The 57,381-nt window shown below is 74.2% G+C and carries 49 protein-coding genes and 2 tRNA genes (2 of these 51 only partly in view); 26 read left to right on the forward strand and 25 right to left on the reverse strand.

Annotated features, from left to right (window positions below; translation table 11 throughout):
• The 3 genes in view from DAA34_RS00275 to argS are tightly spaced (at most 17 nt apart) and all read right to left on the reverse strand, a layout consistent with a single transcriptional unit that may run on beyond the window.
• Positions 1 to 877, reverse strand: the 5' portion of a protein-coding gene (locus DAA34_RS00275) for a homoserine dehydrogenase (RefSeq protein WP_106817113.1). Its footprint begins 452 nt before the window's first position; 877 of the gene's 1,329 nt are visible here — the first part of the coding sequence; the start codon lies at positions 875 to 877; its stop codon lies beyond the left edge, outside the window.
• Complete coding sequence (gene lysA / locus DAA34_RS00280) at positions 874 to 2,373, reverse strand: diaminopimelate decarboxylase (RefSeq protein ID WP_106819594.1); 1,500 nt, start codon at positions 2,371 to 2,373, stop codon at positions 874 to 876. The genes DAA34_RS00275 and lysA overlap by 4 nt, the downstream gene beginning before the upstream one ends.
• Positions 2,374 to 2,390: 17 nt before the next feature.
• Positions 2,391 to 4,043, reverse strand: coding sequence for an arginine--tRNA ligase (gene argS / locus DAA34_RS00285; RefSeq protein ID WP_106817114.1), 1,653 nt, complete (start codon positions 4,041 to 4,043; stop codon positions 2,391 to 2,393).
• Between the two features lie 146 nt (positions 4,044 to 4,189).
• Here argS and DAA34_RS00290 point away from each other — a divergent pair.
• Positions 4,190 to 4,262 (forward strand) — tRNA-Arg (locus DAA34_RS00290).
• An 84-nt stretch (positions 4,263 to 4,346) separates the two neighbouring features.
• Here DAA34_RS00290 and DAA34_RS00295 read toward each other — a convergent pair.
• Positions 4,347 to 5,387: a hemolysin family protein gene (locus tag DAA34_RS00295; protein ID WP_106817115.1), complete on the reverse strand. Its 1,041-nt coding sequence runs from the start codon at positions 5,385 to 5,387 to the stop codon at positions 4,347 to 4,349.
• Positions 5,384 to 6,712 (reverse strand): hemolysin family protein, encoded by a 1,329-nt coding sequence (locus DAA34_RS00300; protein ID WP_106817116.1) that lies wholly within the window; start codon positions 6,710 to 6,712, stop codon positions 5,384 to 5,386. Before DAA34_RS00300 ends, DAA34_RS00295 begins: the two co-directional genes overlap by 4 nt.
• A gap of 91 nt (positions 6,713 to 6,803) precedes the next feature.
• On the opposite strand from DAA34_RS00300, the gene DAA34_RS00305 reads away from it, so the two are divergent.
• From DAA34_RS00305 to DAA34_RS00325, 5 genes are all read left to right on the forward strand, one after another.
• Positions 6,804 to 7,814 (forward strand): ABC transporter ATP-binding protein, encoded by a 1,011-nt coding sequence (locus DAA34_RS00305; RefSeq protein ID WP_106817117.1) that lies wholly within the window; start codon positions 6,804 to 6,806, stop codon positions 7,812 to 7,814.
• Positions 7,811 to 8,635 (forward strand): ABC transporter permease, encoded by an 825-nt coding sequence (locus tag DAA34_RS00310; RefSeq protein WP_106817118.1) that lies wholly within the window; start codon positions 7,811 to 7,813, stop codon positions 8,633 to 8,635. The genes DAA34_RS00305 and DAA34_RS00310 overlap by 4 nt, the downstream gene beginning before the upstream one ends.
• Positions 8,636 to 8,748: 113 nt before the next feature.
• Positions 8,749 to 12,564, forward strand: a complete 3,816-nt coding sequence (locus DAA34_RS00315; RefSeq protein ID WP_106817119.1) for a multifunctional oxoglutarate decarboxylase/oxoglutarate dehydrogenase thiamine pyrophosphate-binding subunit/dihydrolipoyllysine-residue succinyltransferase subunit — start codon at positions 8,749 to 8,751, stop codon at positions 12,562 to 12,564.
• Positions 12,564 to 12,749 carry a DUF6104 family protein gene (locus DAA34_RS00320; protein ID WP_106817120.1) on the forward strand — a complete coding sequence of 62 codons (186 nt, stop codon included), beginning with the start codon at positions 12,564 to 12,566 and terminating at the stop codon, positions 12,747 to 12,749. The genes DAA34_RS00315 and DAA34_RS00320 overlap by 1 nt, the downstream gene beginning before the upstream one ends.
• On the forward strand, positions 12,746 to 13,435 hold the full coding sequence (locus DAA34_RS00325) for a GDSL-type esterase/lipase family protein (protein ID WP_106817121.1): 690 nt from the start codon (positions 12,746 to 12,748) through the stop codon (positions 13,433 to 13,435). The genes DAA34_RS00320 and DAA34_RS00325 overlap by 4 nt, the downstream gene beginning before the upstream one ends.
• Before the next feature lie 67 nt (positions 13,436 to 13,502).
• Here the strand turns inward: DAA34_RS00325 and DAA34_RS00330 are convergent, their stop codons facing one another.
• Positions 13,503 to 14,663: an NAD(P)-dependent malic enzyme gene (locus DAA34_RS00330; RefSeq protein ID WP_199847380.1), complete on the reverse strand. Its 1,161-nt coding sequence runs from the start codon at positions 14,661 to 14,663 to the stop codon at positions 13,503 to 13,505.
• Between the two features lie 120 nt (positions 14,664 to 14,783).
• Between DAA34_RS00330 and DAA34_RS00335 the strand changes: the two genes are divergently transcribed.
• From DAA34_RS00335 to DAA34_RS12690, 3 genes are all read left to right on the forward strand, one after another.
• Entirely contained in the window at positions 14,784 to 15,137 is a 354-nt protein-coding gene (locus tag DAA34_RS00335) for a S24/S26 family peptidase (RefSeq protein ID WP_199847381.1), read from the forward strand.
• Between the two features lie 38 nt (positions 15,138 to 15,175).
• A complete protein-coding gene (gene sodN, locus DAA34_RS00340; RefSeq protein WP_106817123.1) occupies positions 15,176 to 15,574 on the forward strand; it encodes a superoxide dismutase, Ni in 399 nt (132 codons plus the stop codon).
• Between the two features lie 606 nt (positions 15,575 to 16,180).
• Positions 16,181 to 16,255 carry a 50S ribosomal protein bL37 gene (locus tag DAA34_RS12690; protein WP_370670760.1) on the forward strand — a complete coding sequence of 25 codons (75 nt, stop codon included), beginning with the start codon at positions 16,181 to 16,183 and terminating at the stop codon, positions 16,253 to 16,255.
• Between the two features lie 84 nt (positions 16,256 to 16,339).
• Here DAA34_RS12690 and rsrA read toward each other — a convergent pair whose 3' ends face one another.
• The 3 genes from rsrA to DAA34_RS00355 form a co-directional block, all read right to left on the reverse strand.
• Positions 16,340 to 16,609 (reverse strand): mycothiol system anti-sigma-R factor, encoded by a 270-nt coding sequence (rsrA, locus tag DAA34_RS00345; RefSeq protein ID WP_106817124.1) that lies wholly within the window; start codon positions 16,607 to 16,609, stop codon positions 16,340 to 16,342.
• A complete protein-coding gene (locus DAA34_RS00350) occupies positions 16,606 to 17,262 on the reverse strand; it encodes a sigma-70 family RNA polymerase sigma factor (RefSeq protein WP_106817125.1) in 657 nt (218 codons plus the stop codon). Before DAA34_RS00350 ends, rsrA begins: the two co-directional genes overlap by 4 nt.
• 115 nt (positions 17,263 to 17,377) lie before the next feature.
• The gene (locus DAA34_RS00355) at positions 17,378 to 18,190 is read right to left on the reverse strand and encodes an SOS response-associated peptidase (RefSeq protein ID WP_106817126.1); all 813 of its coding nucleotides are present in this window, start codon (positions 18,188 to 18,190) and stop codon (positions 17,378 to 17,380) included.
• 76 nt (positions 18,191 to 18,266) lie between these two features.
• On the opposite strand from DAA34_RS00355, the gene DAA34_RS00360 reads away from it, so the two are divergent.
• From DAA34_RS00360 to hisN, 4 genes are read left to right on the forward strand one after another with little or no spacing between them, the layout of a single operon-like run.
• Positions 18,267 to 18,800, forward strand: coding sequence for a DoxX family protein (locus DAA34_RS00360; RefSeq protein ID WP_234354041.1), 534 nt, complete (start codon positions 18,267 to 18,269; stop codon positions 18,798 to 18,800).
• Entirely contained in the window at positions 18,787 to 20,130 is a 1,344-nt protein-coding gene (gene aroA, locus DAA34_RS00365) for a 3-phosphoshikimate 1-carboxyvinyltransferase (RefSeq protein WP_106817127.1), read from the forward strand. The genes DAA34_RS00360 and aroA overlap by 14 nt, the downstream gene beginning before the upstream one ends.
• Positions 20,127 to 21,188, forward strand: a complete 1,062-nt coding sequence (gene rsgA, locus DAA34_RS00370; protein WP_199847382.1) for a ribosome small subunit-dependent GTPase A — start codon at positions 20,127 to 20,129, stop codon at positions 21,186 to 21,188. The genes aroA and rsgA overlap by 4 nt, the downstream gene beginning before the upstream one ends.
• Positions 21,189 to 21,198: 10 nt before the next feature.
• Complete coding sequence (gene hisN / locus DAA34_RS00375) at positions 21,199 to 21,990, forward strand: histidinol-phosphatase (RefSeq protein WP_234354042.1); 792 nt, start codon at positions 21,199 to 21,201, stop codon at positions 21,988 to 21,990.
• Positions 21,991 to 22,119: 129 nt separating this feature from the next.
• Here the strand turns inward: hisN and DAA34_RS00380 are convergent, their stop codons facing one another.
• The 4 genes from DAA34_RS00380 to DAA34_RS00395 are packed head-to-tail and all read right to left on the reverse strand — an operon-like array spanning position 22,120 to position 26,523.
• Positions 22,120 to 23,499: a M16 family metallopeptidase gene (locus DAA34_RS00380; RefSeq protein WP_106817129.1), complete on the reverse strand. Its 1,380-nt coding sequence runs from the start codon at positions 23,497 to 23,499 to the stop codon at positions 22,120 to 22,122.
• Positions 23,496 to 24,785 carry a M16 family metallopeptidase gene (locus tag DAA34_RS00385; RefSeq protein ID WP_106817130.1) on the reverse strand — a complete coding sequence of 430 codons (1,290 nt, stop codon included), beginning with the start codon at positions 24,783 to 24,785 and terminating at the stop codon, positions 23,496 to 23,498. The genes DAA34_RS00380 and DAA34_RS00385 overlap by 4 nt, the downstream gene beginning before the upstream one ends.
• A gap of 15 nt (positions 24,786 to 24,800) precedes the next feature.
• A complete protein-coding gene (locus DAA34_RS00390; RefSeq protein WP_199847383.1) occupies positions 24,801 to 26,222 on the reverse strand; it encodes an NAD(P)/FAD-dependent oxidoreductase in 1,422 nt (473 codons plus the stop codon).
• Positions 26,223 to 26,256: 34 nt separating this feature from the next.
• Entirely contained in the window at positions 26,257 to 26,523 is a 267-nt protein-coding gene (locus DAA34_RS00395; RefSeq protein WP_106817132.1) for a metal-sensitive transcriptional regulator, read from the reverse strand.
• Positions 26,524 to 26,651: 128 nt separating this feature from the next.
• Between DAA34_RS00395 and DAA34_RS12775 the strand changes: the two genes are divergently transcribed.
• Positions 26,652 to 27,032, forward strand: coding sequence for an MBL fold metallo-hydrolase (locus tag DAA34_RS12775; RefSeq protein WP_325027402.1), 381 nt, complete (start codon positions 26,652 to 26,654; stop codon positions 27,030 to 27,032).
• A 96-nt stretch (positions 27,033 to 27,128) separates the two neighbouring features.
• A complete protein-coding gene (locus tag DAA34_RS12780) occupies positions 27,129 to 27,860 on the forward strand; it encodes a rhodanese-like domain-containing protein (protein ID WP_325027403.1) in 732 nt (243 codons plus the stop codon).
• Positions 27,861 to 28,033: 173 nt separating this feature from the next.
• Here DAA34_RS12780 and DAA34_RS00405 read toward each other — a convergent pair whose 3' ends face one another.
• Positions 28,034 to 28,504 (reverse strand): EVE domain-containing protein, encoded by a 471-nt coding sequence (locus DAA34_RS00405; RefSeq protein WP_106817133.1) that lies wholly within the window; start codon positions 28,502 to 28,504, stop codon positions 28,034 to 28,036.
• 42 nt (positions 28,505 to 28,546) lie between these two features.
• Here DAA34_RS00405 and DAA34_RS00410 point away from each other — a divergent pair, with 42 nt between their 5' ends.
• Positions 28,547 to 28,873 (forward strand): putative quinol monooxygenase, encoded by a 327-nt coding sequence (locus DAA34_RS00410; protein ID WP_106817134.1) that lies wholly within the window; start codon positions 28,547 to 28,549, stop codon positions 28,871 to 28,873.
• 104 nt (positions 28,874 to 28,977) lie between these two features.
• Here DAA34_RS00410 and DAA34_RS00415 read toward each other — a convergent pair.
• Positions 28,978 to 29,054: transfer RNA gene (locus DAA34_RS00415), tRNA-Met, on the reverse strand.
• A 50-nt stretch (positions 29,055 to 29,104) separates the two neighbouring features.
• Entirely contained in the window at positions 29,105 to 31,906 is a 2,802-nt protein-coding gene (locus tag DAA34_RS00420) for a UPF0182 family protein (protein WP_158707536.1), read from the reverse strand.
• Between the two features lie 33 nt (positions 31,907 to 31,939).
• Here DAA34_RS00420 and DAA34_RS12040 point away from each other — a divergent pair, with 33 nt between their 5' ends.
• Positions 31,940 to 32,470 (forward strand): PPA1309 family protein, encoded by a 531-nt coding sequence (locus tag DAA34_RS12040; protein ID WP_158707537.1) that lies wholly within the window; start codon positions 31,940 to 31,942, stop codon positions 32,468 to 32,470.
• 9 nt (positions 32,471 to 32,479) lie between these two features.
• On the opposite strand, the gene DAA34_RS00425 is transcribed toward DAA34_RS12040, so the two are convergent.
• Positions 32,480 to 33,595, reverse strand: a complete 1,116-nt coding sequence (locus DAA34_RS00425) for a YlbL family protein (RefSeq protein WP_106817136.1) — start codon at positions 33,593 to 33,595, stop codon at positions 32,480 to 32,482.
• Positions 33,596 to 33,669: 74 nt separating this feature from the next.
• Here DAA34_RS00425 and DAA34_RS00430 point away from each other — a divergent pair, with 74 nt between their 5' ends.
• Positions 33,670 to 35,127, forward strand: coding sequence for a zinc-dependent metalloprotease (locus DAA34_RS00430; RefSeq protein WP_106817137.1), 1,458 nt, complete (start codon positions 33,670 to 33,672; stop codon positions 35,125 to 35,127).
• A 102-nt stretch (positions 35,128 to 35,229) separates the two neighbouring features.
• Here the strand turns inward: DAA34_RS00430 and DAA34_RS00435 are convergent, their stop codons facing one another.
• Positions 35,230 to 37,788, reverse strand: a complete 2,559-nt coding sequence (locus tag DAA34_RS00435) for a bifunctional metallophosphatase/5'-nucleotidase (RefSeq protein WP_106817138.1) — start codon at positions 37,786 to 37,788, stop codon at positions 35,230 to 35,232.
• Positions 37,789 to 37,908: 120 nt separating this feature from the next.
• A complete protein-coding gene (locus DAA34_RS00440; protein ID WP_106817139.1) occupies positions 37,909 to 38,526 on the reverse strand; it encodes a M48 metallopeptidase family protein in 618 nt (205 codons plus the stop codon).
• A 101-nt stretch (positions 38,527 to 38,627) separates the two neighbouring features.
• Between DAA34_RS00440 and DAA34_RS00445 the strand changes: the two genes are divergently transcribed.
• Both DAA34_RS00445 and DAA34_RS00450 read left to right on the forward strand, forming a co-directional pair.
• Positions 38,628 to 39,569 (forward strand): hypothetical protein, encoded by a 942-nt coding sequence (locus tag DAA34_RS00445; RefSeq protein WP_106817140.1) that lies wholly within the window; start codon positions 38,628 to 38,630, stop codon positions 39,567 to 39,569.
• Positions 39,566 to 40,885 (forward strand): ABC1 kinase family protein, encoded by a 1,320-nt coding sequence (locus tag DAA34_RS00450; RefSeq protein WP_106817141.1) that lies wholly within the window; start codon positions 39,566 to 39,568, stop codon positions 40,883 to 40,885. Before DAA34_RS00445 ends, DAA34_RS00450 begins: the two co-directional genes overlap by 4 nt.
• 16 nt (positions 40,886 to 40,901) lie before the next feature.
• Here the strand turns inward: DAA34_RS00450 and DAA34_RS00455 are convergent, their stop codons facing one another.
• Both DAA34_RS00455 and nudC read right to left on the reverse strand, forming a co-directional pair.
• Entirely contained in the window at positions 40,902 to 43,058 is a 2,157-nt protein-coding gene (locus DAA34_RS00455) for an ATP-dependent DNA helicase UvrD2 (protein WP_106817142.1), read from the reverse strand.
• A 34-nt stretch (positions 43,059 to 43,092) separates the two neighbouring features.
• A complete protein-coding gene (gene nudC / locus DAA34_RS00460; RefSeq protein ID WP_199847384.1) occupies positions 43,093 to 44,016 on the reverse strand; it encodes an NAD(+) diphosphatase in 924 nt (307 codons plus the stop codon).
• A 42-nt stretch (positions 44,017 to 44,058) separates the two neighbouring features.
• On the opposite strand from nudC, the gene DAA34_RS00465 reads away from it, so the two are divergent.
• A complete protein-coding gene (locus tag DAA34_RS00465; protein ID WP_158707538.1) occupies positions 44,059 to 45,228 on the forward strand; it encodes a phosphotransferase in 1,170 nt (389 codons plus the stop codon).
• Here DAA34_RS00465 and DAA34_RS00470 read toward each other — a convergent pair.
• Both DAA34_RS00470 and DAA34_RS00475 read right to left on the reverse strand, forming a co-directional pair.
• Entirely contained in the window at positions 45,221 to 48,529 is a 3,309-nt protein-coding gene (locus DAA34_RS00470; RefSeq protein ID WP_106817145.1) for an ATP-dependent DNA helicase, read from the reverse strand. The two genes, DAA34_RS00465 and DAA34_RS00470, sit on opposite strands and share 8 nt — an antisense overlap.
• On the reverse strand, positions 48,526 to 51,675 hold the full coding sequence (locus tag DAA34_RS00475) for an ATP-dependent helicase (RefSeq protein ID WP_234354043.1): 3,150 nt from the start codon (positions 51,673 to 51,675) through the stop codon (positions 48,526 to 48,528). The genes DAA34_RS00470 and DAA34_RS00475 overlap by 4 nt, the downstream gene beginning before the upstream one ends.
• Before the next feature lie 98 nt (positions 51,676 to 51,773).
• Here DAA34_RS00475 and DAA34_RS00480 point away from each other — a divergent pair, with 98 nt between their 5' ends.
• The 3 genes from DAA34_RS00480 to DAA34_RS00490 all read left to right on the forward strand — a co-directional run bounded on the left by DAA34_RS00480 (position 51,774) and on the right by DAA34_RS00490 (position 53,125).
• On the forward strand, positions 51,774 to 52,427 hold the full coding sequence (locus tag DAA34_RS00480; RefSeq protein WP_106817147.1) for a TetR/AcrR family transcriptional regulator: 654 nt from the start codon (positions 51,774 to 51,776) through the stop codon (positions 52,425 to 52,427).
• Positions 52,428 to 52,487: 60 nt separating this feature from the next.
• A complete protein-coding gene (locus DAA34_RS00485) occupies positions 52,488 to 52,712 on the forward strand; it encodes a DUF3107 domain-containing protein (RefSeq protein ID WP_106817148.1) in 225 nt (74 codons plus the stop codon).
• A gap of 152 nt (positions 52,713 to 52,864) precedes the next feature.
• Positions 52,865 to 53,125: a GlsB/YeaQ/YmgE family stress response membrane protein gene (locus DAA34_RS00490; RefSeq protein WP_199847385.1), complete on the forward strand. Its 261-nt coding sequence runs from the start codon at positions 52,865 to 52,867 to the stop codon at positions 53,123 to 53,125.
• Between the two features lie 71 nt (positions 53,126 to 53,196).
• Here DAA34_RS00490 and DAA34_RS00495 read toward each other — a convergent pair whose 3' ends face one another.
• Positions 53,197 to 53,877, reverse strand: coding sequence for a ferritin-like fold-containing protein (locus tag DAA34_RS00495; RefSeq protein WP_106817149.1), 681 nt, complete (start codon positions 53,875 to 53,877; stop codon positions 53,197 to 53,199).
• Between the two features lie 197 nt (positions 53,878 to 54,074).
• Between DAA34_RS00495 and DAA34_RS00500 the strand changes: the two genes are divergently transcribed.
• Positions 54,075 to 55,667, forward strand: coding sequence for a DEAD/DEAH box helicase (locus DAA34_RS00500; protein WP_106817150.1), 1,593 nt, complete (start codon positions 54,075 to 54,077; stop codon positions 55,665 to 55,667).
• On the forward strand, positions 55,660 to 57,339 hold the full coding sequence (locus tag DAA34_RS00505; RefSeq protein WP_106817151.1) for a glycosyltransferase family 4 protein: 1,680 nt from the start codon (positions 55,660 to 55,662) through the stop codon (positions 57,337 to 57,339). Before DAA34_RS00500 ends, DAA34_RS00505 begins: the two co-directional genes overlap by 8 nt.
• A 41-nt stretch (positions 57,340 to 57,380) precedes the next feature.
• On the opposite strand, the gene DAA34_RS00510 is transcribed toward DAA34_RS00505, so the two are convergent.
• Position 57,381, reverse strand: a 1-nt sliver of a protein-coding gene (locus tag DAA34_RS00510) for a glycosyltransferase family A protein (RefSeq protein WP_106817152.1). The gene runs 1,751 nt beyond the window's last position; just 1 of its 1,752 coding nucleotides falls inside the window; its start codon lies beyond the right edge, outside the window; only part of the stop codon is in view: it crosses the right edge, with 1 base visible at position 57,381.

The following is a 57,381-nucleotide window of genomic DNA, read 5'->3' on the forward strand; positions in this document are numbered from 1 at the left end:
CGGCGTTGTACGCCTCGCGGACCGAGGCCAGCGGGTGGCTGCGCGGCACCATCGCGGGGTGGACGCGGACGTTGACGCCGTCGTCGCCGCTGCCGGGCTCCCCCGTCCGCTCGCAGATCGCGAGCAGCTTGACGACGCACCCCATGTCCTTCGCGGCCTGGATGTCCGCGGCGGTGACCTCGGTGATGCCCTCGCGGTGGACGTCGGCGCCCGAGACCCGGGTGTGGAACGCCAGCGAGGCGAGGATGGCCGCCTTCGCGGCGGCGTCGAAGCCTTCGACGTCGGCGGTCGGGTCGGCCTCGGCGTACCCGAGCTCCTGGGCCTGCTCGACGGTCTCGGTCAGGCCGGCGCCCGTCGAGTCCATCTTGTCGAGGACGAAGTTCGTCGTGCCGTTGACGATGCCGAGCACCCGGCGGACGTCGTCGCCCGCGAGGGACTCGCGGATCGGCCGGAGGATCGGGATGGCACCGGCGACGGCCGCCTCGTAGTAGATGTCGACACCGTTCTCGTGCGCCGCGGCGTACAGCGACGGCCCGTCCTCGGCGAGCAGCGCCTTGTTCGCGGTGACGACGCTCGCGCCGTGCTGCAGGGCCGAGAGGATGAGCTCGCGCGCGGGGTCGATACCACCCATGACCTCGACGACGATGTCGGCGCGGGTGACGAGCTCGGCGGCGTCCGTGGTGAACAGCGACGGGTCGACGGGCACGGTCGCCCGGTCCCGGTCGAGCCGCCGGACGGCGATGCCGACGAGCTCGAGGGGGCGCCCGACCCGCTCGTGCAGGTCCTGCGCCTGCGTGACGAGCATCGTCGCCACGGACGACCCGACGACGCCGCACCCGAGGAGGGCGACGCGCAGCGGTTGCACGGACGTGGTCATCGGTCCTCCTGCTCGGTCGGGCTCGCCCCGACCACGGCGTGGTCGTCACCGGCGTGGTCGTCCACGTCGAGGGCGAGGATGTCGTCGATCGTCTCGCGTCGGACGATGACCCGTGCGCGGCCGTCCCGGACGGCGATCACCGGCGGGCGCGGCGTGTGGTTGTACTGGCTGGACAGGCTGCGGCAGTAGGCGCCCGTGCCCGGGACGGCCAGGAGATCGCCCGGGGCGAGGTCGGCCGGGAGGTACTCGTCCATGACGACGATGTCGCCGCTCTCGCAGTGCCTGCCGACGACGCGGGTGACGGCGGGCGCGGCCTCCGAACCGCGGCTGGCGAGCGTGCACGAGTAGTCGGCGCCGTAGAGGGCGGTGCGCACGTTGTCGCTCATCCCGCCGTCGACGCTCACGTAGCTGCGGACGGCGTCGTTCGTCACCTGCACCTGCTTGACGGTGCCGACCTCGTAGAGCGTCAGCGTGCTCGGGCCGGCGATGGCGCGGCCGGGCTCGATGGAGATCCGCGGGCGGGGCGCGCCGGGGGCCAGGTCGTCGAGGGCCTTCAGCTCACGCTCGCACACGGCGGCCATGTCGGCGCCCAGGTGCGCGGGCGTCATCGGGTCGTGCTCCGAGGTGTACGCGATGCCGTACCCGCCGCCCAGGTCCATCTCCGGCAGGTGCAGGCCGTGCTGCCGCACGATGTCGACGTGGAGGCCGACGAGGCGCCGCGCGGCGACCTCGAAGCCGGAGACGTCGAAGATCTGGCTGCCGATGTGGCTGTGCAGGCCGCGCGGGTCGAGGGCGTCCGGCTGCGCCAGCACGGCCTCGACCGCCTCCATCGCGGCGCCGCTGCCGAGGGAGAAGCCGAACTTCTGGTCCTCGTGGGCGGTGGCGATGAACTCGTGGGTGTGAGCCTCGACGCCCACGGTGACGCGGACCATCACCGGGGCGACCACCCCGAGCTCGCGCGCGAGCGCGGCGACCCGGTCGATCTCCTCGAGGGAGTCGAGCACGATCCGGCCGACGCCGTACTCGAGCGCATCGCGGATCTCGGCGACGCTCTTGTTGTTGCCGTGCAGGCCGATCCGCTCCGGCGGGAACCCGACCCGGCGGGCCACGGCGAGCTCCCCGCCGCTGCACACGTCGAGGCAGAGACCCTCCTCCATGACCCAGCGCGCGACCGCCGTGCACAGGAAGGCCTTCGCCGCGTAGTAGACGTCCGCGCCCCCGCAGACGGCGACGAACGGGCGGGTGAAGTCGTCGGCGAAGGCTCGCGCGCGGGCGCGGAAGTCGGCCTCGTCCACGACGTACGCCGCGGTGCCGAACTGCGCCGCGAGGTCGGTGACCGGCACCCCGGCGACGGCCAGGACGCCGTCGCCGCCACGCGTCACGCCGCTGGACCACAGCTGCGGCAGCAGCTCCATGACGTCGTTCGGGTAGGGCAGCCAGTGGGGGGCGGCGCCGTAACCGTCGGCGTGCAGCGTGCCCGCCTCGTGGGCGCGCATGTTCGTCGCCATCGGGCTCACATCCGCTCGGGCGCGCCGACGCCGAGCAGCCCCAGCCCGGTCGCGAGGACCTGACGGGTGGCGTCGTTGAGCCACAGGCGGGTGCGGTGGACGTCGGTGACGGGCTCGTCGGCGTTCTGCGGGCGGACGCGGCAGGTGTCGTACCACTTGTGGAAGCGGCCGGCGAGGTCCTCGAGGTACCGGGCGACGCGGTGCGGCTCGCGCAGCCGGGCGGCCTGCTCGACGACCCGCGGCAGCTCGCCGAGGATCGCCAGCAGGGCGGCCTCGGTCGGGTCGGACAGCAGCGCGGGGTCGAAGCCGTCCTCGCGCCGCACCCCGTCCTCCGCCGCCAGGCGCGCGACGTTGCACGTGCGGGCGTGGGCGTACTGGACGTAGAAGACGGGGTTGTCGTTCGAGCGCTTGGCGAGCAGGTCGAGGTCGATGTCGAGCGGGCTGTCGATCGACGTGCGGGTGATCGCGTACCGCGCGGCGTCGCGGCCGACGGCCTGGACGAGGTCGTCGAGGACGACGACGGTGCCCGCGCGCTTGCTCATCCGGACCGGCTGGCCGTCCTTGACGAGGTTGACCATCTGGCCGATGAGGATCTGCAGGTTGCGGCCCGGCTCGTCGCCGTAGAGGGCGCACATCGCCATCATCCGGCTGACGTACCCGTGGTGGTCGGCGCCGAGCATGATGATGACCTCGTCGAAGCCGCGCTCGCGCTTGTCGAGGTAGTAGGCGAGGTCGCCGGAGATGTACGCCGGCTGGCCGTCGGACTTGATGACGACGCGGTCCTTGTCGTCCCCGTGGGCGGTGGTCCGCAGCCACCACGCGCCGTCCTTCTCGTACATCGCGTCGAGGGCCTTGAGTCGCTCGATCGCGCGGTCGACGGCGCCGGACTCGTGCAGGTCGTTCTCGTGGAAGTAGACGTCGAACTCGACGCCGAAGTCGCTGAGGGTCTTCTTGATCTCGGCGAACATGAGGTCGACGCCGATCGCACGGAAGCGCTCCTGCGGGTCGTCGGCCGACAGCGCGTCGGGCTCGATGTCGAGGACCCGCGCGGCGATCTCGTCGATGTAGGCCCCGGCGTAGCCGTCCTCGGGGGTCGGCTCGTGACGGGCGGCGGCCAGCAGGCTGCGCGCGAAGCGGTCGATCTGCGCGCCGTGGTCGTTGAAGTAGTACTCCCGCGTGACCTGCGCGCCGGTCGCCTCGAGGATCCGGGCGAGGGAGTCGCCGACGGCGGCCCAGCGGGTGCCGCCGAGGTGGATCGGCCCGGTGGGGTTGGCCGAGACGAACTCGAGGTTGACCCTCGTGCCGGCACCGGTGTCGGTGCGGCCGTAGTCGGCGCCGGCCTCGACGATCGTCCGCGCGAGCTCGCCGGCGGAGGCGGCGTCGAGGCTGATGTTGACGAAACCGGGCCCGGCGACGTCGGCCGAGGCGATCCCGTCGGTCGCCGCCAGCCGGGTGGCCAGCGTGGTCGCGAGCTCGCGCGGCGGCATCCCGGCGGGCTTGGCGAGCTGGAGGGCGATGTTCGTCGTCCAGTCCCCGTGCTCGCGCTGCTTCGGGCGCTCCACCCGGACCTCGTCGGGGACGGGGGCGGTGAAGGCCCCCTCGTCGACGGCGGCCTGGAGCGCCTGCCGGATCGCGGCGGCGAGCTGTTCGGGAGTCACGGGGGTCGAGTCTAGGTGGACGCCGCCGCCCGTCCCCGCGGGCGTGCGAGCCGTGAGACGCCGGCGCCCGGCCGGGTGAGGATTCCTGCCCGGGTCGCGCCGGTGCTACGCTCGGTCGTCGCTCGCGACCCTCGTCGCAGCACCCCGCCTCCGTAGCTCAGGGGATAGAGCACTGGTTTCCGGTACCAGGAGTCGCAGGTTCGAATCCTGCCGGGGGCACGTCGTGGAAGGGCCCCGACCGCCGCACGCGGTCGGGGCCCTCTCGCACGACGCCGAGCGCCCGAGGGCCGGGACGAGGGTGGGTCAGCGGGCGCGCTGCGTGGTGTCGCTGACCTCGCCGACGAGCTCCTCGATGACGTCCTCGAGGAAGACGACGCCGCGGGTCTCCCCGTCCTCGCCGACGACCCGGGCCACGTGCCGCCCGCTGTCCTGCATCGTCGCGAGCACCGTCTCGACCTCGTCCTCGCAGCGGACCGTCGCCAGCCGCCGCAGCCGCTTGGCCGGCACCGGCTGCGTGCGCTCCGTCTCGTCGGCGTAGAGGACGTCCTTGAGGTGGAGGTAGCCGAGCAGGGTGCCGGAGGCGTCGGCGACGGGGTACCGGGAGAACCCGTGGCGGGCGACGAGCCGCTCGAGGTCGTCGGGGGTGCAGTCCACGGGGACCGTGACGAGGGCCTCGCGGTCGATGGCGACGTCGGAGGCGAGCTTGTCGCTGAACTCCAGGGCCGCGCCGAGCAGGCCGAACTGGTCCTCCTCGACCAGCCCCTCCCGGACCGACTCCTCGACGATGTGCTGGACCTCCTCGGCGGTGAAGGTCGAGCCCACCTCGTCCTTCGGCTCGACCCCGAAGGCCCGGACGACGAGCTTGCTGATGACGTCCATGGCGCGGATGAGGGGGTGGGTGAGCTTCGAGACGAGCACCAGCGGCGGGACGAGGATCGTCGCCACCCGCTCGGGCGCGGCGATCGCGAGGTTCTTCGGGATCATCTCGCCGACGACGACGTGGAGGTAGACGACGACGAGGATGGCCAGCACGAGGGCGATGGCGTCGGTCATCGCGTCGGACAGGCCCAGGTGGTGCACGACCGGTTCCAGCGCGTGGTGCAGCGCCGCCTCGGAGATCGCACCGAGCAGGACCGAGGACACGGTGATGCCGAGCTGGCAGGTGGCCAGGAGCAGACCCGTCCGGCTCATCGCGTCGAGGGCGATCTGGGCCTTCTTGTCCCCCGCGAGCGCCAGCGGCTCCAGCTGGCTGCGACGGGCGGCCATCGCCGCGAACTCCGCGCCGACGAAGAAGGCGTTGAGCAGCAGGAGGAGGACGGTGACGAGCACGACCCAGAGGCTCATCGCGAGGCCTCCGTCCGGGCGGCGCGGCGGCCGTGCAGCGGGCTCAGCTGGAGGCGCTCGACGCGGCGGGTGTCCATCGCGATGACGCGCAGGCGCCAGCCGTCGACCTCCACCTCGTCCCCGACCCGGGGCACCCGCCCGAGCCGTTCCATGACGAATCCGCCGAGCGTCTCGTACGGCCCGTCCTCGGGGACGGTGACGCCGATCCGCTCGGTCACCTCGTCGGGGCGCCACATCCCCGGCACGGTCCACGACCCGCCGGGCAGCCGCCGCGCGGTCGAGGTCGCCCGGTCGTGCTCGTCGGCGACCTCGCCGACGATCTCCTCGACGAGGTCCTCGAGCGTGACGACGCCGGCCGTGCCGCCGTGCTCGTCGACGACGACCGCGAGCTGCAGGCCCCCGTCGCGCAGCTCGACCAGGAGCGGGTCGAGGCCGAGCGTCTCGGGCACGAAGACCGCGTCGACCATGAGCGCGGACACCGGGACCTCGTCGCGGCGCTCGTGCGGCACGGCGATCGCGCGCTTGACGTGGGCCACGCCGACGACGTCGTCCCAGTCCTCGTCGATGACGGGGAACCGGCTGTGCCCGGTCCGGCGGGCCAGGCGCACGAGGTCGCTCGCCGTCGCGGTGCGCTCGATCGCGGTCGCGCGGGAGCGGGGGGTCATCACGTCGGTGGCGGTCTGGTCGCCGAAGCCGAGGGATCGGGTGACCAGGCGGGCCGTCCCGGAGTCGAGGGTGCCTGCCTCGGCGGAGGTGCGGACGAGGGAGGCGAGCTCCTGGGGGCTGCGGGCGGCCGAGAGCTCCTCCTGCGGCTCGACGCCCACCCGGCGCAGCGCCCAGTTGGCGGACCCGTTGAGGATCGCGATGAGCGGCGTGAAGAGGACGGTGAAGATCCGGGTCGGTGCGTGGACGACCTTCGCCGTGGCCAGCGGCGCCGAGACGGCGAAGGTCTTGGGCACCATCTCGCCGAGCACCATCGACAGCACCGTGGCGAGCAGCATCGACAGGACGGGGGCCGCGGTGTCGATCACCCCGTCCGACAGGCCCGCGGCCGACAGCGGTCCGCGCAGCAGCGCGCCGATGGACGGCGCCGCGATGAAGCCGAGGACCAGGGTCGTCAGGGTGATCCCGACCTGGCAGGCCGACAGCAGCGTCGACAGGCGCCCGAGGGAGCCGAGCACGCCCTTGGCGCCGGCATCCCCCTCGTCCACCGCCTTCTGCACGGAAGACCTGTCGAGCGCGACGAGCGAGAACTCGGCCGCGACGAAGAGCGCCGTCCCGGCCGTGAGCACGAGGGCGAGGAGCAGCAGCAGCCATTCGGTCATGGTGGGCACGAGCGTAGTCGGCGTCGATGTGACGGGAGCGGCCCCGTCCGACAGGATGGGCGCGCCTGGACCGCACGAGCGAAGGGGACGCATGAGCAGCGGCACGAGAGAGCGGGGCACCCGCGTCGAGGTCGACGGCCTGACGAAGAGGTTCGGGTCGTTCACCGCGGTCGACGACCTGTCCTTCTCCGTCGAGCCCGGTCGGGTCACCGGCTTCCTCGGCCCGAACGGCTCCGGCAAGACGACGACGCTGCGGATGATCCTGGGGCTCGTCCGCCCCACCGCGGGGTCCTCGACGATCGGCGGGCAGGCCTACCGCTCGCTGCCGAACCCCCAGCAGGTCGTCGGCGCGGCGCTCGAGGCGACGAGCTTCCACCCCGGCCGGTCCGGGCGCGACCACCTGCGGGTCCTGGCCGCCGCCGGCGGTGTCGAGGACTCCCGGGTCGACGAGCTGCTCGAGCTCACCGGCATCCCCGCCGCCGCCCGCAAGCGCGCCGGCTCGTACTCGATGGGCATGCGGCAGCGGCTCGGTCTGGCCGCCGCCCTGCTCGGCGACCCCGACGTCCTCATCCTCGACGAGCCGGCCAACGGGCTCGACCCGGAGGGCATCCGCTGGCTGCGCGGCTTCCTGCGCCACCTCGCCGACGAGGGGCGGACGGTCCTCGTGAGCAGCCACATGCTCCAGGAGGTCCAGCAGACCGTCGACGACGTCGTCATCATCAGCAACGGCGCGCTCGTCAAGGCGGGGCGGATCGAGGAGCTGAGCGGCGGGCGGCGATCGCTCGTCGCGACCTCCGACCCCGACGCCCCCGCCGGCGCCCCGCGGGTGGCGGACGTCATCGCGACCGCCCAGCCCGACGGCACGCTCATCGCCGACACCGCGGGCCTGCGCCTCGTCGGCGACGTCGCCCACCGCGCCGGGCTGCCGATCTGGCGGCTCGAGGAGCGCGGCACCGACCTCGAGGGCCTGTTCTTCCAGCTCACCGAGGGCCAGAACCGCAACCTCGGCGCGACGGGCGCCGCACACGCCGCCGCGGTCACGCCGCCCGGCCACCCCGGCGCCCAGACCCCGGCCCCGACCCCGAACGGAGAGGCTCGATGATCCCCGCGTTCCGCTCGGAGCTGCGCAAGCTCTTCACGACCCGCCTGTGGTGGATCCTCGCGCTCGTCGCGTTCCTCCTGTCGGCCCTGCTCGCGTTCGCGAACGTGTGGGCGCTCGCCACGCAGGGGTACATCACCCCGGAGGGGAACGCGACCCCCTTCGACCAGGCCCCGGTCGACCTCCAGCAGGAGGCGATCCGTGGCGCGTACCTCTTCCCGACGCGCTTCGTCACCCTCCTGACGATGACGATCGGCGTCGTCCTCATGGGCCAGGAGTACCGCCACAAGACGATCACCGGCACCTTCCTGGCGACGCCGAACCGCTGGGTCGCGATCGCTGCCAAGGCCCTCTCGCTCGTCGTCATCGGCTTCGGGTACGCGCTCGTCTGCCTCCTCGGCGCGGTCGCCGGCGGCGCGCTCATGGCGGCGATCAAGGGCATCTCGGCGAACCCGGGTGCGGACGTCGCACGACCGCTCCTGATGGCCGCGCTCATGCTCACGTGCTGGGCGCTCATCGGGTTCGGCGGTGCGCTGCTCCTGCGCAACCAGATCCTCGCGCTCGTCATCCTCCTGCCGCTCACGCTCATCGGCAGCACGGCGCTCCCGCTGATCCTCCTGGGGTTCGACTGGAGCAATGACCTCGTCCGGTTCCTCCCCAGCTCCGCGAGCGTGCTCATGACCGACCCGGCCGAGGAGACGTTCATGGGCATCGCGCAGGCGAAGACGCTCAGCTGGTGGCAGGCGCTGCTGGTCCTGCTCGGGTGGGCGGGCATCTTCACCGTTCCCGGCGCGATCGTGACCGATCGGCGCGACGTCACCTGAGGGGGAGGGCGCGCGCCAGGTGTGCCGGTTAGGGTGGGAGGGTCCGTCCACCGACCCGTGGACCTGCCGGTGATCCCCGGCAGCACCCGACGAACCGGAAGAGGCGTATCCGCGTGCCCGACCAGCCTGCGAGCCAGAACCCGCTGACGGCCTTCGGACCGAACGAGTGGCTCGTCGACGAGCTGTACGAGCAGTTCAAGCGCGACCGCAACAGCGTCGACAAGGCGTGGTGGGCGTTCTTCGAGGACTACCAGCCGGGCATCTCTCCGCAGCAGGCGTCCCCGCCCCAGCAGGCGTCATCGCCCCAGCAGGCGACGCCGCCGCAGCAGCCGTCCGCCAAGGAGACCGCGGCCACGCCCGCCCTCGCGGGCGACAGCGTCACCGAGGGTCCCGCCCGGTCCGCCTCGTCCGCCGAGACGGCACCGGGATCGACCGCCCCCAAGGCCGCCCCGCGGCGCCCCGAGAAGGACACCGACGGCCCCGGCCGCGGCGCCCCGACCCCCCGGGAGGCCCCGCGCGCGGCCGAGCCCAAGGCCGTCGAGGAGGACACGATCACCCCGATCCGCGGCGCCGCCGCCCGGGTCGTGACGAACATGGACGCCTCGCTGCAGGTGCCGACCGCGACGAGCGTCCGGTCGCTGCCGGCCAAGCTCCTCATCGACAACCGCATCGTCATCAACAACCACCTCAAGCGCTCCCGCGGCGGGAAGGTGTCGTTCACCCACCTCATCGGGTACGCGATGGTCCGCGCCCTCGCCGCGATGCCGGAGATGAACGTCGGCTACCAGACCGACGAGAAGGGCAAGCCCCAGCTCGTCCAGCCGGCCCACGTCAACCTCGGCATCGCCATCGACCTGCAGAAGGACGACGGCTCCCGACAGCTCCTCGTGCCCTCGATCAAGGGCACCGAGACGATGGACTTCTTCCAGTTCTGGACCGCGTACGAGGACGTCGTCAAGAAGGCCCGCAACGGCAAGCTGACGGTCGAGGACTTCAAGGGCACGACCGTCTCGCTGACGAACCCCGGCGGCATCGGCACGGTCCACTCGGTGCCGCGCCTCATGCCCGGGCAGGGCGCCATCATCGGCGTCGGCTCGCTCGACTACCCCGCCGAGTGGCAGGGCGCGAGCCAGGAGATCCTCAACCGCAACGCGGTGAGCAAGATCCTCACGCTCACCTCGACGTACGACCACCGCATCATCCAGGGCGCGCAGTCCGGCGAGTTCCTCAAGACGATGCACCACTTCCTCATCGGCGGGGACGAGTTCTACGACGACGTCTTCCGATCGCTGCGGATCCCCTACGAGCCGATCCGCTGGGTCCAGGACATCTCGACGACCCACGAGGACGACATCAACAAGACCGCGCGGGTGCAGGAGCTCATCCACGCCTACCGCGTCCGCGGCCACCTCATGGCCGACACCGACCCCCTCGAGTACCGCCAGCGCCGTCACAGCGACCTCGACGTGACGAGCCACGGCCTGACGCTGTGGGACCTCGACCGCGAGTTCGCCACCGGCGGCTTCGGGGGCGAGCCGATGCTCCCCCTGCGGAAGATCCTCGGCATCCTGCGCGACTCGTACTGCCGCACGACCGGCGTCGAGTACATGCACATCCAGGACCCCGAGCAGCGCCGATGGATCCAGGAGCGCGTCGAGGTCGGCTACGCCAAGCCGACGACCGACGAGCAGCTGCGGATCCTCCGCCGCCTCAACGCCGCCGAGGCCTTCGAGACCTTCCTCCAGACGAAGTTCGTCGGCCAGAAGCGGTTCTCGCTCGAGGGTGGCGAGTCGACGATCGCCCTGCTCGACCGCGTCCTCTCCCGCGCCGCGCAGGACGGGCTCGACGAGGTCTGCATCGGCATGCCGCACCGCGGACGCCTCAACGTGCTGGCGAACATCGCGGGCAAGTCGTACGCGCAGATCTTCCGCGAGTTCGAGGGCAAGCAGGACCCGCGCTCGGTCCAGGGCTCCGGCGACGTGAAGTACCACCTGGGCACCGAGGGCAAGTTCCTCGCCGAGGACGGCAGCAGCACGAAGGTCTACCTCGCGGCCAACCCGAGCCACCTCGAGGCGGTCAACCCGGTCCTCGAGGGGATCGTGCGGGCCAAGCAGGACCGGCTCAACCACGCCGGCGAGGACTTCCCCGTCCTGCCGATCCTCCTGCACGGGGACGCGGCCTTCGCCGGCCAGGGCGTCGTCGCCGAGACCCTCCAGCAGTCCCAGCTGCGCGGGTACCGGACGGGCGGCACGATCCACGTCGTCGTCAACAACCAGGTCGGCTTCACGACCGCGCCGAGCAACTCGCGCAGCTCGCAGTACTCCACCGACGTCGCGCGGATGATCCAGGCGCCGATCTTTCACGTCAACGGGGACGACCCCGAGGCGTGCGTCCGGGTCGCCGAGCTCGCGTACGAGTTCCGCCAGGCGTTCATGAAGGACGTCGTCATCGACCTCGTCTGCTACCGCCGTCGCGGCCACAACGAGGGAGACGACCCGTCGATGACGCAGCCGATCATGTACGACCTCATCGAGGCCAAGCGCAGCGTCCGCAAGCTCTACACCGAGAGCCTCATCGGTCGCGGCGACATCTCCGAGGAGGACGCCGCGACCGCGCTGAGGGACTACCAGGCGCAGCTCGAGCGGGTCTTCGTCGAGACGAAGGAGGCCCTGGCCGCCGGTGAGGGCGAGGCCCGACCGGACGCCCCTGCGGGCCTGGAGAAGCCGTCGGCGCAGAGCGCGGACGCCCCGCGTCGCGACTCCTCGCAGACGGCCATCAGCGGCGACGACCTCACGTACATCGGCGACGTCTTCACGCAGTGGCCCGAGGGCTTCACGGTCCACCCCAAGCTCAAGCAGGCGCTGGAGAAGCGGGCGAAGAGCGTGCACGAGGGTGGCATCGACTGGGCCACGGGCGAGCTGCTCGCGTTCGGCTCGCTCCTCCTCGAGGGCACGCCGGTGCGGCTGGCCGGTCAGGACAGCCGCCGTGGGACGTTCGTCCAGCGGCACGCGGTCCTCATCGACAAGCACACCGCCGAGGAGTGGACGCCGCTGCTGTACCTCGGTCGCGGCCAGGCCCGGTTCTGGGTCTACGACTCCCTCCTGTCGGAGTTCGCCGCGATGGGCTTCGAGTACGGCTACTCCGTCGAGCGGCCGGACGCGCTCGTGCTGTGGGAGGCGCAGTTCGGCGACTTCTTCAACGGCGCGCAGACGATCATCGACGAGTTCGTCAGCAGCAGCGAGCAGAAGTGGGGCCAGAACAGCTCCGTCGTCCTCCTGCTCCCCCACGGCTACGAGGGCCAGGGGCCGGACCACAGCTCGGCGCGGATCGAGCGCTTCCTCACGCTGTGCGCCGAGAACAACATGACGGTCGCCTTCCCCTCGACGCCGGCGAGCTACTTCCACCTGCTGCGGCGTCAGGCGTACGCCCGGCCGCGTCGTCCGCTCATCGTCTTCACGCCGAAGTCGATGCTGCGGCTGCGGGCCGCGGCGAGCGCGCCGGAGGACTTCACCAGCGGCGGCTTCCGGCCCGTCCTGCCCGATCGCGGCGTCGAGCTCGGCGACGTCGACCGGGTGATCATCGCCTCGGGCAAGGTCGTCTACGACCTCGAGGCCGAGCGCGCGAAGCGGGAGGACACCCGCACGGCGATCATCCGGCTCGAGCAGTACTACCCGCTGCCGGGAGAGGCGATCGCCTCGGAGATCCGCCGCTACCCCGGCGCGGAGGTCGTCGTCGTCCAGGAGGAGCCGGAGAACCAGGGCGGCTGGCCGTTCCTCGCGCTCAACCTGCCGGCGGCGCTCCAGGCGCAGGGCGAGTCCCGGCCGCTGCGCGTCGTCTCCCGCCCGGCGTCGGCCTCGCCGGCGAGCGGGTCGTCGAAGGCGCACGCGGCCGAGCAGAAGGATCTCGTCCAGCGCGCGTTCGAGCGCTGATGTACTTCACCGACCGCGGGATCGAGGAGCTCGCCGACCGGCGCGGCGAGGAGGAGGTCAGCCTTGCGTGGCTGGCCGACCGGCTGCGCGCGTTCGTCGACGAGCACCCCGAGCACGAGGTCCCGGTCGAGCGGCTGGCCTCGTGGCTGGCACGGCTCGACGACGACCTCGGGGAGGACGAGTGACCGAGCAGGACGGGTGGAACCACCCGAGCACCGACGCGGCGGGCAACGCCTTCGTCCCCAGCGCGGAGTTCCACGTCGACGCCGGTGACGGCGCTCGGGACGTCGGTCTCGTCTTCCTCGGCGACGGGCTCACGGTCGGCGTCGGCGACCCGCGCGGTCAGGGCTGGGTGACGCGCGTCGTCGCCCGCAGCCAGGACCCGGCGGTCGCGATCACGCCGTACAACCTCGGGCTGCGGGGCGACACCTCTGGCGGGGTTCTACGGCGTTGGCAGGTCGAGGGCGCGAGCCGGTGGGAGGGTCGGGCCGAGAAGCGGCTCGTCGTGTCCGTCGGCACGGGCGACGCGGTCGAGCGGACGAGCCTGGCCCGGCACCGGCTCAACCTCGCCAACGTCCTCGACGAGGCGAGCAGCCGGGGTATCGCGCCGTTCGTCGTCGGTCCGCCGCCGCCGCTGCAGGAACCGCTGCGAGGTCAGGTCGCGACGCTCTCGGCCGCCCAGGCCGATGTCTGCGACCGCCGGGACGTGCCCTTCGTCGACACGTTCACGCCGCTGGCCGACCACGAGCAGTGGCACGAGGACCTCGCGACCGGCGACGGCCTGCACCCGGGGCAGGCGGGCTACGGCCTCATGGCGTGGCTCGTCCTGCACTCCGGATGGCACGCGTGGCTCGGGGTCTCCCCCGCCTGACCCGTGTGGCCGAGGGCCGGCGGATCCGGCCGAGGGCCCTCGGGGTCCGTACCCGCTGCGCCTTCGATCAGCCCGCGTGGGCGGCGACCGCTGCGGCGACCGCCTCGGCGACGCCCTCCTGGAACACCGGCGGGACGATGAGATCCGGGCGGGGCTCCTCGACGAGGTCGGCGATCGCCTGCGCCGCCGCGAGCTTCATCTCCTCGGTGATCTGCACCCCGCCGGCGTCGAGCGCCCCGCGGAAGATCCCCGGGAAGGCCAGGACGTTGTTGATCTGGTTCGGGTAGTCCGAGCGGCCCGTCGCGACGATCGAGGCGTACTTGTGCGCGATGTCGGGGTGCACCTCCGGCGTCGGGTTCGCCATCGCGAAGATGAAGCACCCGTCCGCCATCGTCGCGACCTCCTCCTCCGGCACCGTCCCGCCGGACAGGCCGAGGTAGACGTCCGCGCCCTGCAGCGCCACGCCCATCTTCCCCGTGAGCCCGCGCGGGTTCGTCGTCCGCGCCAGGCGCTGCTTGTGCTCGACGAGGTCGGCCCGGTCGGCGCTGATGATCCCGCGGGAGTCGCAGACGACGACGTCCCGCAGACCGGCGAGCATGAGCAGCTCGGTCACCGCGACGCCCGCGGCGCCCGCGCCGCCGACGACGACCTTGAGGTCGGACAGCTCGCGCCCGGTCACCCGGCACGCGTTGATCATCGCTGCGAGCGCGACGATCGCCGTCCCGTGCTGGTCGTCGTGGAAGACGGGGATGTCGAGTCGCTCCTTGAGCTTGCGCTCGATGTCGAAGCAGCGCGGCGCCGAGATGTCCTCGAGGTTGACCCCGCCGAAGCTCGGGGCCATCCGCACGACCGCCTCGACGAGGTCGTCGACCGACCCCGACTCGAGGCAGATCGGGATGGCGTCCACCCCGGCGAAGTGCTTGAAGAGCACCGCCTTGCCCTCCATGACCGGCATCGCCGCGAGCGGACCGATGTCTCCCAGCCCCAGCACCGCGGTGCCGTCGCTGACGACCGCGACGGTGTTCTTGCGGGCGGTGTACACGTGGGACAGCTGCGGGTCGGCGGCGATGCCGAGGCACACGTCCGCGACACCCGGGGTGTACAGCAGCGACAGGTCGTCCTTGTCGCGCAGCGGCTTGGTCGCGCGTACCTCGAGCTTGCCACCTTCGTGGGCCGCGAACGCCGGGGCGCTCAGGTCGACGGAGGTCGTGGAGGTGGCATCTGACACGCCCTCGATCCTCCCACATGCCACGGCCGCGTCCCTCAAGGGGGAGCGACCGCGCGGCCCCCTAGCCTGAGGTCGCCCCGCCCGTCCTCGACCGGCCCCGCCCGCGGTGATGGAGGTCCCGTGCCCCGACTCGGTCTCGTGCGCGTCAGCGGCGTCTCGATGGAACCGACGCTGCGCGACGGGGAGGTGCTCCTCGTGCTGTGGGGAGCGCGCCCGAACCCCGGGTCGCTCGTCGTGTGCCAGCTGCCGCCCGACGACGACGGCTGCCCCCGACCGCTGGCCGTCAAACGGCTGACCGGCCCGGCGCCCGGCGAACCGGCAGGCCGCTGGTGGGTCGAGCGGGACAACCCGCGCGTCGGGGTCGATTCCTGGCTCGTCGGATCGCTGCCGACGTCGGCGCTGCGGGCGCGGGTCCTCCTGCGACTGCCTCGCATCACGCCCGGTCATCTTCTGCGGTCGAGATCCCGCCGGTAGGTTGGCAGGGACCGATCCACCCGACGGAAGGACACGACATGCGTTTCCCGTTCCGCCTCACGACCGTCAGCGCCCACTGCGACCTGCCCTGCGGCGTCTACGACCCCGCCCAGGCCCGCATCGAGGCCGAGTCGATCAAGGCCATCTGCAAGAAGGTCGCCGAGAACTCGGACCCGGACTTCCGCGTCCGTGCGACGATCATCAAGGAGCAGCGCAGCCAGCTCGTCAAGGAGCACCTGTGGGTGCTGTGGACGGACTACTTCAAGCCGCCGCACTTCGAGAAGTTCCCCGAGCTGCACACGCTCGTCAACGAGGCGACGAAGCTCGCGGGCGCGGCCGGCACGAAGGGTTCCGCCTTCGACGAGGCCACGGCCGACGAGCTCCTCGCGAAGATCGACGAGATCGCCCGCATCTTCGCGGAGACGAAGAAGGCCTGACGCCTTCCGCTCGCTCGAACGCGGCCCGGGACCCGATGCGGTCCCGGGCCGCGTTCGTCGTCTGGGCCGCGGCACACGCTGGTCGGCGCGGGGGAATCGACCACAGCGCCACTTTCCCCACCCCCAGAGCGCGCCAGCGCGGGAAATCGACCACAGCGCCACTTTCCCCAAGGACGCGCCCGACCGAGGCCTGTGCATGAGCCCCCGACTGCGGGCGCCGGTTCCGTCAGCCTGATCGGGTGAGCGTCCGACCGACCCCCGAACCCGCGCCCGTCCTCAACACCACGCGCCCGTTCACGCCCCGCGACGCCGCCGCGGCCGGGCTCGACCCCAAGCGACTGCGCCGACTGGGCCACTCCCCCGTCCTGCGCGGCGTCTGGATCTCCTCGAGCGTCGTCGTCGACACCCGCGTCCGTGCCCTCGCCACGCTGCTCCTCGCCGGCCCGGACTCGTGGATCCGCGGACGCACCGCCGCCCGGCACTTTCCCCCCACCCCCACGGCTCGCCCGCGCGGGGAGATCGACCACAGCGCCACTTTCCCCTCGCCGGGCGGGGTGCCGTGGCTGTGTCAGAATGGGCCGGTTGACGAACGGCAAGGAGATCCCCATGAGCAAGCGCGCCCGCAAGCGCCGCTCGCGCAAGGGCAAGGCGGCCAACCACGGCCGCAAGCCCAACGCCTGAGCCCCCAGACGCGCGACGGCCGCCCCGACATCCTCGTCGAGGCGGCCGTTCCGCGTCCGGCCACCGATCGGCGGCCTGCCCGGGTCAGTCGCTCCAGCGGACCTCGATGGAGGTGATCCGCTGCAGGATCGTCATCCGCAGCTCCGCCGGGGCCTCCTCGCACTGGCACGAACGCCGTACGAGGTCCTTGATCGCATGGTCGAGGTCGTGCTGCGCCAGGCACGGCGCGCACTGCTCGATGTGCTGGGCGATCCGCAGCGTGTCCTCGGCGGTCATCTCGCCGTCGAGGTACTCGTGGATCCGGTGCAGAGTCTCCGAGCAGTCCGCCGCCTCCCGGCGCTGCGGGGCGCTCACCTCGACCCCTCCACGGACATCCCCCGCTCGCGGGCGTAGTCGGACAGCAGCTCGCGCAGCTGGCGCCGGCCGCGGTGCAGGCGCGACATCACCGTGCCGATCGGGGTGCCCATGATCTCCGCGATCTCCTTGTAGGCGAAGCCCTCGACGTCCGCGAGGTACACCGCCATGCGGAAGTCCTCGGGCAGCTGCTGCAGCGCGCGCTTCACCTCGGTGTCGGGCATGTGGTCGAGCGCCTCGGTCTCAGCCGAGCGCAGGCCGGTCGAGGTGTGCGTCTCCGCCCGGTGCAGCTGGTAGTCCTCGACCTCCGGGGCGTCCGTCTGCTTCGGCTCGCGCTGCTTCTTGCGGTACGTGTTGATGTACGTGTTCGTGAGGATGCGGTACATCCACGCCTTGAGGTTCGTCCCCGGCTTGTACTGGTGGAAGGCCGCGTAGGCCTTCGCGTACGTCTCCTGGACGAGGTCCTCGGCGTCGGTCGGGTTGCGCGTCGTGCGCAGGGCCGCCGAGTACAGCTGGTCGAGCAGGGGCATGGCCTCGCGCTCGAACCGCGCCCGGCGCTCGTCGGTCGACTCACGCTCGACGTCGACGGTCGCGTCCGCGAGGGCGACCGGGTCGAGCGCGTCGGCAGCGGGGGCCTGGGAGTGGTTGCTCATCGTCGACCAGCGTAGCCCGGCGGGCTGGGACGGAGCCGTGAGGAGAGCGGGCACGCCGGGGGCAACGCGCCGATCGCGCCGCCCATTCCCCCGCCCGGGTGAGGGCGCCCCGGGGTCACGCCGGGTTCGGCCCCTCGCGCGGGACGAGCAGCCCGGGGCCGTTGCTCTGCACCCGACCGACCGCGTCCCCGACCGGCGTCGCGACGAAGCGCCCGACCTCGTTCCCGGCCAGCAGCGCCTCGACGTCAGCCGTACCCGTCACGGCCGGGTCGAGCCACGTGTCCCAGCGGTCCGGGTCGAGGACGACCGGCTGCCGGTCGTGGATGGGCGCGAGCTCCGGCTCGGCCGCCGTCGTGACGATGGAGAACGTCGAGATCCATGCCGCCGGGTCGGCGGCATCGGCGACGGCCTCGTCCCGCCAGAACTCGTAGATCCCGGCCATCGCCATCGGGACGTCGTCGCGTCGGGTGATGAGGTGGGGCAGCTTCCTGCCCTTCGGGATCCCCCACACCGGGTCGGGGTCCTTCTGCCACTCGAACCAGCCGTCGGCGGGCACGAGGCAGCGGCGCGACCGGATGGCCGCTCGGAAGGCGGGCTTGGTGAGCACCGACTCGGCGCGCGCGTTGATCATCCGCACCCCCGCCCGGACGTCGGTGCTCCACGGCGGCAGCAACCCCCACGTGAGCAGCCGCAGCTGCCGCACCGGGTCGGCGGGCGTGTCGTCGCCGTCCTGCGCACCGCGCGGCGCCCGCTCGAGGACGACCCGGGCCTGCTTCGTCGGCGCCAGGTTGTGGTCCGCCCGCCCCGGCGCCGGCTCCTGCCGTCCGCCGAGCACCCCCGCGTCCGCCTCGCCCGTCGCGTCGAGCTCGACGTCGAAGGCCTCGATGATCGCGTGCGAGTCGGCGCTCGAGGCGTAACGGCCGCACATGCCCGGCAGCGTAGGCCGTCGGCGCACTACGGTGGTTAGGTACGCCCGCACCGACCGCCCACGGAGGCCGAGAAGCATGATCCGCCGAATCGCCCGCCCGATGCTCGCCGCGCCGTTCATCGCCGACGGCATCGAGATGATCCGTCGCCCGCAGTCGCGCGCCGACGTGGCCCGCCCGCTCGTCGCCCGCTACGCCGGCAAGGCCGGGATCCCGAACGACCCGGAGCTGCTCGTGCGCGCCAACGGTGCCGCGATGGTCGCCGGCGGCGCCCTCCTGGCGGCCGGCCGCTTCCCACGCCTGGCCTCGCTCGTCCTGTCGGCCGCGGTCGTCCCCCAGGTCGCCCTCAACGACTTCTGGAACGAGACGCACGCCCCGGCGCGCACCGCGCAGCGGGGCAAGCTCCTGAAGAACGTCGGTCTGCTCGGCGGTCTCCTGCTCTCCTCGGTCGATACCGCCGGCAAGCCGGGCCTGGTCTACCGCGCGGGCATGGCGAGCGACTCCGTGAGCCGCGGGCTCGAGTCGACCCGCCGCGAGGCGAAGCACACCGCCCGGGAGGCGAAGCTCGAGACGAAGCTGGCCGCGCTCCGCGCGAAGAATGCCCTCGGCTGACTGGCCGGCCCCGGCAGCGCGCGGCCCGGTCTCGGCGACCGTCGCGCTGCCGGGGAGCAAGTCCCTGACGAACCGGTACCTCGTCCTGGCGGCCCTCGCCGACGACCGGTCCGTCCTGCGCCGCCCCCTGCGTAGCCGCGACACCCTCCTCATGGCCGACGCGCTGCGCGCCCTCGGGGCGACGATCACCGACGTCCCGGACGGCGCGGGTGAGCCGGCGTGGCGCGTCGACCCGGCGCCGGTGCTCAGCGGCGGGGTCGAGGTCGACTGCGGCCTGGCCGGCACGGTGATGCGCTTCGTCACCCCGCTCGCCGCGCTCGCCGACGGGCCCGTCCGGCTCGACGGCGACCCCCACGCCCGCCGCCGCCCGATGGCCGCGGTCCTGCACGCGCTGCGCGCGCTCGGCGTGCGGATCGAGGAGCAGGGCGAGCCGGGCTGCCTGCCCGTCGTCGTCCACGGCACCGGCAGCGTGCGCGGCGGGGAGGTCGTCGTCGACGCCTCCGCGTCCTCGCAGTTCGTCTCGGCGCTGCTGCTCGCCGGGCCCCGGTTCGACGAGGGCGTCACGGTCGTCCACGACGGCGCGCCCCTGCCGAGCGCCCCGCACGTCGAGATGACGGTCGAGACCCTCCGGGACGCCGGCGCCGTCGTCGAGGACGCCGAGCCGGACCGGTGGCGGGTCGAGCCCGGGCCCCTACGGGGGCTCGAGGTGACCGTCGAGCCCGACCTGTCGAACGCCGGCGCCTTCCTCGCCGCGCCGCTGGTCACCGAGGGCCGGGTCACCGTTCCCGACTGGCCCCGCCACACCACCCAGGCCGGGGACGTCCTGCGCCCGGTCCTCGAGGGCTTCGGCGCGAGCGTCGAGCTCGACCGGGCGGGGCTCACCGTCACCGCACCGCCGAGCGGGCCGTCCGGTCACCCGAGCCTGTGCGGGATCGACGTCGACCTGCACGAGGCGAGCGAGCTGACCCCCGTCGTCGCGGCCCTGTGCGCCTTGGCCGACGGGCCGAGCAGGATCCGCGGGGTCGCCCACATCCGCGGCCACGAGACCGACCGGCTCGCCGCCCTCACCCGTGAGCTCTCGGCGATCGGCGCCGACGTCACCGAGACCGAGGACGGCCTCGCATTCTCCCCCGTCGACCGGCGCAGCCTCCGGCCGACGACCTTCCACACGTACGCCGACCACCGGATGGTCATGGCGGCCGCCGTCGTCGGGCTGGCCGTGCCGGGGGTCGTCGTCGAGGACGTCGCGACCGTGGGCAAGACGCTCCCGACGTTCACGACGATGTGGGAGGCGATGCTCGTCGGCGACCCGGACCGGACCCGCGCGTGAGTCGCTACGACGCCTGGGACGAGTCGGCCGCGAAGGTCCGGCCCGGGCGACGCGGCTCCCGCCCCCGGACGAAGGACCGCCCCAAGCACGAGGACGCGGTGCCCGCCGTCGTCACCGGGGTCGATCGCGGCCGGTGGACGACGCTCCTGCTCGAGGGGTCGGAGGGTTCGGCGCCGCTCGCCTCCCGCGCGCGGCCCCACGGCACGGTCGTCGTCGCGATGCGAGCGCGGGAGCTGGGCCGCAAGGGCATCGTCGTCGGGGACGTCGTCGGGCTCGTCGGGGACGTCAGCGGTGCGCCGGACACCCTCGCCCGGATCGTCCGGGTCCACGACCGGAGCACGATGCTGCGCCGGACGGCCGACGACACCGACCCCGTCGAGCGGCCGATCGTCGCCAACGCCGACCAGCTCGTCGTCGTCAGCGCCCTGGCCGACCCCGCCCCGAGCCCCGGGCTCATCGACCGCTGCCTCGTCGCCGCGTACGACGCGGGGATGGACCCGCTCCTCGTCCTCACGAAGGCCGACCTCACCGACCCCGAGCCGTTCCTGCGCGACTACGCCCCGCTGCAGGTGCCGCACGTCGTGACGAGCACCGGCGCGAAGGGGGATGAGCCGTTCGTCGGGCTCGAGGACGTCCGCGCCCGGCTCACCGGCCGGATCAGCGTCCTCGTCGGGCACTCGGGCGTCGGCAAGTCCACGCTCGTCAACGCCCTCGTCCCCGGCACCGACCGGGCGACGGGTCACGTCAACGCGGTCACGGGGCGAGGGCGGCACACGTCGACGTCCGCGGTCGCCCTGCCGCTGCCCGACGGGGGCTGGGTCATCGACACCCCCGGCGTGCGCTCGTTCGGGCTCGCGCACGTCGACCCCGAGCGGCTGCTCAGCGCCTTCCCGGACCTCGTCGGCGGCGCGGACGCCTGCCCGCGGGGCTGCACCCACGACGAGCCCGAGTGCGGTCTTCCCGCGTGGGTCGCTGCCGGGCGGGCCGGGTCGTCGGGTCCGGCGCGCCTGGAGTCCTTCCACCGTCTCCTGCGGTCCCGGGAGGCCGAGCAGCGGTAGCGTCACCGCCGTGACGCGCTACGACGACGACCTCCGCCTGGCCCACGTGCTCGCCGACGCGGCCGAACGGACGAGCATGGACCGCTTCCACGCCGAGGACCTGCGCGTCGAGACCAAGCCCGACATGACGCTCGTGAGCGACGCCGACCGCGCCACCGAGCAGGTCATCCGCGCCCAGCTCGGGCGCACCCGCCCCCGCGACACCGTCCGGGGCGAGGAGCTCGAGACGACGACCGGGCACGGCACCCGCTCGTGGATCGTCGACCCGATCGACGGCACGCACAACTACGTCCGCGGCGTGCCCGTCTGGGCGACCCTCATCGCCCTCGTCGACGACGGCGAGCCGGTCGTCGGGTGCGTCTCGGCACCGGCGCTCGGCCGTCGCTGGTGGGCCGCGAAGGGGTCGGGCGCGTGGACGGGCCGCAGCCTGAGCCAGGCCCGCCGGATCCACGTCAGCGGCGTGACGGTCCTGGAGGATGCGTCCTTCTCGTACAGCTCCCTCGACTCGTGGCGGCAGGCCAGGCGCGGGCGGGGCTTCCTCGAGCTCGTCTCGCAGGTGTGGCGGGACCGGGCGTTCGGCGACTTCTGGTCGTACATGCTCGTGGCCGAGGGCGCGGTCGACATCGCCGCCGAGCCCGAGCTCGCCCTGCACGACATGGCCGCGCTCGCCCCGATCGTCACCGAGGCCGGCGGCCGGTTCACCTCCCTGTCGGGCGAGGACGGGCCGTTCGGACCGAACGCGATCGCGACGAACGGGCACCTGCACGACGTCGCGCGCGGCTACCTCGACACCCGCGACTGACCCGCGCGGCCGGGCGCCTTCCCCCTTCGCGCTCAGCGAATCGACTCGTGGTCACCGGATCCGGTGACCACGAGTCGATTCGGGCGGCGCGAGCGCCGGGACGGCCGGGCGTGAGGCAGCGGCCGGGCGTCAGGCGGGGACGACCGTGACCTCGCCGCGGCCGAGCTCGCGCAGGCCGTCGACGATCGAGGCCGCGTCCCCGACGACGACGAGCGTCCACTCGCCGGTGATCCACTCCCGCCACGCGGCGTCGAGCGCGTCCGGGGTGAGCTCGGTGACCTCGGTGACGGTCCGGGTGGGGAAGTCGAGCGGCAGCTCCGTGAGGAGGAGGTCCGCGACCTCGTCGGCGACCGCGTCCGCCGTCGCGTACCGGGCCGGCGCGGTGCGGGCGACGTAGTCCCGACCCTCGCGGGCCTCGTCCTGGCTGAACCCCTCGCGGGCGTCCTCGAGGATGCCCAGCAGGAGGCGGACCGCGTCGACCGTGGAGTCGGCGCGCACCGACCCGCGGGTGACGAAGCCGCCGTCGACGCTCCAGCTGTGGAAGCCCGCGCGGATGCCGTACGTGTACCCCTTGTCCTCGCGCAGGACCGCGTCGATCCGGGCGCTCGGCGACCCGCCGACGAGGTAGTCCAGGACGGGGAAGGGCGCCCACGAGTCGACCGTCCGGCGGTTCGGGCCCGGGCAGCTGACCAGCAGCTCGCTCTGCACCGACCCGGGACGGTCGACGACGACGGTCCGCACCCGGTCGGCGCGGCGCTGCGGGGCCACCGGCTCCGGGACGGGGGCGCTCGGCGTCTGCTGCCACGCTCCGACGGAGGCCGACAGCAGCGCCGCGGCGTCGACCGAGGACAGGTCGCCGGCCACGACGACGTGCCCGAGGGACGGGTCGAGCCGGGCGTGGTGGGCCACGACGGCGGCGCGGTCGATCGCGGCGACGGTCTCCGCGGTGCCACCGAGCGGCCGGGCCGCCCGGGAGGCGTCGACGAACTCCGTGCGGGCCAGCTCGATCGAGGCGCGGGAGGCGGCGACGGCGTGCTGCTGCTCGATCTCCGCCAGGCGCGTGCGCACCAGGCGGGTGACGTCCTCCGTCTCGAACGCCGGCTCCCGGAGGGCCTCGGCGAGCAGGTCGAGGGCCGGGCCCAGACGGCGGGCGGGGACGTCGAGCGTGACGACGACGCCCGCCCCCCGCTGGCCGGCACCCATCGCGGCTCCCGTGCGCTCGAGCAGCGCGGCGAACTGCTCCGCGGGGTGGCTCACCGTGCCCTCGTCGAGCAGCGCGGTGGTGATCGCCCCGACGCCCTCGACCTCGCGCGGCTCGGCCGTGATCGGCAGCGGGAGGACGACCGCGACGGAGACGACGTGCTGGCCGGGGACGTCGACGAGGTGGCACCCCATCCCGTTCGGGAGGGTGCTCGACGTCGGGGTCGCCAGGGCCCACGGCCCCGGCGGGGTCACCTCGGGGCGGGGCAGCCCGCCGGGCAGGGTGCTGCCGTCGGTCGTCGTGGTCATGCGACCTCCTCGGTCGGCGCGTCGGTCGCGAGGTAGCGGACGGTGGCGCGGTTGGCGCCCCGCAGCCAGCGGTCGGCGGCGGCGCGGATGGCGTCCGGCCCGACCGCAAGGACGCGGTCGAGGTGGTGGTTGACGAACTGCGGGTCGTCGTGGAGCAGCACGTGCTGGCTGATCTGGTCGGCGCGCTCGTCCTGGTCGGCCAGGCTGGACAGCCACGACCGCTCGCACTGCGCGCGCAGCGCCTCGAGCTGCTCGGGGTCCGGGCCTGCGTCGGCGAAGGCCTCGAGCTCGGCGACGAGGAGCTCCTCGACCCGCTCGGGGTCCTCCCCCTCGGCGACGTCGACGACGACGAGGCCGAGCGAGACCCCGTCGACGAACCCCATCGCGCTCACCGACACGGCGTTGGCGACCCGTTCCCCGCGCACCAGCCGCTGCTCCAGCCGCGAGGTCGTCAGCCCGCCGAGCAGGTCGATCGCCAGGCTGCTCGCGAGGAACTCGTCCGTGCCGTCGACCGGCAGCCGGAAGCCGATGTACAGCCGGTCGTTCGGCACCTCTTCCCGGCGGTCGATGCGCACCGGTGCCTGCAGCGGAGGCAGCGCCTCGACCAGCGGGCGGGGCGGCTGGGCGCTCGTGTCGATGTCCCCGAAGTACCGCTCGACGAGCTCGAACCCGCGCTCCGCGGTGACGTCGCCGCACAGCGTGAGGACGGTGTTGTCCGGGGCGTAGTAGCGGCGGAAGAAGTCGTGGACGTCCTCGAGCGAGGCTGCGTCGAGGTCGGCCATCGACCCGATCGCCGGGTGGTGGTAGGGGTGCCCCTCGGGGAAGACCGCGGCGTAGACGTCGATGAGCGCGGTGCCGTACGGCTGGTTGTCGTACCGCTGCCGCTTCTCCTCCTTGACGACGTCGCGCTGGTTGTCGAGGTTCTCCTGCGTCACCGCGTCGAGCAGGTGCCCGTGCCGGTCGGCCTCGAGCCACAGGGCGAGCTCGAGCGCCCCGGTCGGGACCGTCTCGAAGTAGTTCGTCCGGTCGAACCACGTCGTCGCGTTGAGCTGCGCTCCGGCGGCCATGAGGCGCTCGAAGTGCTCGCCGCTGGCGACGTTGCGCGACCCCTGGAACATGAGGTGCTCGAAGAGGTGGGCGAAGCCGGTGCGGCCGGCGACCTCGTGCCGCGACCCGACGCCGACCCAGATGTTGACGGTCACCGTCGGGACCCGGTGGTCGGGCTGGACGACGACCCGCAGGCCGTTGTCGAGCGTGCGCGTGGCGATCTCGAAGTCGAGCGGCATGCGCTCGACCCTATGTCAGCCAGCGGCGCGCTCCTGCCCGCGGTCGTCGCCGCCCTCCTCCAGCTCCCCGCGGTCGCCGGGCACGCGTGGCAGGGAGGGGTAGGCCTCGGCCCGACCGAGCCGGTGGATGAGGTTGCGCGCGAACACCTGCTGCTCGGTGACGACCCGCTCGGTCCGGCCGCGCCCGACGAAGCTGATCGCCCAGTGCAGGAGCGTGGTCACGCGGGTCTTGAAGCCGATGAGGTAGAGCAGGTGGACGCCGAGCCAGAGCAGCCACGCGACCAACCCGCTGAAGCGGACCTTCCCGATGCTCGCGACCGCGCTGAACCGGGAGATCGTCGCCATCGAGCCCTTGTCGAAGTACGAGAACGGCTCGCTGCGGGCGCCACCGGCCGCGCGGGCCTCGATCGCCTTGGCCGCGTGCTGGGCGCCCTGGATGGCGACCTGCGCGACGCCGGGGAGCTTGTCGAGAGCCATGAGGTCGCCGACGACGTAGACCTCGGGGTGGCCGGGGAGGGTGAGGTCGGGCGCGACCTCGACCCGGCCGGCGCGGTCGGTCTTCGCGCCGGACTGCTCGGCGAGCATCCTGCCGAGCGGGGAGGCCTGGACCCCGGCGGCCCACACCTTCGTCAGCGCCTCGATCCGCGTCTCGTTGCCGTCGCGGTCCTTCGTCGTCAGGCCGGTGGCATCGAGGTCGACGACCATCTCGCCGAGCCGGACCTCGACCCCCATCTTCTCGAGCTGGCGGCGCGCCTTCCCGCCGAGCTTCTGACCGAAGCTCGGGAGCACCTGGTCGGCGCCGTCGAGGAGGACGATCCGCGCCTTGCGCGGGTCGATGCGGCGGAAGTCGTGCTGGAGGGTGCGGTGGGCGAGCTCGGCGATCTGCCCGGCCATCTCGACACCGGTCGGGCCCGCGCCGACGACGACGAAGGTCAGGAGCCGCTCGATCTCGGCGGGCGTCGAGGCGAGCTCGGCCAGCTCGAACGCGCCGAAGATCCGGCCGCGCAGCTCGAGGGCGTCGTCGATCGACTTCATGCCCGGCGCGTGCTGGGCGAAGTGGTCGTTGCCGAAGTACGACTGACCGGCGCCGGCGGCGACGAGGAGCGAGTCGTACTCCGTGACCGTGGTCCGGCCGAGGATCTCGGAGGTGACCGTACGGGCGGAGAGGTCGATGTCGGTGACCTCACCGGCGATGGCGCGGACGTTCTTCTGCCGGGCGAGGATCTCGCGGGTCGTCGGGGCGATCGCGCCCTCGGACAGGATGCCCGTGGCCACCTGGTACAGCAACGGCTGGAAGAGGTGGTGGGTCGTGCGGGAGATCAGCGTGATGTCGACATCGGCGTCCTTGAGCGCCTGCGCGCCGAAGAGACCGCCGAAGCCGGAGCCGATGATGACGACGCGGTGACGGGGGGACGTGGGCGCAGTGGCGACAGTCACGCCCCCGAGTCTGCCGCACACCCCCGCCCCCTTGTCACGACAGGGTGAGGAAGAGCTTCTCCATCGTCGCCCGGTCCTCGTCGGTGAGGCCGTCGGGCGAGCTGGCGCACTCCCGCATGCCGGAGGAGACGATGGCGAAGCCGGCCCGGTCGAGCGCGCGCTTGACCGCGGCGAGCTGGGTGACGACGTCCTTGCAGTCGCGCCCCTCCTCGATGAGGCGGATGACGCCACCGAGCTGGCCCTGGGCGCGACGCAGGCGATGGACGACGGGGGTCATGTCGTCGCTGTTGAGGGTGACCATGCGCGCTCCTGGGGATCGGACCGGGCCGTTCCCGGTCGACTTGACCACTATACCCCAGGGGGTATTGGTGTTGGCGACGTCAGATACCCCCCAGGGTATCTACCCCACTTCCGGAGGAGCACCTGCCGATGACCACCCACCAGCCTGCGGCGACGCCCGTCGTCGAGACGATCGAGACCCCGAGCCTCGGCGACCGCAGATACCTGGCCCACGACGGCTCGGTCGCGCTCGTCATCGACCCGCAGCGCGACATCGACCGCGTCCTGGCCGTGGCGCAGGAGGCGGGCGTGCGGATCACGCACGTCTTCGAGACCCACATCCACAACGACTACGTCACCGGCGGGCTCGCCCTCGCCGAGGCGACGGGCGCGCGCTACCACGTCAACGCCCAGGACGAGGTGGCCTTCGACCGGGTGCCGGTCGAGGACGGCGAGGTCGTCGAGATCTCCCCGCGGATGCGCGTGCGGGTGCTCGCCACCCCCGGCCACACCTTCACCCACCTCTCGTAGGTTCTCCCCACGCACGGCTTCGGGTCGTTCTGCTCGTCGGGGTCGACCGGGGGTGCGGACGAGTCGACGATCGGGCGCGAGCGTTCGGTCAACCCCGTGCTCACCGAGGCCGAGGAGCGCTGGGTCGCCGACACCCTCGCCGGGCTCGACGTCCATCCCGCGTACTACGTCCACATGGCGCCGACCAACAGCGCGGGCCCCGCCGCGCCCGACCTCGAGCTGCCGGAGCAGGCCGACCGGGACACCCTCGCGCGGCGGGTCGCCGACGGGGAGTGGGTCGTCGACCTGCGCAACCGGACGGCCTTCGCTGCGGGGCACGTCTCCGGCACGCTGAACTTCGGGCTCGACGGCCAGTTCTCGACCTACCTGGGGTGGCTCATCCCGTGGGGGACGCCGCTGACGCTGCTCGGCGAGAGCGAGGAACAGGTGGCGCAGGCCCAGCGCGAGCTCGTGCGCATCGGCATCGACGAGCTGGCCGGCGCCGCGACGGGCGGGCCGGAGGGCTGGAGCACGACGGCGCTCGGGTCGTTCGAGCGGGCGACCTTCGGGGACCTCGCCCAGGTCCGTCACCACCGCGACGTCCGCGTCCTCGACGTGCGCCGCGCCTCGGAGTTCGACGCCGAGCACGTCACGGACGCGGTCAACGTCCCGCTGCACGAGCTGCTCGAGCGGATCGCCGAGGTGCCGCAGGGCGAGGTGTGGGTGCACTGCCAGAGCGGGTACCGCGCCTCGATCGCCGCCTCCGTCCTCGCCGCCCACGGCCGCCACGTCGTCGCCGTCGACGACCAGTTCGCCCGCGCCGGCGAGGCCGGCCTCACCACGTCCTGATCCCCCGCCCCCACCCCGAGGGAGAACCACCATGTGCCGACCCGCCACCTGCAAGACCTGCGGAAAGACGACCTGGGCCGGCTGCGGCCAGCACGTCGACCAGGTCATGAAGAACGTCCCGCCGGCCCAGCGCTGACCCGTCCCCACCTCCGCCGAGATACCCGAATCGGTCGTTATTCGAGCCCGATAGGCGCCGTCTTGCGTATCTCGGCGGAGGTCTGGCGGAGGGCCGCGAGCTGATGGCGGTCGACCCACGAGGGGTTGCTGCCGAACGGCGCGCGCAGCACCTCGAGCCCGGCCAGGCGCGGGTCGGCGCGCAGGGTCGTCCGCAGGATCGGCTCGGCCAAGGCGGTGACGGCGATCGGCAGCGTGGCTGTGCGGGCCCCCGGCTCGGGCGGGACGACCGGCCCGGTGACGGTGCCGGTCGCCCAGATCCCCGGCGGGCATGCCCTCGACCCGCCACTCACCCAGAGGAGCACCGGCTGCCCGGGGCGGACGAGGCGCAGGCGGTAGCCGGGCCGGACGCACCGCTCCGTCAGCGCCGCGAGCGCGGTGCCGGGGTCGTCGCCGAGGTCGGTCACCCGCGGGTTGACCTTGAGCAGCCACGCCCCGAGGCGGTCGGCGGTCACGGCAGGGGTCGGCACGTCCCCCATCCTCCCGGCGGCCGGGCTCCTACGCTCGGGGGCATGATCCTCATCACCGTGAAGTTCCCCATCCGCCCCGACCGGATGACCCAGTGGGAGGCGCTGTCCGCCGACTACGCCGCCGCCGTCTCCGCCGAGCCCGGTTGCGTCTTCTTCGAGTTCTCCCGCAGCGTCGCCGACCCGAACGAGTTCGTCTGCATCGAGGGCTTCCGCGACCAGGCCGCCGGCGAGGAGCACATGCAGCAGCCGCACGTCACGCGGTTCATGGCGGAGATGCCGGACATCGTCGCGACGCAGCCGCAGATCATCTACGTCGACGCACCGGACGTCGACGGCTTCGGCCCGATGGGCGAGATCCAGCCCCGCTGACGTGACCCGCCTCGGACGGCGCCGGTCGCCGGGGACCCGAGAACGGCGAAGCGCCGGACCCTTGGTCAAGGATCCGGCGCTTCGGTCGTGCCTCTGCGGCACCGTGGTAGCGGGGGCAGGATTTGAACCTGCGACCTCCGGGTTATGAGCCCGGCGAGCTACCGAGCTGCTCCACCCCGCGTCGGTATGAGTGAACGATAGGTGAACGGCCCCGGCCGGCGCAAATCGGCGTCAGCGACCGCGGCCCCTGTCGGCCAGTCGCGCCGCATCGTCGATCGCGTCGTCGAGCTGCCGTCGGGCGCGGGCTGCCTCGCCCGGCGTCCCCGACCGACGCGCACGGCGCTCGGCCGCCGACGCCCGGGTGATCCGATCGAGCGCCGCCCGCAGCTCGCTCCCGCCTGCCGGCGCCGGGCGCGGCAGCACCGCCCGGACCACGGCAGCCGGATCGCGACCCCACGCCACGGTGTCCCCGCGGGCGGCGACGACCCCGCGCAGCCGGGAGCCCCCACCGGGCGCCGGCTCGGTCAGACTCCCGAGCGCGACGACCGTCTCGTCCCCCGGCACGAGAGCGACCGGGTGGCGCGTGACGACGGCCGTCACCCCGTCCTCGCCGGGCGCGCGCAGGATGGTGTCGAGGGTGGCGCCCGCATCGGCCCCCTGGCCCAGGGCGCTCGAGCGCGCGATCGCGTCCTCGGACCGACCCGCCGAGGGGACGGACGACTGCTCGTCCCCGAGCTCCCGCAGGACGAGCTCGCCCGGCCGGTCAGACCTCGTGCCGGCGCTGGTCGCCTCGAGGATCGCGGTCGCGCTCGAGCGTGAGGCGTCGACGAGCTCCCCGGAGCGCACCGTCTCGACCCGGCGCGACCCCGGGACGTCCCGCACCAGGTCCACCGGCGCCCGCGCGACATCGGCCTCGGCCGCCGAGCCCGGCACCCGCCAGCCGGAGTCCGGCGACGCGAGCGCCGTCGGGTCGTCGTCGGCGTACCTGGCGAGCACCCGACGCTGGAGCGCGAACAGCCCGCGCGGGTAGCGCAGCGCAGCGGCGACGGCGTCCGGCATCGTCCGCCGGTCGCGCAGCGTCCCCGGGAACGCCTCGTCCCACGCCGCGACGAGCGGGTCCGCCTCGTCCGTCCGGTAGAGGGTCGTCGTCCCGTCGTAGGCGTCAACCGTCGCGACGACGCTGCGCCGCGCGTAGCTCGCCTGCCCGCGCCGGACCGTCCCGGTGGACCTCGAGGCCTCGCTCACCGCGTCCGCCGAGGCCGTCGAGAGGTCCAGCCGCTCGGAGCCGGGGTACCGGCTGCTCGTCGTGTACCCGTCGACGACCCACAGCACACGCCCGCCGGCGACGACGGGGTACGGGTCGCCGTCGAGCGTGAGCCACGGCGCGACCCGCGCCACCCGCTCCAGAGGCCGGCGGTGCATGAGCAGCCGCGAGCGCTCCCCGATCCGGTCGTCGAAGGCCAGCCGCCAGTCCCCGAGCGCCAGACCCAGCACGGCCCGGCGCGTCGCCGACGACAGGACGATGCCGTCCAGGCCGTCGTACCGGGAGCGGTCCTCGAGCGCCGGGCCGTCGTGCTCCTCGACCCCGTCGACCCCCGTGACGACCCACGTGCTCGCCGCCTCGCCGACGTACGAGCGCGGCTCGACCCGCCCGAGAACGCCGGAGGCCGAGGTGTCGAGCGACTCGATCGGGGCGCTCCCCGCCGGGCGGGTCGGCACGGCGACGATCCCCCAGCCGTGGGTGCGCCGCAGGTGCGTCTCGTCCCAGGTCGGCGCGGTGGCGGCCGAGGTGTCCGCCTCCCGCAGGCCCAGGTACAGCTCCCCCTCACCCGGGACCGCCACCGGGTCGAGCGCGTCGGGCAGGACCATCCCGTCGGCGAGGTCGCGCGCGGAGGCCGACGAGGCCGCGGTGAGCCGGTCGACCCGCGGGGCCGCGGCGGCGATCCGCGACGCGTCGCCGGACCCGGTGAGCGTCGCCGGCGCGTCGACCCGCTCGATGCCGTCGAGGCCCCAGGCCGCCCGCGTGGCGACGAGGGACCGTTCGAGCGCCGCCCGGTCCTGCTCCGGGTCCGGCCGCGACCCGAACGCCCGCGCGGCGGCCGGCACGAGCCCCCCGACGACGACGGACGTGACGACGAGGCAGACCGTTCCGACGAGCGCCGGCCGCAGGGCCCGGCTCCACGCCGCCGACAGGAACAGGCCCGCGCAGACGGCGGCGGCGACGCCCAGGATCGCGTGCAGCGCCATGCCGCTGCTCGCGGCCGCCGCGTCCGCCCCGACGTACGGACCGCGGTCGACGAGCACCGCCTCGTACCGGGACAACCACGCCTGACCGGCACGGACGAGCAGGAGCAGCGCGGCGAGCCCGCCGACGTGCGCGAGGGCGGCCCGGGTCGGCGGTCGGCGCCCCGGGGCGGTGAGGCCGCCCACTGCGTACTGCGCGGCCGTCGCGACGATCAGCGCAAGGACGAGCACGAGGGTGAGGTACCCGAGCAGCGCCTGCAGCGCCGGCAGGGTGAAGAGGAAGAAGCCGATGTCGGCCCCCGTCACCGGCTCGGTCACCCCGACCGGACGACGGTGGCGCCACAGCAGGTACGTCGCCCACTGCCCCGAGGCCCCGTTGCCGCACAGCACCGCCGACCCCAGGACGGCGCCCGCGACGGTCCACCCCCGCGACGGCCGCACGAGGGCCCGGTACTCGGCGAGCGCCCGCTCGGCAGGGGTCACGGCCGCGAACCGGGGCGCGGTCCGCCGCGCGAGCCACAACGAGCCGCCGACGAGGACCGCGGCCAGGGCGGCCCCGGCCGTCCCGAGCAGCACCCGCGCACGCAGGACGACCTCCGGGACGCCGCCGTGGCCCACCGACTCGTACCAGTAGGTCTCGGCGCGCAGCCGGGCCGCGGTGAGGACGAGGAGGACGGCGAGCACCACGAGGGCCCCGGCGAGCACGGGCCGTGCCCAGCGCCGGGCGCCGCGCCCGCGACCCTCGGCCTCGCTCCCCCACCCGTCCGCCGGGCCCGCCACGTGCGCCACGGGAGCACGGTAGCCGCGTGGGACGATGGCGCGGTGACCGAGCCGACCCCGACGCCCGTGACCGACCCCCTGTCGATCGTCGCTCTCGAGACCGAGCGCTACGTCGCCGCCGCCGGGTGGGACCAGGCACCGCGGCTGTTCGCCCTCGTCCCGACCGCCGACCTCCTGGCCCGCGAGCCGGGTATGGCGACCGGCGCCGAGCCCCGGCCCGGGGACCTCACCGCGATCGAGCAGGACGAGCTGCCCGAGGCGGGCACCGTCGAGGAGCTCCTCGGCCAGATCGCGTGGCCCCCGGCCGTCGTCGGCGCAGCCATCGCGCTGGAGCGGATCGTCGTGCCGCCGTCGGCCGAGCGCGACCTGCCGAAGGACCCCGACGAGGCCGCCCGGGTGCTCGCGGCGCACCCCGAGCGCGAGGACGTCCGGCTGCTCGCCGCGTGCCTGCGGGACGGGACCGCGACATGCCTGCTGCGCCAGCGCTCGCACGACCGCGACGACCGGGTCGCGCGCGGGCAGGACATCGCCCCCGGCCTGCTGCACGCCCTCCGCACGACGCTCGAGGACTGAGCGGGCCCGTCAGCAGGAGGGCAGCGCGCCCGTCCGGTCCGCGGCGATCGCCTCGACGGCATCGACGGCCTCGCGGTGGGTCGAGACCCGCACCACCCGCAGCCCGTCCGGGACGTGCCCGCGGACCTCGGAGCAGTTGTCGGCGGGAGCGAGGAACCACTGCGCCCCCGCCCGCCGGGCCCCGACGAGCTTGTGCTCGATCCCGCCGATCGGGCCGACGCTGCCTCGCTCGGAGATCGTCCCGGTGCCGGCGATCTGCTTGCCACCGGTCATTGCGCCGGGGGTGAGGACGTCCCGCACCGCCAGCGACAGCATCATCCCCGCCGACGGCCCGCCGACCTCGCCCGCGTCGATCGTCACGTCGAACGGGAAGGTGAAGCGCGGCGCGAGGATCACCCCGATGACGGGCACCTCGCCCCCGCCCGAGACCCGGGCGCCCACCGTCGGCACGCGCACGACCCGGTCCGCGCCGTCGCGCACGACCGACAGCCGCACGGTGGCACCGACCCGACGCGCCCGTATGGCCCGGATCGCCTCCACCCGGGTGCGCACGCGACGCCCGTCCACGGCGGTGATCCGGTCGCCCGCCTCGAGCGCGCCCAGGGCGGGGGCGCCCTTCTCGATCGCGTCGACGACGACGTGCTCGTCGACCGTCCGGCCGAGCCCCCGCAGGGCGACGGCGATCGCCTCCTGCTGGGAGTTGGCCATCTCCTTCGTGTTGATCTCGGCGATCTCGTCCTGGCTCGCGCCCGGCGGGAAGGCCTCCGCCCGGGGCACGACCTCGGCCGCCGGGTCCGCCCACGCGCGCAGGACGTCCCACCCGTCGACGGGCGCACCCGGACCTCCCGAGACGTACACGGTCGTGAAGTCGAGCGCTCCGCTCGTCGGGTACGTCCGCGCGCCTCGGACGGTGACGACGGGGGTGCCGTCCGTCGCCTCCAGGGTGTTCGTCACCGGACCCGGCTCGTAGATCGCGTACGGCGGGTGGATGAACGACAGGCCCGCCGCGAGGACGACGACGAGCGCCGACAGGACGAGCATGGCGCTGCCACCGCGCCCGGGGCGGTCGTCGTCCTCGCTGTCCTGGCCGACGATCATCCGCCCGGTGCTGCCGTGCCACGTCACGCAGCGAGGGTAGATGACGGGTGGGTCGACGAACGGCGGGAACCACCGGGACGCGTGCGTGGTTGAGTGATGACATGACCGACTCCCCCGTTCCCGACCCCGACGAGCCCGGCGTCCCCGAGGAGATCCTCGAGGTGCTGCGCGAGCTCACCGGCGGCCGTGACATCCCGCCGGCCATGCTCCAGCAGCTGTCCGCCTTCGGTCTCGCCGACGCCGACCCCGCCCAGCTGCGGATGATGGCCGGGCAGCTGCGCGCGATGTTCGGCGGCGGCACGCCGGGGATGCCCGTCGGCTTCGCCCCCGGCGGCGACGGGCCGTTCGAGGGCGCCCCCGGGTCCGGGGTCGACGGCCGGGTCGCGGCCGCCGTGGCCCGCCAGCACATCGACGACGACCGGGAGGTCCACGACCAGGAGGTCGCGCTCGCCGGGCAGGCCGTCCAGGTGGCGACGCTGTGGCTCGACGAGGTGACCGACCTCGGCGCCCCGACCGCCCGCGGCGTCGCGTGGTCGCGCGCCGAGTGGGTCGACCGGACGATGCCGGCGTGGGAGCGGCTCGTGGCTCCCGTCGCCGAAGGCGTCGCCACGGCGATCGGCGACTCCATGCGGGCCCGGCTCGCCGGTGACGAGAGCGGCACGCTGTCGGCCCTCGCCGGCGGTTCGGGGGTCAACCCCGCCGCCCTGCTCGGCCAGGTGCAGGGTGTCGTCGACCGGATGAGCGGCGCGATCTTCACCACCCAGCTCGGCGAGGCGCTCGGGACGCTCGCGGAGGACGTCGTCACCGGCACCGAGGTCTGCCTGCCCCTGGTCCCCGAGGACGAGGTCGCGATCCTCCCCGTCGCCGTCGCGCAGGTGTCCACCGACCTCGAGCTCGACCTCGACGAGGTGTGGCTCTACCTCGCGGTCCGCGAGACCGCCCGCCACCGCCTCTTCCGGGCCGTGCCGTGGCTCGGCGACGCGCTCGAGCGGGCCGTCCACGACCACGCCGCGGGGACGAACGTCGACACCGAGTCCGTCGAGGCGGCCCTCTCGTCGGCCGACCCCAGCGATCCCGAGAGCCTCCGGGACGCCCTCGGCGGCTCGCTCTTCGCTCCCGCCGCGACGCCGGAGCAGGCCGCCGCCCTCGCCCGGCTCGAGACGTGGCTCGCGCTCATCGAGGGCTGGGTGGACGTCGTCACGAGCCGGGCGACGACCGGTCACCTCCCCCACGCCGCAGCGCTGGGCGAGGCCGTCCGCCGCCGCCGCGCCACCGACGGCCCCGCCCAGAAGGCCTTCGCGACGCTCGTCGGGCTCGAGCTGCGCCCCCGACGGCTGCGGGACGCGGCGAACCTCTGGGCCGCGCTCGAGGAGCGGCACGGCGCCGAAGGCCGGGACCGCGTGTGGTCCCACCCGGACCAGGCCCCCTCCGCGGACGACCTCGACGACGTCCTCGGGTTCGTCGAGCGGGCCGGCGCCAGCGCGACCGACGACGAGATCGACGCCTTCCTGCGCGACGCGCTCGGCGAGGACGACGACCCCCGCCCGGACGCCCCCTGACGCCCTGCCCGAGTCATCGGCGCCGGGTCCTCGACCCGCCGCCGGGGACGACGGAGGCCGCCGCCCCTCGGGGGGACGGCGGCCTCCGTCGTGCCGGGAGGGTCAGCGCACCGTGACGGTGACCTTCCGCTCCGAGCGGTGGTGGCGGGCGTCACCGAGGTAGGTGATCGTCAGCGTGTGCGTGCCGCGGCTGAGCTTCGGCAGGTTGAAGCTCCGGCGACCCTCGTACGACGGCCACATCGCGACCGTGCGCAGCGTCGTCCAGCCCTTGCGGACCCGGATCGAGCCCTTGAGCGCGCGGTCCTGGCTGCCGATCGTCACGGTCGCCCGCGGCGCCTTCCCGGCCCGGACGGAGGGGACCGACGCCGACGTCGACGTGCGGTAGCGGACGAAGACCGTCTTGGCCCGGGCGGTCGCGGCGGTGTTGACCGCCCGGTCGGCCGGGACGAAGCGGGCCGAGTACGTCTGCCGGCCGTACTCGACGTCCTCGAGGGTGAAGACGGCCTTCCCGTCGACGGCCTCGGCCGTGCCCACGACCCGCTCGTTCTGGACGAGCTCGATGGTGCCGTTCGGGCGGGTCTCGTCACCGTCGACGACCGAGACGACCGCGCGGACGGTGCGCGGCGCCGGGTTGCCCAGGCCCAGGTAGGCCTTCGTGTCCTGCGGCGCCGCCGTGATGGCGATCGGGAAGGTGGCCTTCGACCCGCCGGGCGCGGAGGTGAGCGTGATGACCGACTCGGGGTTGGTCGGCAGGTCCTTCGGCAGCGTCACCGTGACGGTGGCCTCGCCGTTGCGGGTCGGGGCCGGGGTGGCGTAGTAGACGTCCTTGACCGGGAAGGTGCCCAGGTCCGTGCCGTCGATCGACGCCGTGACCTCCGTGACCTTCGGCGCGTCGACCGAGGAGAGCGACAGGCCCGAGACGATGAACGTCACGTCGTCACCGGCCGTGGCCTCCGTCGGCTGGCCGACGGTGGCGACGCCGTGCTTGGTGTAGTCGGGGCTCAGCGGGCTGTGCGCCTTGATCCAGTCGACGAAGAGCGACTGGTCGACCAGACCGCTGTCCTTGAGGTTCGTCCCCTTCGTGAACGCGCTGAAGCCGTCACCGCCGGCGAGGAGGAAGTTGTTCGAGGCCACGGTGTACGTCTTGCCCATGTCCATCGGCTTCCCGTCGAGCATGATCGACGTGACGTGCGAGCCCTGCGGCGCGTACGGGTCGTAGGTGTACGTGACCCGCTCCGACAGGCCGAGCGCGAGGAACGGGCGGGAGCTGCCCGGCTGCCACTGCTGCTCAAGGATCTCCTTGAACGTCGCGCCCGTGACGTCGATCGTCTTGACGATGTTGTTGAACGGCATGATGTTCGCCGCCTCGCGGAAGGTGATGCCGTCCTCGTCCTGGTAGAGCTCCGCGCGGACGCCGCCGGGGTTCATCACGCCGATGTCGGCGTTCGCGACCTTCTTCGCCGCGAGGGAGTCGACGTAGGACTGGGCGATCATGTTGCTCAGCGTCGACTCACGGCCGCGGTCGTCACGCCGCCACGTGCCGTCCGCCGACCTCTGGGGGTTCCCCGAGGCGTCGAGCGGGACTGCCGTCGTGATGTCGTCGGTGACGGTGCCGATCTGCTGGGCGCCGAGCTCGCCCGCCTTGGCGGTCGCGGTGTCGACGATCTGCTTGGCGGCGTCGAACTTCGCGTTGCCGGCGCAGGAGGGGTCGACGGTCGAGGGGGTCGGCAGGACCGCGCTCGAGTACTGCGTGACCTTCTTCGTCTCCGGGTCGTAGCCGAGCTCGACCGCAGCGAGACGCTCGCCGTACTGCTTGGCCTGGATGACGGGGCGGGTGCCCGTGCCACCGGGGATCGGGGCGTCGTAGGCGTACTCGGCGTGCTTGTCGCCGTTGAAGATGACGTCGACGTCGGCGCTGGTCTGGTCGACGATCTTCGTGAAGATCTGCGAGCCGGCCTTCGCGGCCGAGAGCTCGGCCTTGCTGAGCTCCGCACCCTCGTGGTACTCGGCGACGACGATGTCGGCCTCGCCGTTCGTGGCGTCGCCGTCCTTGAGCTGCTTGGCGACCCGGTTGACCGCCTCGACGGGGTCGCCGAAGTCGATCGTCGTGATGCCGTCCGGGCTGACCTTCGTGCGCGTCTCCGACGTCACGGCGCCGACGACGCCGACACGGACGCCGTTGACCGTCTTGACGGTGTACTCGGGCAGCGTCGGCTCGGTCGTGCCCTTCTTGTAGACGTTCGCGCCGAGGTTGGGGTAGGTCGAGCGCGGGGCGATGCGGCCCGTGAGGTCGGCGAAGCCCTGGTCGAACTCGTGGTTGCCGACCGCCGAGGCGTCGAGGCCCAGCGCGTTGAGGAAGTCGATCGTCGGCTCGTCGTTCTGGATGGCCGACTCGAACTTCGAGCCCCCGACGTTGTCACCGGCCGAGAGGAAGAGGGTGCTGTCGGCACCGAGCCGGTTCTCCTGGGTCACGAGGTGGCACGCGAACGCGGTGCTGAAGTACCCGTGGAAGTCGTTGATGTTGAGGAGGTTGACCTCGGTCAGGGACGCGGAGACCTGGCCGGGCTGGACGGCGTCGGCGGAGAACGCCGGCGCGGCGCCCAGGCCGAACGTCGCGACGGCGGCGACGCCGGCCGCGAGATACCTGCGGGGAGACGGCATGAGTGTTCCTTCGGACGGTGACGATGTGCGGATCGGCCGGGGGCCCCGGCACGCGCGCACCTGAGTCTCACCCCGGTCAGGCGGCGGAGAGCCCCCCACGGCCGAGGGTTCGTCAGGTCTTCACCTGACGCTCACCTGCGCGTCGTCGACACCGTCGGACGGGTCGCGGTCGTCCTCCTCGGGATGGTCCGGCGGCGGTTCGCCAGCCCGCCAGGAGACCCCCTCGAGGAAGCCGCGGGCCCGCTCGAGCTCGCCGTACCCCGACAGCAGGGCCCAGAACCGGTGGCCGTGGCCGGGGACGACCAGGTGGGCGAGCTCGTGGAGCAGGACGTAGTCGACGACGTGCTCGGGCATCCCTTGGAGGCGGTCGGAGAGCCGGATGGTGCCTTCGCTCGGCGTGCAGGAGCCCCAGCGCCGGCGCTGGTTGGTCACCCACCGGACGGAGGTCGGGCGGGCCCGGCCGCCGAGGTACCGCTCGCTCAGCTCGGCCGCGCGCCGCAGGAGCGCCTCGTCGCTCGGCCGACGCCGGATCTCCCGGGTGGCGATCCGTCCGAGCATCTGGGTGACCCACCGGTCCTCGTCCGCCGCCGACGCCCCGGCGGGCACGAGGACGACGGTCCGCCCGTCCTCACGGCGGGCGCTGATCGTCCGGCGACGCCGGGCGCTGCGGCGCACCTCGACCTGCCCGTGGACCGGGTCGTGACGGACCGTGCTCGACGGTCGGCGGCTGGAGGGCATGCGGCGAGCATAGGAACGCCCACCGACAGCGGCCGGCGGTTCCCGGGGACCTGTGGACAACGTCGGCGGGGGCCGCGCCGCGCCTGCCAGAGTCGATCGTCATGAGCGCCCCGCCCGTCCGCAACCCTCGCCTCGCCCCGCACGCCCGCCCGTTCCGCCGGCCGGACGGGACCGTGCAGCTCGGCCTCGACGACGGGGTGGGCGTGCGGGTCACCGGGCTGCGGGCACGGGAGGCTGCGTGGCTGGCGAGCCTCGACGGCACGGCCGAACGGGAGCGGGCACTGCGTCGGCTCGCGCCGGACCGGCGACCGCACGTCGCGCGGCTGCTCGACGACCTCGCCGACCGCGGGCTCGTGCTCGACGGGCCGGCGCCGGGGGAGGCGCCGTCGCCGCTGGCCCACGTCGTGCTCGTCGGGCACGGCCGGATCGCAGGGGCGCTCGCGCACGCCCTCGCCGGCGCCGGGGTCGCGCGGGTCGAACGGTCCCCGGCCGCGATCGAGGTCATCCGCGACCGGTTGCGCGGCGGGTCGACGGACGAGGACGTCGACCGGCCCGGCCTCGCGGTCGTCGTGGGGGCGTGGCCGATCGGTCCGGAGCGGCTCCGGCCGTGGGAGGCCGTCGGGGTGCCGGTCGTCCCGGTCGTCGGCTGCGGCCCGGCGGTCGACGTCGGGCCGCTCCTGCTCGGGGGCGAGGGGCCCTGCGGGGCGTGCCTGGAGCTGCACCGGGCCGATGTCGACCCGGGGTGGCCGTGGGTGCGCGCCCAGCTCGACGGGTCGGCGGGCCCGGCGCCGACCCCTGCGCCGGTGCTCGCCCACCTGGCCGCCGCGCTCGTCGCTGGCCTCGTCGAGCCCGGGGCGGCACGCGCCGCGGCCGGACGCTCGTGGACGGTCCGGCTGCCCGGGCCGGCGACGACGGTGCGGCGGTGGCCCCGTCACGAGCGGTGCACGGCCCACCCGGGAGGGCCCGTCGTCGTCCCGTCCGATGCGGGGTCGGCCCCCGCCCTCGACCTGCTCCCGGCGTCCCGGGTGATGATGGAGGCGTGACCGACCTCCCCCGCCGCGGCATCGCCCGGTCCGCCCGCCTCGCACAGGTCCCGCTCGGCGTCGCCGGCCGCACGGCGCGAGGCTGGGGGCAGCGGCTCGGTGGCCGGTCGGCCGAGGAGGTCACCGCCGAGCAACGGCGCCGCACCGCCGAGCAGCTGTTCACGGTGCTGGGCAACCTCAAGGGCGGGGCGATGAAGGTCGGCCAGCAGCTCTCGGTGCTCGAGGCCGCCTTCCCCGAGGACCTCGCCGAGCCGTTCCGCGACGCCCTCACGCGCCTGCAGGACGCGGCGCCGCCCATGGCCGCCGAGACCGTCCACGAGATCCTCGCCGCCGAGCTCGGCCCGCGGTGGCGGACGACGAAGTTCGCCTCGTTCGACGACACCCCGGCTGCCGCGGCCTCGATCGGGCAGGTCCACAAGGCGACCTGGCGGGACGGGCGGTCCGTGGCCGTCAAGGTCCAGTACCCCGGGGCGGGCGAGGCGCTGCGCAGCGATCTGCGCCAGATCGCCCGGCTCGCGCGGGTCACGGCCGGCTGGGTGCCCGGGCTCGACGTCAAGCCGATCACCGACGAGCTCACGGCGACGATGACGCAGGAGCTCGACTACGACCAGGAGGCGGCCAACCAGCGCCTCGTCGCCCGCGCGTTCCGCGACGACCCGGAGTTCGTCGTGCCGGAGGTCCTCGCCCACGCCGAGCACGTCCTCGTCAGCGAGTGGGTCGACGGCGTGCCGGTGAGCCGGATCATCCGGGAGGGGTCCCCCGCGGTGCGGGCGGCCGTGGCCCAGAAGTACTTCGACTTCCTCCTCGTCGGGCCGGAGCGCTCGGGCGTGCTCCACGCCGACCCGCACCCCGGCAACTTCCGCATCACCCCCGAGGGGCAGCTGGCGATCATCGACTTCGGTGCTGTCCACCCCCTGCCGGGCGGGGTGCCCCCGATCATCGGCGAGCTCGTGCGCGCCGCGCTCGACGGGGACGCCGAGACCGTCCACGCCGGGCTCACCGCGGAGGGCTTCGTCCGGCGCAACGTCACCGTCGATCCCGACGAGCTGCTGCGGTACGTGACGACCTTCCTCGAACCCCTCCGGCACGACCGCTTCACCTTCAGCCGTGACTGGATGCGCGACGTCGCCGCGGTGGTCCAGGACCCGAAGGGCGAGGCCTTCCGGACGGGGCTGAAGCTCAACCTGCCGCCGCAGTACCTCATGATCCAGCGCGTGTGGCTCGGGGCGGTCGGCGTCCTGTGCCAGCTCGAGTCCGAGATCGAGGTCCGCGAGCCGATGGAGCGCTGGATCCCCGGACTCGCGCCCACGGACTGAGGATCGCCGGGCCGTCTCAGCCCTCGTCCGGGGCGGCGGCCGCGACGACCTCGTCGGGATCCGCCCCGCCGAGGACGGCCAGGACCTGGGCCCCGTACTGGTCGAGCTTGCGGGTGCCGACCCCCGCGATCGCGGACAGGCCGCGGGTGTCGCTGGGCACCGTCTCGGCGATGGCGGTGAGGGTCGCGTCGGTGAAGACGACGAACGCCGGGACCGACTGCGCCTTCGCCGCCGCCAGGCGCCAGGCCCGCAGTCGCTCGAACAGCTCCTCGTCGTAGGTCGCGGGGCACTCGTCGCACCGGCCGCGGGCCTTCTGCGCCGCGGTGTCGAGCTCGGCGCCGCACGAGCGGCACGTCCTGGGGCGGGTGGGGCGCCGCTCCCGCGCGGCGGACCGGCCCGCGGGTCGATCGACGGCCGCGCGCTTCGGGCTCGAGCGCGCGTCCTCCCCCAGCAGGTCGGCGGCCTGGTCGAGGAAACGGCTGGCTCGCCGGGTCGCGCGACCGCCGGGGTTGCGCGACCGCGACCACGTGATGACGAGCTCGTCGCGGGCTCGGGTGACCCCGACGTACAGCAGTCGGCGCTCCTCCTCGATCTCCTCGGGCCCCTGCGCCATCGTGATCGGCACGAGCCCGTCGGAGCAGCCGACGAGGAAGACGCGGTCCCACTCGAGGCCCTTGGCCGCGTGCAGCGAGGCGAGCGTCACGCCCTCGACCGTCGGTGCGTGCTGGCTCGCGGCACGCTCGTCGAGCTCGCGGACGAGGTCGGGCAGGCGGGCGTCGGGGACGGCGGCGGCGACGGTGTCGGCCAGGCCCGCGAGCGCGTTGAGGGACTCCCAGCGCTCGCGCGCGGCCCCGCCGTTCGGCGGATCGGCGCTCCACCCCGCCGCCGTGATGACGTCCCGCGCGAGGGTCGGCATCGGCACCGAGCCGTCGTCCGAGCGGGCCGCGCCGCGGAGGAGGACGACCGCCTGCTTCACCTCCTGGCGGGAGAAGAAGCGCTCGCCGCCGCGCACGAGGTAGGGCACCCCCGCCTGGGTGAGCGCGGACTCGCAGGCCTCGCTCTGCCCGTTCGTCCGGAAGAGGACGGCGATGCTCGAGGCGGGCACGCCCGAATCGACCAGGGCCCGGATCCGCCCGGCGACCTCCGCAGCCTCCGCCTCGTCGTCCGCGTGCGCCTCGACCGTGACCCGCGCGCCGGCCGGTCGCTGGGCGCGCAGCACGACGCCGTTCGAACGCCGCCCACCCCCGGGCGAGGCCATGAGCCGGTTCGCGACCTCGATCACCTGCGGCGTCGAGCGGTAGTTCCGCACGAGCTCGACCTTCCGCGCGCCGGGGTGGGTGCGGGTGAAGTCGAGGAGGTGGCGCGGGGTGGCGCCGGTGAAGGAGTAGATCGTCTGGGCCGGGTCGCCGACCACGCACACGTCCTGGCGGCCGCCGAGCCACAGGTCGAGCAGCCGCTGCTGGAGCGCGTTGACGTCCTGGTACTCGTCGACGACGAAGTGGCGGTACTGCTGGCGGACGGTCGCGGCGACGTCGTCCCGCTCGTCGAGGATGCCGACGGTGAGGAGGAGGACGTCCTCGAAGTCGATGACCCCGCGGTCCGACTTGACCTCCTCGTAGGCGGCGATGAGGCGGGCCATCGCCGTGTGGTCCATGCCGGGGGCCTCGCGACCGGCCGCCCGCGCCGCGGCCGCGTACGTCTCGGGCGTGAGGAGGGAGACCTTGCTCCACTCGATCTCCGCGGCGGCGTCGCGCAGCTGGGTCCGGTCGAGCCGGATGCGCAGCCGACCCGACGCCTCGGCGACGGCCGCCGCCTTGTGCGCCATCACCTCGGGCGCGGACCCGCCGATCGCCTGCGGCCAGAAGTAGTGCAGCTGCCGCAGCGCCGCCGCGTGGAAGGTCCGTGCCTGGACGCCGCCGACCCCGAGGTCCCGCAGCCGGGTGCGCATCTCGCCGGCGGCGCGTGCCGTGAAGGTCACGGCGAGGATCTGCTGCGGCTGCTGGGTGCCGGACAGGACGCCGTGCGCGATCCGGTGGGTGATCGCGCGGGTCTTGCCCGTGCCCGCACCGGCGAGGACGCACATCGCGCCCGACGGGTTGGCCGCGACCTCCCGCTGCTCGGGGTCGAGGCCCTCGAGGACGGAGTCCGCGTCGTACCGGGTCGGTGTCGTCATCGCCGGCGATCCTCTCACCGGGGGCCGACACCGCTCAGGTGGGCAGCGGGCCGCCGTACCAGTGCTCGATGAGTCGGCCCGAGATCGACGACCGGCCGCGGTAGCGCCACGCGCCGGAGGCGAGCAGGCCCGGCACCTCGGCCCGGGAGACCCAGCGGGCCTCGGCGATCTCCCGCGGGTCGAGGGTGAGCTCCGCGGACCGGGCCCGGGCGGTGAACCCGATCATGAGGGAGCCGGGGAAGGGCCAGGGCTGGTCGGCGTGGTGGACGATGTCGCCGACCTCGAGGCCGACCTCCTCGAAGACCTCCCGGGCGACGGCGTCGACGAGGCGTTCGCCGGGCTCGACGAAGCCGGCGAGGACCGACAGCCGCCCCTGCGGCCAGCCGGTGTTGCGGGCGAGGAGGATGCGGTCGGCCTCGTCGATGACGGCCATGATCACGGCCGGGTCGGTGCGCGGGTGGTGCTGCGAGCCGTCCGCCTCGCAGACCCGGAGCCAGCCGGCGTCCCGCGAGCGCGTCGGGCCCCCGCACCGGGGGCAGCGGGGGTGGGTGAGGTGCCAGCCGAGGAGGGCCTGCGCCGTCGCGGCGGCTCCGGCCTCGATCGGGTCGACGAGGTCGACGAGGGACCGCAGACCGGGGTGGTCGGCGGGGTCGGCCCCCTCGACGGGGCGGGCGAACCAGTCGGCGCCGGCGGTGTCCCGCCCGAGGTAGCACGTCGGCGCACGGCCCGAGGCGGGGTGCGCCGGGTCGCCGGCCAGGCGCCGTCCGTCCCACCCGAGGCCGAGGACGGCCCGCGCGTCGGGGTCGACGAGGACGTCGACGGTCCGGGCACCGGCAGGCAGGCCGGCCGGGTCGTCCGGGGTCAGGGACGGCCGGTCGAGGGCGCGGCGGTCGAGCACGTGGGTGAACGGCATCTCGGAGAACGGGTCGCTCCCGGTGTCTTCGCGCTCGTCGGCCATGACCTCCACGGTAGGTGGGCTCGCGGGCCGTACGGTGGAGCGGTGACCCGAACGCCGCTCGCCCTCGCAGCCCTGGCCAGCACCGCGGTCCCCGGTCTCGACCCCGTCGCCGTCGAGGCCGTACGCACCGACGACGCCCGCTACGACGTCGCGTTCGTCGCCGACGCGCAGGACCGCCGCTGGGTCGTCCGGTCACCACGGACCCCGTCCGCGGCCGCGGAGCTGGCCCAGTCCGCCGAGTACCTCCGGCTCCTGTCGCGACGCCTCACGGCGTTCTCGGTGCCGGTCGTCCGCGGCTGGACGTCGCTGCCGGAGGGCGGGCGGGCGGCGGTCCACGCGTACGTACCCGGCCACCACCTCGACTTCGGGGCGCTGCCGGCGGGTTCGCCGCTCGCGGCGGGCATCGGCCGGGCCCTGGCCGCCCTGCACAACAGCGATCCCGCGCTCGCCGAGGAGGCGCAGCTGCCCGCGTACTCGGCGGACCAGTGCCGTCGCCGCCACGTCGCCGCCCTCGACCGGGCCGCCGCGACCGGGCACGTCCCGGCCGCCCTGCTCGCGCGGTGGGAGGCGGCGCTCGAGGACGTGAGCCTGTGGCACTTCGCGCCCGTCCCCGTCCACGGCTCGCTCGACGAGGACGACGTCGTCGTCGTCTTCGAGGACGAGGCCGACTCGTCGACCGGCCGGATCACCGCGATCACGGGGTGGACCCGGGCGCGCGTGGCCGACCCGGCCGAGGACCTCGCCGAGGTCGTCCACCGCTGCGAGGACCAGGTGGTCGACACGGTGATCGAGGCCTACGCCCACGCCCGGGTCGATCGCCCGGACCGGCACCTGGTCACGCGCGCGCGGCTGCTCGGCGAGCTCGTCGAGATGACGTGCCTGCTCGAGGCCGTCGCCTCGGAGGACGAGGAGTGGATCTCCGCGCAGGTCGGGCGGCTCGAAGAGCTGGCCACGCACGTCCCGGACCTGCCCCGCCTGGCGACGACGACCCCCACGCCGACCGCTCCCGCGGGTGTCGACGACCACCACCAGCCCGACGGCGACCCCGAGGACGCTGCCGCGGCCGACGCTCCCCCGACCGCGGACCAGCCCGAGGAGCCACCGGCGACCGCTGCGCCGCCGGAACCGGCGGCGACCGACGAGCCGCGGGAGCCGGCGCCGGTGGTGCGACCCGTCGTCCTGCGCCCGCTCGACGACGCCCGCTTCAGCTGACCCGCCCGGAGAGTCCCGCGACGAGGTCGGTGAGCTCGGCCTCGTCGAGCAGGTCGGGCCACACCGTCTCCCCGGAGTCGGCGTAGTAGAAGGCGGCGCGGACGTGGTCCAGCGCAGTCCCGGTCAGCCGTGACCACGCGAGCCGGTACACGCCCAGCTGCAGCGCGCGCAGCCTGGCCTCGTCGCCGGTCGGCGGGCGCCCCGTCTTCCAGTCGACGACGACGACCCGCGAGGCATCACCCGGGTGGTCGGGGTCGGGGAAGACCGCGTCGACCCGGCCGCGGACGGCGACCCCGGCGACGACCGTCTCGAGGGCGAGCTCGACGTCCAGCGGCGTGCAGTCGGCCCACCCGCTCGCGAGGAAGCGCTCGCGGAGGGCGGCGAGGTCGGTCCCGGTGTCGAGGTCCTCGTCGAGGCTGCCGGGCAGCTCGTCGACGTCGACGATCGCGGCCCGGGCGTAGTGCTGCTCGACGAGGGCGTGGAACTCGGTGCCCCGCCGCGCCTGCGGTGACGGGCGGCGCGGCACCGGTCGACGCAGGTCGCGCGCGAAGGAATCGGGGTCGCGCGCCCAGGCCACGAGCGAGGACGTCGAGACGTGGGCCGGGGGCTCCGCTCGCTCGGGGGTCCACCCGGGGTCACCCGCGAGCCGGGCCCGTTCGGCCAGCAGGGTCCGGGTGCGCAGCCCGATGGTCGGCTCTTCACCACGGGCGATCGCGGCGTTCGCGCGGGCGACCCGCTCCGCCGCCCGGTGCGCCGATCGGGCCGCCGCCGGCTCGGGGTCGAGCGGCCACGGGGCAGTCTCCTGCGCCCCGACGCTCGGGTTGTGCGCGTCCGCGTCCGGCATCTCCGCCCAGGCGAGGGTGCGCGCCAGGCGCCCACCGTCGGCGTCGCGCACCTCCGTGAGGAAGCGGGAGGTGACCTTCGGGGAGCTCGCCGTAGAGCCCCAGACCGGCGCCGACAGCAGCAGGCTGCGCCGCGCTCGGGTGAGGGCGACGTAGGCGAGACGCCGCTCCTCGGCGATCGCATGGGCGCCCGAGGCCCGGCCGAACTCCTCGAGGCGCTTCTCGACGGTCGCCAGGTCAGGCGCCGAGCGGAGGTCGACGAACGGCAGGCCCGCGACGTCGCCCCGCAGCGGGTACGGCACGCCTCCCGACGCGGCCGTCCACCCCCAGTCGTTCGGTTCCTTGACGCCCCAGTCGGTGCCGTCGTGGCTGGCCCGGACGCTGCACGAGGGAAAGGCGCCCTCGACGAGCCCGGGAACGGCGACGACGTCCCACTCGAGGCCCTTCGCGGCGTGGACGGTGAGGATGTGGACCGCCCCCGGGGCCGGGTCGATGGTCGGCAGGTCCAGGCCGCGCTCCTCCTCGTCGGCCGCCTCGAGCCAGTCGAGGAATCCGCCGAGGGTCGGCCGGTCCGCCGTCGCCGTGAAGGTCGTCGCGACATCGGCGAAGGCGTCGAGGTGGGCCCGGGCGGCGACGTGCGACCACCCCTCGCGGACCGCGACCTCGATGTCCAGGCCGAGGACCTGCTCGGCCTCGACGACGAGGTCCGCCAGCGAGGCGCCGACCCGGGTCCGGACGCGGTCGATCCGCGCGGCGAGGTCGGCGAGCCGGTCGCGGGCGACGTCCGAGAGCCGCTCCCCGGCCGGGCCCTCCCACCCGGGCGGCGGCAGGGGGCGGAGCGCGTCGGCGAGCACGACCGCGTCGGAGGACTCGGGCGCGAGGTCCCGTCCGCGGGACCGGTCGGGCGGGGGCTGGGACTGCCGCGCCCACGTCCACAGCGCGTCGAGGTCGGCCGCACCGAGCCGGCACACCGGTCCGGTCAGCAGCCGCATGAACCGGTCGCCGCGGGAGGGGTCCTGGACGACGGTGAGCAGCGCGACGATGTCGACGACCTCGCTCGTCCCGAGCAGCCCGCCGAGCCCGACGACCTCGTACGGCAGCCCCTTGGCCTCGAGCGCCTCGATCACCGGCGCGAACTGGGCCCGGCGCCGGCACAGGACGGCCGCCGAGGGCACCTCCGGCCCGCTGGCACGGTGCTCCGCGATCCACGCGGCGACCTCCGCGGCCTCGTCCCGCTCGGTCTCGACCCGCAGGACGTCGACCGCTCCCGGTCCGCTCCCGTCACGAGCGACGAGCGCCGCGACGGGCACCGCGGGAGCGCCCGCCGCCGCCCCGACGCCCGAGCGCAACGGGTCCGCGACGAGGTTGGCCGCGGCGAGGATCGCGTCGTCGTTGCGCCAGCTCGTCGACAGCTGGCGGTGCTCGGCGGGCCCGTCGACGTCGGCGAAGAGCGCGGGGAACCGAGCGAGCGTCGTCGCGCTCGCGCCGCGCCACGCGTAGATCGACTGGTGGGGGTCGCCGACCGCCATCACCGGCACGGGGTCCGGCCCCGTGGCGAAGAGGTCCCGAAGGAGGGTCATCTGCGCCTCCGAGGTGTCCTGGAACTCGTCGAGCAGGACGACCCGGAACCGGGACCGCTCCCCCTCGCGGACCTCGGGGAAACCTGCGGCCAGCCGCGCGGCGAGCGCGACCTGGTCGGCGAAGTCCGTCGCGTCCCGGGACGCCTTGAGGTCGAGGTAGGCGCTCACGAGCGGGAGGAACGAGCGTCGCTCGGCGAGGGCGGACAGGAGCCGCTTGGTCGCGGTCCCCGGCCCGCGGCGCCGTGGCCCGGGCGGTAGCGCGTGGAGGTGGGCCAGGAGGTCGTCGATCCACGCAGCGATCTCCTCGGGGGTGCGCAGGTGCTCGGCGAGCTCCCCCGCGAGCGAGACGACAGCGGCGGTGACGCTCGCCTCGACCTTCGTCGTCGTCAGGGGGTCCTCCCAGCGCCGGACGACCTCGTGCGCGTACTGCCACGCCGCGGCGGGCGCGAGCAGGCGGGAGTCGGGCTCGTGGCCCAGCCGCATCGCGTGCTCGCGGACGAGGGATCCGGCGTACGAGTGGTACGTCGAGATCGTCGGCGTGCCGCCGAGGAGGTCGTCGGCGGGGTCAGCAGGCCGCCACACCCCGCGCGAACGGAGGACGTCGAGCCGGGCGGTGACCCGGTCGGCGAGCTCCCCCGCGGCCTTGCGGGTGAACGTCAGCCCGAGGACCTCCTCGGGCCGGACGAGGTCGTTCGCGACGAGCCACACGATCCGTGCGGTCATCGTCTCCGTCTTCCCCGACCCCGCCCCGGCGACCACGAGGGTCGAGCGGAGATGCGCCTCGATGACGGCGACCTGCTCGGCGGTGGGGGCGTAGGTCTGGCCCAGGCGCCGGGACAGCTCGACGGCGCCGATCCGGGGGGCAGGCTGGGTGGTCACGTGAGGCTCCGTCCTTCGGGCTGGAGGGGGCAGCTCGTGCGGACCGGGCAGGTCGCGCAGCGGTCGTTCGCGGTGGCTGGGAAGACCTCGCCCGCCATCCCCTCGGCGGTGCGGGCGATGAGATCGACCGCCCACCGTGGGTCGTCCGCCTCCGCCAGCGGACCCTGGGTCCGGATCGCCGCGCCGTTCGAGTTCGCCGGCTTGCCGACGTAGACGAGGCTCGCACCGGCGACGGGCGGGGTGGCCGACCCCGAGGGACCGGCGATCCCTCCGGCCTCGACGACGGCCTGGTAGGTGCCGAGCTGCGGGTGGACGCGCGCGTCGTCCTTCGTCACGGCGGTGGCGCCGGTCTTCCAGTCGACGATGCGCACGCTGCCGTCGGCCGTCGCCTCGACCCGGTCGAGCCGGGCGACGACCCGGGCCCGGCCGATCGTGACGTCGGCGGCGACCTCGGTGGCGTGCCGTTCCCAGCCCGCACCCTGGGCGTCGGCGTGGTAGCGCGCGACGCGCCGGAGCATGTCCTCGACCTGGCTGCGGGTGCGCACGTCGGCCCAGCTGCGGCCGAGGCCGAGCTGCGGCCACCGCTCGTCGAGGGCCGCCACGTACGCCTCGCCGTCGACGTCACCGAGCTCGTGCGCGAGGTCGTGGACCATCGTGCCGACCGTCATCGTCCCGACGGGCGGGCCGTCACCGCCGTGCGAGGTGAGCAGCCACCGCAGCCGGCACGTGCCGAACGTCTCGACCGCCGACGGCGAGACCCGCACGACGTCCTCGGGTCCGCGCAGCGGCCGTCGGTCGCTCACCGTCCGCAGCGCCCACCACTGGTCGGGACGGGCACCCGCGACGCCGGAGGCCGCGAGCACCGCCAGGTCGGCACCCGCCGCCTCGGCGGACAGCTCGTCGCCGGGGTCGACGCCCGCCGCCGTGCGTCGCAGCCGGGTGACGAGCCCGGCGAGGGTCAGCGGCACGGGCGGCTCGGCGACCCGGCGGTCCTCGCCCTCGGGCAGGGGGTCGAGGACGGACAGGTACGGCGAGGGCTGCTCCTCCTCGGAGCGCGCGGCCGTCACGAGGACGTCACCGCGGCTGCGGGTGAGAGCGACGTGCAGGAGGCGGGTCTCGTCGTGGAGGATCCGGGCCCGGGCCGAGCGGGGGTCGTCGGGCCGGCCGCGGACGACGGAGACCAGCTGCTCCGAGCGCAGCAGCGAGCCCCGCAGCCGCAGGTCCGGCCACGCGCCGTCCTGCAGGCCCGCGACGACGACGACGTCCCACTCCCGGCCCGTGACGCCCTGGGGCGTGAGGACCTCGACCCCGGCCGCGCCCTGGGCGGTCCGCGCGACCGAGTCCGCCGCGACCTCCTGCACCTCGAGGTACTCGGCGAAGCGCTCGGGCCCGGCCAGGGGCAACCGGTCCTCGAAGCGCGCGGCCGTGTCGAAGAGGGCGACGAGCGCATCGAGGTCCCGGTCCGCCCGGGCGCCCGCGACCCCGCCGGCGAGCGCGGTCCGGCGCCACGGCTCGGCGAGCCCCGACGCATCCCACATCGCCCACAGGATCGCCTCGGCGGTGGCGCTCGGCGCCCATCGGGCCATCGGACCGTCCCCGACCCGCACCGCGACCGCCGCCCCGGCCTCGACGACCGCGGCGAGCCTCGCCAGCGGCGCGGCCTCGGGCCCGAGGTGTCCGCACGGCACCTCGCCGAGCAGCCCGGCGACGAGCAGCTCGTCGGAGGTCCGGGCACCCCCGGCCGCCAGCTCGTCGGCCCGCAACCCGCGTCGGAGGCGCCGCAGGGTCACCGGGTCGGCCCCGCCGAGCGGCGAGGTGAGCGCATCGAGGGCGACCTCCGGCGCGACCGCAGCGCGAGGGTCACGCGCCCGGGCGACGACGACGTCGAAGAGCGCCATGAGCGGGCGGACCGCAGGCTCGTCCCGCAGCGGGAGATCGGCGGCAGCCGTGACGACGGGCACCCCTTGACCGGCGAGCGCGCGCCGGATCCCCTCGGTGCGCGACCGACCCCGGCAGACGACGACCATCGACTGCCACGGCACGCCCCGTTCCAGGTGCTCCGAGCGCAGACGCGTCGCCACGGCGGCCGCCTCCTGCGCCGGCGAGCGGAACACCTCGACGGCGAGCGATCCCCGCCCCGCGACCCCGTCCGGCCCCGCGCGGTGGTCCGCCCTCCCGATGACACCGATCCGTTCGACGAGGCGCGCCACCGCGGGAGCGACCCCCTCGACGACCCGGTACCGACCCCGCAGGACCACCGTGTCCTGCGGGCGTTCTCCCGGCCACGGCTCGAGCAGGCCCTCCGGCTCGGCACCCCGGAACCCCTGGACCGCCGCATCGGGGTCCCCGACGAGCACCACCTCCGCCCCGAGCCGGCCCAGCGTCCGCACCAGGCGCCATCCCGGCGGGGTGAGCTCCTGCGCGTCGTCGACGACGACCAGGCCGACGGCGGCCGCCGCCCGGTCCGCGGCTGCCGGGTCCTCCTCGATCGCGTCGAGGAGGCGCCCTACGACCCACGCGGGGTCGAGCGCGCCGGGGGCCGACAGCGCCGTCACCTCGTCGTACTCCGCGAGCATCGCGGCCCCGGCGACCCACTCCGGCCGGCCGTGCACGCGCCCGAGCTCGGCGAGGGCGGCCGGCTCCACGTCGTGCTCCACCGCGCGCATGAGCAGGTCCCGCAGCTCCCGCCGGAACGCCCTCGTCCTCGTCGCGTCACCGAGCGACGACGGCCACCGCGGCCCGGTCCCCTCCGCGGCGTGCCCGGCGAGCAGCTCCGCGACGACCGCCTCCTGCTCCGGGCCGGAGAGCAGCCGCGGCGCCGGCGCCCCGTCGACCGCCGCCCCCTCGCGCAGCAGCCCGAACGCCAGGCTCTGGACGGTGCGGGCCAGCGGCTGGCGCGTGGCGCCACGGAGCCGGGCGGTGAGCTCGTCGCGCAGGGTGCCGGCCCCACGACGGGTGGGCGCGAGGAGGACCGCCCGGTCCGCCGCGACCCGCCCCGTGGCGATCCGCGCCAGGAGCAGCTCGACCGCCACCGTCGTCCGGCCGCTGCCGGGCGCCCCGAGCACCCGCAGGAAGCGCCCGTCGTGCGCGATCGCCGCCCGCTGGTCCTCGTCGGGCACCGCCCCGACCGCCCCTGTGCCGTCCACGTCCTCGATCACACCACCCGGCACCGACAACGCCCTACCACCGAGCGACCCGCCGGTAGCTTTAGGATGAGGGACCCCCACGAACCAGGAGCCCCCCGTTGTCGACCTCGAACGGCACGCGCAAGGTCCGACTCCCGCGCGAGGAGCGCCGCGCCCAGCTGCTCGACGCCGCCCTCGAGGTCTTCGTCGCGCACGGGTACCACGCCGCCGCGATGGAGGACGTCGCCGAGCGCGCCGGGATCTCCAAGCCCGTGCTCTACCAGCACTTCGACGGCAAGCTCGAGCTCTACCTCGCGATCGTCGACGCGCAGACCGAGGCCCTCACCGGGCTCGTCCGCGACGCGCTCGCCTCGACCGAGGACCACAAGGAGCGGGTGTACGCGACGATCGCGGCCTTCTTCGCCTTCGTCGACGGCCCGGGCGGCGCGTACCGGCTCCTCTTCGAGTCGGACCTGACGAACGAGCCGGCCGTGCGCGAGCGCCTCGACGCGACCGAGCTCGGCGTGGCCCGGATGATCGGCGACCGGATCGTCCGCGACACCGATCTGCCCGAGCAGTTCGCCCGCCTCCTCGGTCACTCCCTCGCGGGTCTCTCCCAGATGACCGCCCGTGCGTGGCTCGAGCACGGCTCGGAGATCCCCCGTGATGCCGCCGCCCAGGCCGCGGGTCACCTCGCGTGGCGCGGCATCGGGGCGTTCCCGACGCGGGCGACGGCCGCGGCCTACCGCGAGGCCGGCGGCGCGGGCTCCTGACGCACCTCGGGTAGCGTCGCGGGCAGATCGATCGAACCGACCGCAGCGCAGGAGGAACCCGTGGAGATCAAGATCGGCGTCCAGAACGTCGCCCGTGAGCTCGTCGTCGAGACGAACGCCGATGCCGAGACCGTCGAGCGCGCGGTCGAGGCCGCGCTGGAGGGGACCTCCCGGGTCCTGCGGGTCGTCGACACCCACGGTCGCGCGGTCATGGTGCCGGCCGCCGCGCTGGGCTACGTCGAGGTCGGCGAGCCGACGAAGGGCCGCGTCGGCTTCGGCATCTGACGCGCCCGGGCGGGCCCGAACATTCGACAACGATTGAACAAACCTTGCGTGTTGGATGTGGTGGTTACCACCGACCCATGAAAATCTCCTGACAACGGGTCGGACCAGCCGACCCCCGCCGCGCCGGTCACCCGGCGCACAAGGAGAACATCATGAGCTTCATGGGCATCATCGGCGCGATCATCGTCGGCGCCATCATCGGCTTCGTCGCGCGCCTCGTGCTCCCGGGCCGCCAGACCATCTCCCCCGTCGTCACGGTCATCCTCGGCATCCTCGGTGGCCTCATCGGCTCGTGGCTGACGCACGCGCTGCTCAACTCGAGCAACTGGATCCTCGAGTTCATCGTCGGCGTCGTCGTCGCCGTGCTGCTCATCATCGGCTACGGCCTCGCGGTCGGCCGCAAGCAGGTCTGATCAGCCGGACCACGCACGCCGGAAGGGCCCCCGACCACCAGGTCGGGGGCCCTTCCCGTTCCCAGCCGGGGTCAGGACGACAGGCCCAGGCGGCTGAGGCGTTCGGTGTGCGCGTCGGTCAGCCGGGTGAACATCGCGCCCAGCCCACCGAGGTCGACGCCGTCGCGCCCGCCGCCGACGAGCAGCTCGACGAGGCTGTCGTGCTCGGCGGCCACCCGCTGGCCCTGGCTCAGCGCCTCGCCGACCAGCCGTCGCGCCCACAGCGCGAGCCGCCCGCCGACCCGCGGGTCGACGGCGACCGCGCCGCGCACCGTGTCGACGATGAGATCGGTCTTGCCGTCGTCCGCTCGGGCCCGCTCGATCACCTCGCGGGTGCGATCGTCGACGAAGCGAGCGGCCTCGCCGTAGAAGTCGAGCGCGATCCCGTCCCCGACGTACGCCTTGACGAGCCCCTCGAGCCACGTCGCCGGGCGGGTGCGCTGGTGGAAGGCCTCGAAACCGGGGACGAAGCGGTTCATCACGACCTCGGGGTCCTGGCCGAGCTCCCGCAGGCGCTCGACGAGCAGGTCGTGGTGCTCCAGCTCTCGGGCCGCCATCCGGGACAGCTCGCCCGTCAGGTGGAGGGTCGGCGCCAGCCGCGCGTCCTCCGCGAGCCGGCCGAACGCCGACAGCTCGCCGCAGGCCAGAACGCCAAGGAGGTCGACGACGCCCGCCGGGACGTCACCGTCGGTCCGCTGCTCCGCGTTCGCCATGACGGCAGGCTAGCGCGAGCGATGTAGTGTGGTCGGGACCCACGGTGCCCGGTCGGCACGACCTCACCTCGGTCCGGCGGCGCGCAGCGCACCCGACCGACCCGATGGCCAGGGGCAGCAGCCCCCGCCGTCGACGAATGACCTCCGATCGGCCCGAGCACGCGACGCGATCGCGACCGCCGACCCGAGAGAGACGCATGACCGACCAGACCACGGACACCACCACCCCCGTCGAGGAGCAGCTCGCCGCCGAGTCCATCGAGACCGTCTCGGCGACCGCCTCCGAGGCCGTCACCCCCGAGCAGACCTTCGCGGACTTCGACGTCCACCCCGACATCGTCGCCGCGCTCGCCGAGGCCGGGATCGTCCACCCCTTCCCGATCCAGGCGATGACCCTCCCGGTCGCGCTCGGCGGGCACGACATCATCGGCCAGGCCAAGACCGGCACGGGCAAGACGCTGGGCTTCGGGATCCCGATGCTCAACCGCATCGACCTCGACACCGACGACCGCCGCCCGCAGGCCCTGGCCGTCGCGCCGACCCGCGAGCTCGCCGTGCAGGTCGCCGGCGACCTCGAGCGGGCCGGGAAGAAGCGCGGGATCAAGGTGCTCACCGTCTACGGCGGCCGCGCCTACGAGCCGCAGATCGAGGCGCTCGCCCAGGGCGTCCACGTCGTCGTCGGGACCCCGGGCCGCCTCATCGACCTGGCCAAGCAGAAGCACCTCGACCTGTCCGCGACGAAGACCGTCGTCCTCGACGAGGCCGACGAGATGCTCGACCTCGGGTTCCTCCCGGACGTCGAGAAGATCATGGCGATGACCTCGCCGGCGCGGCACACGATGCTCTTCAGCGCGACGATGCCGGGCGCGATCGTGGCGCTCGCCCGCCGGTACATGACCCAGCCGACGCACATCCGGGCGATGAGCGATGACGGCGACAAGGACAGCGCGACCGTCAAGGCCATCACCCAGCACGTCTACCGCGCCCACGCCATGGACAAGGTCGAGATGCTCTCGCGCATCCTCCAGGCCGAGGGCCGGGGCCTGACCATCATCTTCAGCCGCACCAAGCGCACCGCCGCCAAGGTGGCCGACGAGCTGACCGACCGCGGCTTCGCGGCCGCCTCGATCCACGGCGACCTGGGCCAGGGCGCCCGCGAGCAGGCGCTGCGGGCCTTCCGCAACGGCAAGGTCGACATCCTCGTCGCCACCGACGTCGCCGCGCGCGGCATCGACGTCGACAACGTCACGCACGTCGTCAACTACCAGTGCCCCGACGACGAGAAGACGTACGTCCACCGCATCGGCCGGACCGGCCGCGCCGGCAACACCGGCGTCGCCGTCACGTTCGTCGACTGGGACGACATGACGAAGTGGGCGGTCATCAACCGGATCCTCGACCTGGGGATGCCCGAGCCCGTCGAGACCTACTCCTCGAGCGAGCACCTCTACACCGACCTCGACATCCCCCGGGACGCCAAGGGCCGGCTGCCGCGCAGCAAGCGCACGCGCGCCGGGCTCGACGCCGAGGAGCTCGAGGACCTCGGCGAGACCGGGGCCTCCAGCGGGCGCCGGCCGCAGGGTGGCCGCACCCGCTCGGGCGGCCGTGGGAACGGTGGGCGTGGCGACAGCGGGCGCAGCGACGGCGGCCGTGGGCGCGCGAACGGAGACGGCGGACGCAGCACGGACCGCTCGGACGCATCCGGCGAGTCCGGCGACCGGAAGCCGCGCCGGCGTCGTCGGCGCCGCAGCGGCGAGGGTGGGTCTGCGGCGGACGGCAGCGGTGCGTGACGCACGCCCCCTCGCGCGGCGGCTCGTCCGGGCGGGGCTCGGCCTCGCAGCCCGGCTGACGCCGCGCCCGAGCACGAACGACGGGCGGGGCGCGGCCGAGGTCACCACCGAGCTCGCCCGGCTGACCGACGCCGGGCAGCACGACGCAGCGATCGCCCTCGCCCGGGCGACGATCGGCGACCTCGGCACCGACGCCCCCTTCCTCGACCAGGTGCGGGCGACCGCCGGGGCCGCGGGTGAGCTCTCCCTCCAGCGGGAGGCGACGCTCCTGCGCCTCCACGGCCTGCGCTCCCCCCTCCACGCCCCGCTGCGGGCCCGGATGGCGACGAACGCGCGCGTGCTCGAGGGGCGCTGGCTCGAGACCTCGCCCGACTGGGCACCGACGATCGAGCCATCGGTCCTGGAGGGTCTGACGCCCGTGACGGACCCCGTGCCGGGCCGGGTCCTGCACGTCGTCAAGCAGTCCCTGCCCCGCAGCCCGAGCGGGTACACCTTCCGCTCGCGGTACAACCTCCTGGCCCAGCGCGACGCCGGGCTCGACCCCGTCGTCGTCACCGAGGTCGACTACGGCCCGTCGGTCGGAGCCCCCGCGGAGGAGCTCGTCGACGGCATCCGCACGATCCACCTCTCGCGCGAGGACGTCCCGGAGAACGAGCCGTGGGACGCCCACCTCGACGCGTGGGCGACGGCGCTGGCGCCGGTCGTCGCCGCGGTGCGCCCGGCGGCGATCGTCGCCCACTCCGGCTCGCGCGGCTACGAGGGCGCGCTCGTCGCGCTCGCCGTCGGCCGCGCGCTCGGCGTGCCGGTCGTCTACGAGGTCCGCGGCTTCTTCGAGTCCCTGTGGGGCAAGGACCTCGGCCGCGTCGAGGCCGCGGAGGTCTTCCGGCGACGCCGGGACACCGACACCCGGTGCATGGAGGCCGCCGATGCCGTCGTCACGCTGAGCGAGACGATGCGCGCCGACATCGTCGGCCGGGGCGTGCCGGCCTCTCGGGTCCACGTCATGCCGAACGGGGTCGACACCGAGGCCTTCTCGCCGGTGGAGCCGGGATCCGAGCGCGCGCGGGCCGTCGCGGACCTGCGGGCGCGGCTCGGGCTGACCGACCGGTTCACCTTCGGCTACGTGAGCAACCTCGACCACCGACGCGAGGCGCAGGAGCTGCTCGTCGACGCCGCGGTCGAGCTGAACCGGCGCGGCGTCGCGGCGAGCGCGGTGATCGTCGGTGACGGGCTGCGCCGGGCCGAGGTCGAGGAGCACGCGCGGGCCACGGGCGCGCTCGAGCGGGGGGAGGTCGTCATCACCGGACGCGTGCCGCACGAGCAGGTGCTCGACCACTACGCGCTGCTCGACGTCTTCGTCGTCCCCCGGATCGACGAGCGCGCCGCGCGCCTCGTCAGCCCGCTCAAGCCGTTCGAGGCGATGGCCGTCGGCCGCGCCGTCGTCGTCTCGGACCTGCCCGCCCTGTCGGAGATCGTCGGGTCCGGGGACGACGCCCGGGGCGCGGTGTTCACCGCCGGCGACGCGAGCTCCCTCGCGGACGTGCTCGGCCGGCTCGCCGGCGACCCGGCCGAGCGGGACCGGCTCGGCGCGGCGGCGCGGGCCTGGGTCGTCGCTCACCGGCGCTGGGCGGACAACGGTCCCCGCTACGCGGAGATCATCCGCAACCTCTGAGGGTCGGACGCGGCCTCGGGCGACGCCGGGGGGACGGTCGGT

It is taken from the genome of Janibacter massiliensis, assembly GCF_900289115.1.
In the GTDB taxonomy this organism is placed as follows: domain Bacteria; phylum Actinomycetota; class Actinomycetes; order Actinomycetales; family Dermatophilaceae; genus Janibacter_A; species Janibacter_A massiliensis.

Coding starts and splice junctions, on each gene's coding strand:
- lysA (WP_106819594.1), bottom strand. CDS start 2,373: ATGCGCGCCCACGAGGCGGGCACGCTGCACGCCGACGGTTACGGCGCC.
- DAA34_RS00295 (WP_106817115.1), bottom strand. CDS start 5,387: ATGAGCCTCTGGGTCGTGCTCGTCACCGTCCTCCTCCTGCTGCTCAAC.
- DAA34_RS00300 (WP_106817116.1), bottom strand. CDS start 6,712: ATGACCGAATGGCTGCTGCTGCTCCTCGCCCTCGTGCTCACGGCCGGG.
- DAA34_RS00305 (WP_106817117.1), top strand. CDS start 6,804: ATGAGCAGCGGCACGAGAGAGCGGGGCACCCGCGTCGAGGTCGACGGC.
- DAA34_RS00310 (WP_106817118.1), top strand. CDS start 7,811: ATGATCCCCGCGTTCCGCTCGGAGCTGCGCAAGCTCTTCACGACCCGC.
- DAA34_RS00320 (WP_106817120.1), top strand. CDS start 12,564: ATGTACTTCACCGACCGCGGGATCGAGGAGCTCGCCGACCGGCGCGGC.
- sodN (WP_106817123.1), top strand. CDS start 15,176: ATGCGTTTCCCGTTCCGCCTCACGACCGTCAGCGCCCACTGCGACCTG.
- DAA34_RS00350 (WP_106817125.1), bottom strand. CDS start 17,262: ATGAGCAACCACTCCCAGGCCCCCGCTGCCGACGCGCTCGACCCGGTC.
- DAA34_RS00355 (WP_106817126.1), bottom strand. CDS start 18,190: ATGTGCGGCCGTTACGCCTCGAGCGCCGACTCGCACGCGATCATCGAG.
- DAA34_RS00360 (WP_234354041.1), top strand. CDS start 18,267: ATGATCCGCCGAATCGCCCGCCCGATGCTCGCCGCGCCGTTCATCGCC.
- aroA (WP_106817127.1), top strand. CDS start 18,787: ATGCCCTCGGCTGACTGGCCGGCCCCGGCAGCGCGCGGCCCGGTCTCG.
- DAA34_RS00380 (WP_106817129.1), bottom strand. CDS start 23,499: ATGACCACGACGACCGACGGCAGCACCCTGCCCGGCGGGCTGCCCCGC.
- DAA34_RS00385 (WP_106817130.1), bottom strand. CDS start 24,785: ATGCCGCTCGACTTCGAGATCGCCACGCGCACGCTCGACAACGGCCTG.
- DAA34_RS00395 (WP_106817132.1), bottom strand. CDS start 26,523: ATGGTCACCCTCAACAGCGACGACATGACCCCCGTCGTCCATCGCCTG.
- DAA34_RS12775 (WP_325027402.1), top strand. CDS start 26,652: ATGACCACCCACCAGCCTGCGGCGACGCCCGTCGTCGAGACGATCGAG.
- DAA34_RS00410 (WP_106817134.1), top strand. CDS start 28,547: ATGATCCTCATCACCGTGAAGTTCCCCATCCGCCCCGACCGGATGACC.
- DAA34_RS00430 (WP_106817137.1), top strand. CDS start 33,670: ATGACCGACTCCCCCGTTCCCGACCCCGACGAGCCCGGCGTCCCCGAG.
- DAA34_RS00435 (WP_106817138.1), bottom strand. CDS start 37,788: ATGCCGTCTCCCCGCAGGTATCTCGCGGCCGGCGTCGCCGCCGTCGCG.
- DAA34_RS00440 (WP_106817139.1), bottom strand. CDS start 38,526: ATGCCCTCCAGCCGCCGACCGTCGAGCACGGTCCGTCACGACCCGGTC.
- DAA34_RS00445 (WP_106817140.1), top strand. CDS start 38,628: ATGAGCGCCCCGCCCGTCCGCAACCCTCGCCTCGCCCCGCACGCCCGC.
- DAA34_RS00455 (WP_106817142.1), bottom strand. CDS start 43,058: ATGACGACACCGACCCGGTACGACGCGGACTCCGTCCTCGAGGGCCTC.
- nudC (WP_199847384.1), bottom strand. CDS start 44,016: ATGGCCGACGAGCGCGAAGACACCGGGAGCGACCCGTTCTCCGAGATG.
- DAA34_RS00490 (WP_199847385.1), top strand. CDS start 52,865: ATGAGCTTCATGGGCATCATCGGCGCGATCATCGTCGGCGCCATCATC.
- DAA34_RS00495 (WP_106817149.1), bottom strand. CDS start 53,877: ATGGCGAACGCGGAGCAGCGGACCGACGGTGACGTCCCGGCGGGCGTC.
- DAA34_RS00500 (WP_106817150.1), top strand. CDS start 54,075: ATGACCGACCAGACCACGGACACCACCACCCCCGTCGAGGAGCAGCTC.